General features: G+C 72.4%; 43 protein-coding genes and 1 pseudogene (1 of these 44 running past the window's edge). 20 read left to right on the forward strand and 24 right to left on the reverse strand.

From position 1 onward, the window contains the following. Nucleotides 1–447: pseudogene (locus B056_RS43595) on the forward strand (amidohydrolase family protein); the annotation flags it as partial. Between the two features lie 162 nt (nt 448–609). On the opposite strand, the gene B056_RS0113245 reads toward B056_RS43595, so the two are convergent. The 6 genes from B056_RS0113245 to B056_RS0113270 form a co-directional block, all read right to left on the reverse strand. Beyond that, nucleotides 610–1587 (reverse strand): NADPH:quinone oxidoreductase family protein, encoded by a 978-nt coding sequence (locus B056_RS0113245; RefSeq protein WP_018502350.1) that lies wholly within the window; start codon nt 1585–1587, stop codon nt 610–612. Between the two features lie 75 nt (nt 1588–1662). Further along, nucleotides 1663–2466, reverse strand: a complete 804-nt coding sequence (locus B056_RS0113250; protein ID WP_018502351.1) for an enoyl-CoA hydratase-related protein — start codon at nt 2464–2466, stop codon at nt 1663–1665. Continuing rightward, nucleotides 2463–3485: a phosphotransferase family protein gene (locus B056_RS0113255; protein WP_018502352.1), complete on the reverse strand. Its 1023-nt coding sequence runs from the start codon at nt 3483–3485 to the stop codon at nt 2463–2465. The genes B056_RS0113250 and B056_RS0113255 overlap by 4 nt, the downstream gene beginning before the upstream one ends. Then, nucleotides 3482–4783: an acyl-CoA dehydrogenase family protein gene (locus B056_RS0113260; protein ID WP_018502353.1), complete on the reverse strand. Its 1302-nt coding sequence runs from the start codon at nt 4781–4783 to the stop codon at nt 3482–3484. The genes B056_RS0113255 and B056_RS0113260 overlap by 4 nt, the downstream gene beginning before the upstream one ends. Nucleotides 4784–4996: 213 nt before the next feature. Beyond that, nucleotides 4997–6682, reverse strand: a complete 1686-nt coding sequence (locus B056_RS0113265; RefSeq protein WP_018502354.1) for a GGDEF domain-containing protein — start codon at nt 6680–6682, stop codon at nt 4997–4999. An 88-nt stretch (nt 6683–6770) separates the two neighbouring features. Next, nucleotides 6771–7430: a TetR/AcrR family transcriptional regulator gene (locus tag B056_RS0113270; protein ID WP_051105612.1), complete on the reverse strand. Its 660-nt coding sequence runs from the start codon at nt 7428–7430 to the stop codon at nt 6771–6773. A 605-nt stretch (nt 7431–8035) separates the two neighbouring features. Between B056_RS0113270 and B056_RS0113275 the strand changes: the two genes are divergently transcribed. Next, nucleotides 8036–8872 carry an undecaprenyl-diphosphate phosphatase gene (locus B056_RS0113275; RefSeq protein ID WP_018502357.1) on the forward strand — a complete coding sequence of 279 codons (837 nt, stop codon included), beginning with the start codon at nt 8036–8038 and terminating at the stop codon, nt 8870–8872. Between the two features lie 165 nt (nt 8873–9037). Then, nucleotides 9038–9736 carry an SRPBCC family protein gene (locus tag B056_RS0113280; protein ID WP_035751414.1) on the forward strand — a complete coding sequence of 233 codons (699 nt, stop codon included), beginning with the start codon at nt 9038–9040 and terminating at the stop codon, nt 9734–9736. 29 nt (nt 9737–9765) lie between these two features. Here the strand turns inward: B056_RS0113280 and B056_RS0113285 are convergent, their stop codons facing one another. Genes B056_RS0113285 through B056_RS0113295 form a run of 3 tightly spaced genes read right to left on the reverse strand, consistent with a single transcriptional unit; the run spans nt 9766 to nt 11734 of the window. Next, nucleotides 9766–10467, reverse strand: coding sequence for a GOLPH3/VPS74 family protein (locus B056_RS0113285; RefSeq protein ID WP_018502359.1), 702 nt, complete (start codon nt 10465–10467; stop codon nt 9766–9768). A 24-nt stretch (nt 10468–10491) separates the two neighbouring features. Then, nucleotides 10492–10764, reverse strand: coding sequence for a hypothetical protein (locus B056_RS0113290; RefSeq protein ID WP_018502360.1), 273 nt, complete (start codon nt 10762–10764; stop codon nt 10492–10494). A gap of 22 nt (nt 10765–10786) precedes the next feature. Continuing rightward, entirely contained in the window at nt 10787–11734 is a 948-nt protein-coding gene (locus B056_RS0113295; RefSeq protein WP_018502361.1) for an SPFH domain-containing protein, read from the reverse strand. Between the two features lie 174 nt (nt 11735–11908). On the opposite strand from B056_RS0113295, the gene B056_RS0113300 reads away from it, so the two are divergent. Beyond that, the gene (locus tag B056_RS0113300; protein ID WP_018502362.1) at nt 11909–12883 is read left to right on the forward strand and encodes an ABC transporter ATP-binding protein; all 975 of its coding nucleotides are present in this window, start codon (nt 11909–11911) and stop codon (nt 12881–12883) included. Then, nucleotides 12880–14271, forward strand: coding sequence for an ABC transporter permease (locus tag B056_RS0113305; protein WP_018502363.1), 1392 nt, complete (start codon nt 12880–12882; stop codon nt 14269–14271). Before B056_RS0113300 ends, B056_RS0113305 begins: the two co-directional genes overlap by 4 nt. A gap of 64 nt (nt 14272–14335) precedes the next feature. Here the strand turns inward: B056_RS0113305 and B056_RS0113310 are convergent, their stop codons facing one another. Then, nucleotides 14336–15139, reverse strand: coding sequence for a peptidoglycan recognition protein family protein (locus tag B056_RS0113310; protein WP_018502364.1), 804 nt, complete (start codon nt 15137–15139; stop codon nt 14336–14338). Between the two features lie 477 nt (nt 15140–15616). Here B056_RS0113310 and B056_RS36345 point away from each other — a divergent pair, with 477 nt between their 5' ends. Next, entirely contained in the window at nt 15617–16339 is a 723-nt protein-coding gene (locus tag B056_RS36345) for a GNAT family N-acetyltransferase (protein ID WP_154677005.1), read from the forward strand. Between the two features lie 191 nt (nt 16340–16530). Then, nucleotides 16531–17313 carry a hypothetical protein gene (locus B056_RS0113320; protein WP_026239663.1) on the forward strand — a complete coding sequence of 261 codons (783 nt, stop codon included), beginning with the start codon at nt 16531–16533 and terminating at the stop codon, nt 17311–17313. Nucleotides 17314–17463: 150 nt separating this feature from the next. Here the strand turns inward: B056_RS0113320 and ahcY are convergent, their stop codons facing one another. From ahcY to B056_RS0113335, 3 genes are all read right to left on the reverse strand, one after another. Continuing rightward, the gene (ahcY, locus tag B056_RS0113325) at nt 17464–18900 is read right to left on the reverse strand and encodes an adenosylhomocysteinase (RefSeq protein ID WP_018502367.1); all 1437 of its coding nucleotides are present in this window, start codon (nt 18898–18900) and stop codon (nt 17464–17466) included. A 213-nt stretch (nt 18901–19113) separates the two neighbouring features. Continuing rightward, complete coding sequence (locus tag B056_RS0113330; protein WP_035751423.1) at nt 19114–21687, reverse strand: efflux RND transporter permease subunit; 2574 nt, start codon at nt 21685–21687, stop codon at nt 19114–19116. A 439-nt stretch (nt 21688–22126) separates the two neighbouring features. After that, complete coding sequence (locus B056_RS0113335; RefSeq protein WP_018502369.1) at nt 22127–22333, reverse strand: DUF1918 domain-containing protein; 207 nt, start codon at nt 22331–22333, stop codon at nt 22127–22129. Between the two features lie 756 nt (nt 22334–23089). Between B056_RS0113335 and B056_RS0113340 the strand changes: the two genes are divergently transcribed. From B056_RS0113340 to B056_RS0113350, 3 genes are all read left to right on the forward strand, one after another. After that, on the forward strand, nt 23090–24295 hold the full coding sequence (locus tag B056_RS0113340; RefSeq protein WP_018502370.1) for a phosphatase PAP2 family protein: 1206 nt from the start codon (nt 23090–23092) through the stop codon (nt 24293–24295). A 74-nt stretch (nt 24296–24369) separates the two neighbouring features. Continuing rightward, entirely contained in the window at nt 24370–25542 is a 1173-nt protein-coding gene (locus B056_RS0113345; protein WP_026239664.1) for a phosphotransferase family protein, read from the forward strand. Nucleotides 25543–25752: 210 nt separating this feature from the next. Beyond that, nucleotides 25753–27441 (forward strand): C2 family cysteine protease, encoded by a 1689-nt coding sequence (locus B056_RS0113350; RefSeq protein ID WP_018502372.1) that lies wholly within the window; start codon nt 25753–25755, stop codon nt 27439–27441. A 67-nt stretch (nt 27442–27508) separates the two neighbouring features. Here B056_RS0113350 and B056_RS0113355 read toward each other — a convergent pair whose 3' ends face one another. Further along, nucleotides 27509–28708, reverse strand: coding sequence for a universal stress protein (locus B056_RS0113355; RefSeq protein WP_018502373.1), 1200 nt, complete (start codon nt 28706–28708; stop codon nt 27509–27511). Between the two features lie 1003 nt (nt 28709–29711). Here B056_RS0113355 and B056_RS0113360 point away from each other — a divergent pair. The 3 genes from B056_RS0113360 (at nt 29712) to B056_RS36355 (ending at nt 35801) form a co-directional block, all read left to right on the forward strand. Beyond that, entirely contained in the window at nt 29712–32312 is a 2601-nt protein-coding gene (locus tag B056_RS0113360; protein ID WP_195905904.1) for a hypothetical protein, read from the forward strand. Between the two features lie 80 nt (nt 32313–32392). Then, the gene (locus B056_RS36350; RefSeq protein WP_018502375.1) at nt 32393–34195 is read left to right on the forward strand and encodes an FAD-dependent oxidoreductase; all 1803 of its coding nucleotides are present in this window, start codon (nt 32393–32395) and stop codon (nt 34193–34195) included. Between the two features lie 82 nt (nt 34196–34277). Further along, the gene (locus tag B056_RS36355) at nt 34278–35801 is read left to right on the forward strand and encodes an MFS transporter (RefSeq protein WP_051105616.1); all 1524 of its coding nucleotides are present in this window, start codon (nt 34278–34280) and stop codon (nt 35799–35801) included. Between the two features lie 96 nt (nt 35802–35897). Here B056_RS36355 and B056_RS0113375 read toward each other — a convergent pair whose 3' ends face one another. Next, the gene (locus B056_RS0113375; RefSeq protein ID WP_018502377.1) at nt 35898–36620 is read right to left on the reverse strand and encodes a hypothetical protein; all 723 of its coding nucleotides are present in this window, start codon (nt 36618–36620) and stop codon (nt 35898–35900) included. Between the two features lie 474 nt (nt 36621–37094). On the opposite strand from B056_RS0113375, the gene B056_RS0113380 reads away from it, so the two are divergent. Continuing rightward, a complete protein-coding gene (locus B056_RS0113380; protein ID WP_018502378.1) occupies nt 37095–37622 on the forward strand; it encodes a peptidylprolyl isomerase in 528 nt (175 codons plus the stop codon). A 78-nt stretch (nt 37623–37700) separates the two neighbouring features. Continuing rightward, nucleotides 37701–38900, forward strand: a complete 1200-nt coding sequence (locus B056_RS45375; protein WP_154677007.1) for a rhomboid family intramembrane serine protease — start codon at nt 37701–37703, stop codon at nt 38898–38900. A 142-nt stretch (nt 38901–39042) separates the two neighbouring features. On the opposite strand, the gene B056_RS0113390 is transcribed toward B056_RS45375, so the two are convergent. Further along, nucleotides 39043–39495, reverse strand: a complete 453-nt coding sequence (locus B056_RS0113390; RefSeq protein ID WP_051105617.1) for a PH domain-containing protein — start codon at nt 39493–39495, stop codon at nt 39043–39045. A gap of 5 nt (nt 39496–39500) precedes the next feature. Then, on the reverse strand, nt 39501–42728 hold the full coding sequence (locus B056_RS0113395; protein ID WP_230202979.1) for an AfsR/SARP family transcriptional regulator: 3228 nt from the start codon (nt 42726–42728) through the stop codon (nt 39501–39503). Nucleotides 42729–42852: 124 nt separating this feature from the next. On the opposite strand from B056_RS0113395, the gene B056_RS0113405 reads away from it, so the two are divergent. The 3 genes from B056_RS0113405 (at nt 42853) to B056_RS0113415 (ending at nt 47069) form a co-directional block, all read left to right on the forward strand. Continuing rightward, nucleotides 42853–44091, forward strand: a complete 1239-nt coding sequence (locus B056_RS0113405; RefSeq protein WP_154677008.1) for a class I SAM-dependent methyltransferase — start codon at nt 42853–42855, stop codon at nt 44089–44091. Continuing rightward, nucleotides 44088–44975, forward strand: a complete 888-nt coding sequence (locus tag B056_RS0113410; protein ID WP_018502384.1) for a PIG-L deacetylase family protein — start codon at nt 44088–44090, stop codon at nt 44973–44975. Before B056_RS0113405 ends, B056_RS0113410 begins: the two co-directional genes overlap by 4 nt. 183 nt (nt 44976–45158) lie before the next feature. Then, nucleotides 45159–47069: a glycoside hydrolase family 15 protein gene (locus tag B056_RS0113415; protein WP_018502385.1), complete on the forward strand. Its 1911-nt coding sequence runs from the start codon at nt 45159–45161 to the stop codon at nt 47067–47069. Between the two features lie 198 nt (nt 47070–47267). Here the strand turns inward: B056_RS0113415 and B056_RS0113420 are convergent, their stop codons facing one another. Beyond that, entirely contained in the window at nt 47268–47534 is a 267-nt protein-coding gene (locus B056_RS0113420; RefSeq protein WP_018502386.1) for a cell division protein CrgA, read from the reverse strand. Nucleotides 47535–47837: 303 nt separating this feature from the next. On the opposite strand from B056_RS0113420, the gene B056_RS36365 reads away from it, so the two are divergent. After that, entirely contained in the window at nt 47838–48662 is an 825-nt protein-coding gene (locus B056_RS36365; protein WP_018502387.1) for a DUF881 domain-containing protein, read from the forward strand. Between the two features lie 109 nt (nt 48663–48771). Beyond that, nucleotides 48772–49422 carry an aminodeoxychorismate/anthranilate synthase component II gene (locus B056_RS0113435; RefSeq protein ID WP_020572478.1) on the forward strand — a complete coding sequence of 217 codons (651 nt, stop codon included), beginning with the start codon at nt 48772–48774 and terminating at the stop codon, nt 49420–49422. Nucleotides 49423–49468: 46 nt separating this feature from the next. On the opposite strand, the gene pknB is transcribed toward B056_RS0113435, so the two are convergent. The 6 genes in view from pknB to B056_RS0113465 are tightly spaced (at most 13 nt apart) and all read right to left on the reverse strand, a layout consistent with a single transcriptional unit that may run on beyond the window. Beyond that, entirely contained in the window at nt 49469–51568 is a 2100-nt protein-coding gene (gene pknB, locus B056_RS0113440; RefSeq protein ID WP_018502389.1) for a Stk1 family PASTA domain-containing Ser/Thr kinase, read from the reverse strand. Then, nucleotides 51565–53268 carry a serine/threonine-protein kinase gene (locus B056_RS0113445; protein WP_018502390.1) on the reverse strand — a complete coding sequence of 568 codons (1704 nt, stop codon included), beginning with the start codon at nt 53266–53268 and terminating at the stop codon, nt 51565–51567. The genes pknB and B056_RS0113445 overlap by 4 nt, the downstream gene beginning before the upstream one ends. Next, nucleotides 53265–54713 carry a peptidoglycan D,D-transpeptidase FtsI family protein gene (locus B056_RS0113450; protein WP_018502391.1) on the reverse strand — a complete coding sequence of 483 codons (1449 nt, stop codon included), beginning with the start codon at nt 54711–54713 and terminating at the stop codon, nt 53265–53267. Before B056_RS0113450 ends, B056_RS0113445 begins: the two co-directional genes overlap by 4 nt. Further along, entirely contained in the window at nt 54710–56191 is a 1482-nt protein-coding gene (locus B056_RS0113455) for an FtsW/RodA/SpoVE family cell cycle protein (RefSeq protein WP_018502392.1), read from the reverse strand. Before B056_RS0113455 ends, B056_RS0113450 begins: the two co-directional genes overlap by 4 nt. Nucleotides 56192–56204: 13 nt before the next feature. After that, nucleotides 56205–57608: a PP2C family protein-serine/threonine phosphatase gene (locus B056_RS0113460; RefSeq protein ID WP_018502393.1), complete on the reverse strand. Its 1404-nt coding sequence runs from the start codon at nt 57606–57608 to the stop codon at nt 56205–56207. Next, a protein-coding gene (locus tag B056_RS0113465) for an FHA domain-containing protein FhaB/FipA (RefSeq protein WP_018502394.1) crosses the window boundary here: on the reverse strand, nt 57605–57671 show its 3' portion. Its footprint extends 473 nt past the window's final position; 67 of the gene's 540 nt are visible here — the last part of the coding sequence; its start codon lies off the right edge, out of view; it ends in the stop codon at nt 57605–57607. The genes B056_RS0113460 and B056_RS0113465 overlap by 4 nt, the downstream gene beginning before the upstream one ends.

Below are 57671 nucleotides of genomic sequence, written 5' to 3' on the forward strand. Positions count from 1 at the left end.
TACCTGGACCGCTGCGACCGGCACTACACCAACCAGCGCTGGCTGCGCCGTGACTTCGGCGGCAAGCTGCCCAGCGAGGTGTTCCGCGACCACTCGCTCGCCTGCTACGTCACCGACCCGACATCGCTGAAGCTGCGCAACGAGATCGGGATCGACATCATCGCGTGGGAGTGCGACTACCCGCACNCGGACTCGATCTGGCCCGAGGCGCCGGAGTTCGTGCTCAACGAGCTGAACAACGTCGGCGCGACCGACGAGGAGATCGACAAGATCACCTGGCGGAACGCCTGCCGGTTCTTCAACTGGGACCCGTTCGCCGAGATCCCGAAGGAGCGGGCGACCGTCGGTGCCCGTCGCGCGATCGCGACCGACGTCGACACCACCATCCGCTCCCGCAAGGAGTGGGCGCGGATGTTCGCCGAGAAGCACCCCGAAGCGGTCATCTGAGACCACCCATGCCGGCCGGCCCGGGAACGGGCCGGCCAGCCCAGATGCGCGAAGACCCGGCGCGGCGCACCCACCCCGTTGTGGATGCGCCGCGCCGGGCGTCGTTTCCGCCCCCCCACGGGACGTCCACCGCGGCACCCGCGGTGGACGTCCCGGGCCGTGCTACGGGGCGATCTCCAGGAGGATCTTCCCGATGGCGTGGCCGTCGGCCACATAGCGCAGCGCCGCCGCTGTCTCGTCGAAGGTGAAGCTGGCGCCGATGTGCGGCACGGCTTTGCCCGCGGCGAACAGCTCGATGAGCTCCCGCTCGTTGCGCGCGAGCTCGTCCGGCGCGTTCAGCCCGAAGTCGCGCAGCTGCATCCCACCGATCTGGATGCCCTTGAGCAGCACCAGGTTGAGCGGGATCCGCGGGATCGCGCCCGCGGCGTAGCCCACCGTGACGAACCGGCCGCGCCAGCGCAGCGAACGCAGCGCCGGCTCGGCCAGGTCGCCGCCGACGGGGTCGATGACCACGTCGGCACCGCCCGGGAGGGTCTCCTTCAGCGCCTTGCGGAGGTCGTTCGCGCGGTGGTCGACGAGGTGGGTCGCGCCGTTGGCGGCCGCCACCTCGAGCTTGCGCGCGGACGACGCCACCGCCGTCACCGTGGCGCCCAGGGCCGCCCCGAGCTGGACGGCGGCGAGGCCCACCCCGCCACCCGCGCCGAGCACGACGAGCTGCTCGCCGGGCTGCAGCCGGGCCACCGACCGGAGCATGTGGTACGAGGTGCGGTGCGCCACGCCGAAGGCGGCGGCCACGGAGTCGGCGATGCCGTCCGGCGTGTGCGTGACGGCGGCCCCCGACGCCACCGCGACCTCACCGAAGGCACCGACCATGCCGGTGCCGAACACCCGTTCGCCGACGGACACGCCGGTCACGTTCGCGCCGACCGTCTCGACGACACCGGCGAACTCGCTGCCGGGGACGAACGGCGGCGGCACCTTGACCTGGTACTGGCCCGCGACCAGCAGGACGTCGGAGTAGTTGACCGCCGCCGCGTGCACCCGTACGCCGACCTGGTCGGGCCCCGGCTCGGGAGTGGGGAACTCCTCGACGTGGACGACCTCGGGCTGGCCGTACTCGCGGCAGACCGCGGCGCGCACCTCAGCCCACCCGGCCGCTGGTGAGCGGGCGGCGGGCGGCGGCCGGGCCGCCGCTGGTGGACGGGCGGCGCGCGGTCACCGGCCCTTCCACTGCGGGGTGCGCTTCTGGATGAAGGCCATCGCGCCCTCCTTGGCGTCCTCGCTCTTGAACACCGTCGGCGAGAGCTGCGCCATGCGCTCCTGCCCGCGCGCGGGGTCGGCCGCGGCGGCCCGGACGATCTCCTTGGTCGCGGCGACGGCGAGCGGGCCGTTGGCGGCGATGCGCTCGGCGAGCGCCAGCGCCGCCTCGAGCACCTTCTCCGGCTCGGTCACCGTGTTGACCAGGCCGAGCTGCTGAGCGCGGGCGGCTTCCACGGTGTCACCGGTGAGGGTCAGCTCCAGCGCGAGGGCGAGCGGGATCCGGCTGGCGATGGCGACCGCGCCGCCGCCGGCCGCGAGCAGGCCCCGCTTGACCTCGGGCAGGCCGAACTTCGCCGCCGAGGAGGCCACCACGACGTCACAGGAGAGCAGCAGCTCGAAGCCGCCGCCGACCGCGGTGCCGTTCGCGGCGCCGACCAGCGGGATCCTGACGTCGCCGCTCATCAGCCGGTCGAAGGCCGCCCGGCCCTCCTTCTCCTCCGGGGCGATCTTGGAGAAGTCGCCGCCCGAGGTGAAGGCCTTCAGGTCCATCCCGACACAGAACGCCCGGTCGCCCGCGGCGGTCAGCACGGCCACCCGGATGTCGGGGTCCGACTCCGCGGTGATGATCGCCGAGCCGATGGCGCTGAGCAGCGCGGGGGTCAGGGCATTGCGGGCCTCGGGCCGGTTGAGGCGGATGACCAGCACCGCCCCGACCCGCTCCAGCAGGATGTCCGCGGTGCTGGTGTCGGTGTCGGTCATCGCTTGTAGTCCGTGCTCTCCGCGAGGTCGGCGGCCTCCTTCATGGCGTCGAGCACGATCGGGCCGAACGACAGCAGCTTCTCGTCGTCACCCGCGCGCTGGAAGCCCTGCTCGAGGACGATGGCGAGCTTGAACTTGCAGAGGATCAGGTAGTAGTCGTAGTCGTCGACCTGCCGGCCGGAGACCTCCGCGTAGTGCGCGAGGAGCTGCGACTTCGTCGGCATCGCGTAGAGGTCCGCGTAGCTCTTGCCGATCAGGTCGGTCGAGCTGGTGTCCTCGGGCCAGCTCTGCAGCATCCAGGCCAGGTCGAGCTTGGGGTCGCCGACCGTGCCCATCTCCCAGTCGACGATGGCGGCCAGCTTCGCCGGCGCCCCGTTCTGGAACATCACGTTCGCGAACTGGTAGTCGCCGTGCATCAGGCCGGGGATGAAGTCGATCGGCCGGTGCGTGCGCAGCCAGTTGGCGGCGACGTCGTAGCCGGGCAGCTCCCGCTTCTTGATGCGGTTCAGGAAGGCCGTCCAGCGGTCGACCTGGCGCTCGTGGAAGTCGTCGGGACGGCCGAGGCCCTCCAGGCCGCGGGCCCTCCAGTCGACCTTCGACAGCAGTGCGATGCCCTCGGCGAGCTGGTAGGACAGCCCCTTGCGGAGCTCGAGGTCGGAGTTGAACGGCTCCGGCCAGACACCGCGCTGGCTCATCGGCGACCAGCCGTCGACGAAGCCCATGATGTAGAAGGAGCGGCCGAGGACGGAGGCGTCCTCGCACATGCCGATCGCCGCGGTGTGCGGGACGTCGGTCCCGTCCAGGGCCTCGATGATGCGCCACTCGCGCAGGATGCCGGCGTCGCGGCTGGCGGGTGCCCCCGCCGGCGGGATGCGCAACGCGCCGTGCAGGTCACCACGACGGATCTCGTAGATCTCGTTCTGGGTGCCGCCGGAGACGTAACGGTGCTCGATCGGCTCGCCCTTGCCGGCGAGTCCGGCCTCGTCCATCCACGTGGCGAGGCGCTCGATGTCGATCACAGGTTCCCCACTTCGAGTTCCAGGTACTCGGCGTACTTCTCACGCGCCGCGGCGAGACGCCGGGGCAGGTGCTCGGTCGGCCACAGGTCCTCGCTGGGCTTGTAGTCGCGCAGCACCTGCTTGGCCACGGTGACCTTGTGCACCTCGGTCGGCCCGTCGGCGAGGCCCATCACGAACGAGCCCATCACCATCTGGCTGAAGGGCATCTCGTTGCTCGCGCCGAGCGCGCCGTGCACCTGCAGCGACCGGGAGGCGATGTCGTGCAGGACCGCGGGCATGACCACCTTGACCGCGGCGATGTCCTTGCGGACCTTGCGGTAGTCCTTGTGCTTGTCGATCGACCACGCCGTGTAGAGCACGAACAGCCGGAACTGCGCGAGCTGCGCGTACGAGTCGGCGATGAAGCCCTGGACGAACTGCTTCTCGGCCAGCAGGCTGCCCTGGGTGCTGCGGCTCAGCGCGCGCTCGCACATCATGTCCAGCGCCTTCTTCGCCAGGCCGATCGTGCGCATCGCGTGGTGGATCCGCCCGCCGCCGAGGCGGGTCTGCGCGATGGCGAACGCCTGGCCCTCGCCGCCGAGCAGCGCCTCGTCCGGGACGCGGACGTCCTCGTAGTGGATGAGGGCGTGGTGCCCCTCGCCCAGCGGCTCACCGGGCAGGCCGACGTTGCGGACGATGTTGATGCCCGGCGTGTCCGTCGGGATCAGGAACATCGACATGCCGTGGTACCGGGTGACGTCGGGGTTGGTGACCACCATGACGATGACGAACCGGGCGGTGCTGGCGTTCGAGGAGAAGAACTTCCAGCCGTTGATCACCCACCCGTCGCCGTCCTTCACCGCGCTGCAGGTGAACTGGGTCGGGTCCGAGCCGGCCTGCGGCTCGGTCATCGAGTACGACGAGAAGCACTCGCCGTCCAGCAGTGGCTGCAGGTACTGCTTCTTCTGGGCCTCGGTGCCGTAGTGCGCGATGATCTCGGCGTTGCCGGTGTCCGGCGCCTGGCACCCGAAGACGATCGGCGCCCAGCTGGAACGGCCCAGGATCTCGTTGAGCAGCGACAGCTTGAGCTGCCCGTGCCCCTGGCCGCCGAGATCCGGACCCAGGTGGGTCGCCCACAGGCCGTGGTCCTTGACCTGCTGCCGCAGTGGGTCGACGACCCGCTGCAACGTCTCGCCGCGCGGCACGAACTGCAGGTCGGGCCAGGCCATGTCGAGGGGCTCGACCTCCTCCCGCACGAACTTGTCCGCCCAGTCCAACTGGGCCTGGTATTCGGGCTCGGTCTCGAAGTCCCACGACATCGTCGGTCTCCTCTCGGAGCGGTCAGAATAGCGTTCTGTACACGAAGAACACAACTCCCGGATGATCGAAATATCGATCCGGAGCTGGTCTGGTGATCACGGATCGTCGGGCGGACGTTCGGATCGGCCCAGGGCGGCAGGGCGGCAGGGCGGCGAGGCAAGGGGGTGGCGGTGGGGCGGTGACGGGTCGGCTACGCGCTGGTGACGGGCCGTTCACGGCAGCGGGACATTCCGGGCGGCCCGTGTCCGTCCCAGCCCGGGGCCCACCAGTTCGGGGGTGTAGACGGCCGGTTCCCCGTTCCGCCTGGCCTTGGCCGCGTACATCGCCAGGTCGGCGCGGTGCAGCAGCTGCTCGGCGGTGCCCGGGACATCCGCGCCCGACTCGGTCTCCGGGTCGACGGTCACCAGGCCCACGCTGGCCGCGACGGTGAAGGTGCGGCTCGTCAGCCGCACCGGCGCCCGGACCGCGGCGGCCAGTCGACGTCCGACCGCCTCGGGATCGTCGGCGTTGGCGGAGACCAGCAGGACCGCGAACTCGTCACCGCCGAGGCGGCCCACGGTGTCCACCGCGCGGACGCAGCCGGCGAGTCGGGCGGCGGTGATCCGCAGCAGGTCGTCGCCCGCCGCGTGGCCGAGGATGTCGTTGACCCGCTTGAAGTCGTCGAGGTCGCAGAACAGGACGGCGAAGCGCTCGGCGGGGCGCGGCTGGCGGCGCAGCGTCCGCTCGAGCCGGTCGATGAACAGGCTACGGTTCGCCAGGCCGGTCAGCGGGTCGTGGAACGCCTGGTGCCGCAGCTGCCGCCGTTTCTCTTCCACCTGGCCGAGCAGACGGATGTTGTCCGACATCGTCATCATCTGGCGGGCCAGCGCGAGCAGCAGCAGGGCGAGCAGCGCCCAGACCTCCTCCCAGCGCTCGACGTCGTCACCGACGATCTCGATCACCACCGCCGCGCCGGCCGCGGTCAGCGGGAGGTAGGGCAGGATCGCGTGCCAGCGGCGGAGCCGGGCCGAGGCGGCCCGCCGATCTGAGCTGGGACCGACAGCCCACCCCATCCCCGCGGCCTCGGTAGCCGTGCCGGTGCTGGCGTCCGGGTCGGAACCGGGATCGGTGGAGATCGCGGCCAGGCCGATGAGCAGCGCACCGATGCCGATCGGCAGGTCGGTCAGCCGCGGGACGTCGTCCATGCCGTGGATGAGCACCGCGAGCTCCCACATGGCGGAGATCGAGGCGGCGCATACGCCCGCGAGCAGGAGCGCGTGCCCGCGGCCGTCTCGCGGCTCACGGAACACGGCCACCAGGATCAGCACGACGAAGACCACGAGCGAGACCGCGGCGAGGATGATCGAGTAGAGCGGGCCGGGGCCGAGCGGTCCGCCCTGCTCCACCGTGCGCCGCAGCACGATGACCCAGACCAGCAGTGCCACCGCGCCCACCACGATCATGCCGTCCAGGATCGTGATCACGTACCAGCGGTAGGCCCGCAGCGGGCCGCCGTCCCCGGTGTCGTCGTGCTCGACCGGGTCGGTGGGGTAGAGCAGTACGCCGGCGACACCCAGCGCGAGCGGAACCAGGTAGACCAACGAGGCCGGGGTCAGCTGGGGGATGGGGGACCGCCCCGCCATCGTGTCCCGGAACACCGCGGCCGACGCCACCGCCGCGGCGAGGACCATCACCGCCACGAGAAGCCGCCACCACCGTTCGGCACCATGGCGGCGCAGCCCGGTGACCACACAGGTCGTCCCACCGAGCAGCAGGAACCCGATGACGCCCAGCCGGACGACAAACAGCGCCACGCTGTCGGGCAGTGCCTGGGCGAGAACCGCGCAGGCGACCGCCAGCGCCGCGGCGGTGACCGCCGCGCGGCGGAAGAGCCGGTCGCGCCGACGGCTGCGCCCCATCTCCTTCCCCTACCGTTAACCAACACAAAATACACAGATCGTTACTTTGGGTGGCTACCTGGTGAGAGGTCGGTGGCGGACCAGGGTTTCAGTCGGCGGACGCCGGCCGCGCCTGGAGAATCGACACGCAGAAGTCGATGAGGTGCCGCTGCTCGTCCTCGGACGGCACCGTGCGGGGCTCGACGTGGCGTTGCAGCGCGGCGAGGACGGCATCCTGGATCAGCTGGGCGTCGAGATCCGGTCGTGGCCGGCCGGCCGCCGTCAGCGGCGGGACGAGCAACTGCCCGAGCTGCTGGTCGAGGGTGGCCCGCCCCGGTATCGAATCGCTGGCCCGGGCGAGCAGCCGGTTGACGGTGGCGCCCTGCTGCGCGACCACCGGCCGGGTGATCTGCGCGAGCATGCCGCTGACCCAGGCGGTCATCTGGCCGGCCGGGTCGGACTTCTTCGACATCTGATGCCGGAGGTACGACCGCAGGATGACGATCCCGCGCTCCATCACCGCGTGCATGAGCTCGTTCTTGCCGGCGAAGTACCGGTAGAAGGTCTGGTTGGACGTCCCGGCCTCGGCGACGATGTCGGCGACCTTGGGGTCGGCCGGCGCGACCCGGACGGAGACCCGCAGGGCCGCGTCGAGGATCTGTTCGACCTCGACGAGGGCGTCGCGCTGGTGCCGGTTCAGGGCCCGGTCGACAGCGGCCCGCACCGAGGCGGGGGTGCCCTCCCATTCCACTCCAGCAGTGTCGCTCATGGTCGAGGTCCTTCGGGTACGGGGTGCTGGGAGATGCGAAATTCGGTTCTTTGACTAATGGAATTATATTCTTTGCCGGCCGGGTTGAGGAGGCCTCGGGGGCGGCCAGGGTACCGGGCCCGGACCGGGTGGATCACCGCAACCGGGTGGCTCGCGGGCCGGCCACCTGGGGCGCGACGGAATGCTCGCCCCAGTCATGCTGCTGCCGATCACCGCCGAGACCCCGACCGGCCCGGTGCCCGGTGCCCGGGTGCCGGCGTCCGTCGCGCCGGGGGCGTCGCGCACTGTTGCTCCTGTTCCGTGACGCCGCGCCCGATGTCGGCGTCACGTGACCGATGGGCGCCTTCGTGCCGTTGGGTCGGACAAGTATCCGAGCCGGCGGCGGGAAGTGGTGGCGCCTTGTTCCGACCCGCCCCGGTTCCGACCCGCCCCGCCAGCGGAGGGCTCCGATCGTGGACGGTCACCTGACCGCGGGCACCCGCTGCTGCCGGGTGTTCGCCGCGCGCGCAGCGTGACCGGGGCGAACCCACCGCGTATTGGTGATCTTTCTCGACATACACTCCTGGCGATCTCCCGGTCGGAGGTGATGTGGAGGAAGGGCTGGCATGAACATCGTCGAAGCGGTATTTCTCGGCGCCGTCGAGGGGCTCACCGAGTTCCTCCCGGTCTCCAGCACCGGTCATCTGACGATCATCGAGAAGCTGCTCGGCTACCGCATCGACGACCCGGACATCACCGCATTCACGGCGATCATCCAGGTCGGCGCGGTGTTCGCCACGCTGCTGTACCTCAGGCATGACTTCCGGCGGATCATCGCCGCGCTGGCCCGGGGTGTGACCCAGCCGGAGTACCGCGACCACCCGGATTTCCGGTTCGGTGTGGCGGTGATTGTGGGATCAATTCCCATCGGAATAGTCGGCCTGTTGTTCAAGGATCAGATCGAAACCACGCTGCGTAGCCTGTGGTTCGTCGGCACCGCCCTGATCGGGTGGAGCGCGGTCATGGGCTACGCCGATCGCGTCGCCACCCAGAAACGGCACGAGGACGACGTGACCTGGAAGGACACGCTGGTTATCGGGGTCGTCCAGTGCATGGCGCTGATCCCGGGAATCTCCCGTTCGGGATCGACGATGTCCGCCGGACTGCTGCGCGGGATCGACCGGGTGACCGTCACCCGCCTGTCGTTCTTCCTCTCCATACCGGCGCTGTTCGCGGCGGCCCTGCTGCAGGTCGTGACGGAGTCGTCCAACATCGAGCAGGGCGTCGGCTGGACGGTCACCATCACCGCGACGGCGGTGAGCTTCGTGACGGCCTACTTCGCCATCTCGTGGCTGCTCAAGTTCGTCGCGCGCCACAGTTACAGCGTTTTCATCTACTACCGGCTCGCGCTCGGCTCGGTGATCCTTTTTCTCCTCGCCACCGGGATCATCTCCGCGACCTGACGACGCCGGTTCCGGCGCCGGGATCGCTCCCGGATCTCCCCATGATCTCCCCATGATCGGGCGCGGCCCGGCACCCTTTTGCCATCCCGTCCCGGATGCGTGTGTTAGGGCCTGACCATCGGGGAGGACCCCACCCGTCCGATGTCGAAGTCGATGGGAGGAACCATGGCGAGCACCGTGCAGGAATCGATCGATGTGGCCGTCCCGATCCGGACCGCCTACAACCAGTGGACCCAGTTCGAGTCGTTCCCGAACTTCATGGAGGGGGTCGAGTCCGTCCAGCAGACGGACGACACCCACACCCACTGGCGGATCAAGGCCGGTGGCACCGAGCGCGAGTTCGACGCCACGATCACCGAGCAGCTCCCGGACGAGCGTGTCGCGTGGAAGAGCACGGAGGGGACCCGCCACGCCGGCGTGGTGACGTTCCACCGGCTGGCCGACGACGCCACTCGGGTGACGGTGCAGATGGACTGGCAGCCCGAGGGGCTCGTGGAGAAGGCCGGCTCGGTGCTGGGCGCCGACGACCGCCGGGTGAAGGACGACCTCAAGCGGTTCAAGTCCTTCATCGAGGACCATGGCCAGGAGACCGGAGCCTGGCGGGGTGACGTGCGGCGCCCGGACGCCGCCGGTCCGGGACGTGAGGGCGACCTCGGATCCGCTGGTCAGCGCGGTGAGTCCGGTCAGCGCAGCGAGCCCGGTCAGCGCAGCGAGCCCGGTCAGTTCGGTCAGCCCGGTGAGTTCGGTCAGCCCGGCCGGTTGGGTTCGTCGGAAGCCCCCGGCACGGGCGGCGCCGGTGGCCCGCAGCGGGATCAGGGGGCCGGCGGGGCGACGTACTCACAGCCCGGCGGCGGCGAGTTCTGACCTGGCGAGTCAACTCCGCGGCCGGGTCGTCAACCAGCCGCACCGGCTGATTCGGCGGTTTGTGCCTCCCGCACGGCGGCGCGCAGCGCCGGGACGGCCGGCCCGGCGACCGGTTCCAGCAGCGCGAGTCGACCCTTGAGTGCCCGCCGGGCCCGGCGGCTTTTCATCGCCCCGATCTCACCGGCGGCGAGAAGCGCGACCAGGCTCGCCGGGCCGGGCTCGGCCCGGCCGGCCGGGCCTCCGTGCAGGATCTGCTCCATCTCGCGGTGCAGCCGGCGGACCATCGCCCGGTCCCGCACGGTCACGGAGGTCGCCGGGATCATTCCCAGGATCCGGCGTCGCTCGACCCTGATCCAGCGGCCCGCCTCGAGCTGGTCGCGCACGACTCGGCCGGCGGTCCGCTGGTTTTTGTTCACCCAGTGCTTCCACGACCGGTGACGGGACGACGCGCCGATCTCGCCGATGAGCTGTGCGCACAGCTCATCGGCGGTCGGGTCCGGCCGCCGGCCCGGGTGAGCCGGGTGGCCTCCCGGGTGCGGCTGGCGCCCTGGGCGGGACTCGGCGGGCTTCACCCGGCCGTTGTCGTCGGTCAGCAGCCCGCCCTGGTAGAGCTCGGTCGCGGCGGCCGCGCGCAGCGCGCGACCCAGGTAGGGCGAGCGGTACATGCGGTCCCGCTCCAGGTCGTAGGCCAGCAGGTAGAGCTGGGCCGGCAGCGACGTCGGTGGTCGCATGGCGGTTCTCCTCCCGGTTGTCGATCACGGGGGTGGGGTGCGGCGGACGTCCACCGTGTCGGCCGGTCCGGCGTCGCCGGGGCCGGGGCCGCGATCTTCGGTGGTGTCCCGCCGGGGGCGTCCGCGCCGGGGTATGGCGCCGGCCTCCCGCGGGAGCCGGCCCCGGTCCGCGAGCGCGGACCGCAGCAGGAACTCGATCTGTGCGTTGGTGCTGCGCAGCTCGTCCGACGCCCAGCGCGCCAGCGCGTCGTGGACGGCGGGGTCGAGGCGCAGCAGGATCTTCTTCCGCTCGGCCACGTACCGTCACCGGCTCCGGGGCTCAGGTGTAGAGAGATCCGGCATTGATGACCGGTTGCGTCGACTGTTCGCTGCACAGGACCACGAGCAGGTTGCTGACCATGGTTGCCTTCCGTTCCTCGTCCAGCTCGATGATGTTCTCCCGGTCGAGGCGTTCCAGGGCGGCCTCGACCATGCCCACGGCGCCCTCGACGATCCGCGAGCGGGCCGCGACGACGGCGCCCGCCTGCTGGCGCCGGAGCATCGCCTGGGCGATCTCCGGCGCGTACGCCAGCCGGGTGATGCGGGACTCGATCACGTGTACACCGGCGGAGGCGACCCGGGCCGCGATCTCCAGGGAGAGCTTCGCGGTGATCTCCTCGGCGTTGTCGCGCAGCGACATGATCTCGGGGGCCGCGTCGTAGGGGTAGCTCGTCGCGATGTGCCGTACGGCCGTCTCCGACTGGATGGCGACGAACTCGACGAAGTCGTCGACCTCGAAGACGGCCTGCGCGGTGTCCTTCACCTGCCAGACGACGACGGCCGCGATCTCGATCGGGTTGCCGTCGGCGTCGTTCACCTTCGCCACGCCGCTCTCGTGGTTGCGGATCCGGGTGGAGACCTTCTTACGGGTGGTGAAGGGGTTCACCCAGCGCAGCCCGGTGGTGCGCACCGTCCCGACGTAGCGGCCGAAGAGGGCGACGACCCGGGCCTCGCCCGGCGCGACGGCGGTCAGGCCGCACAGCGTGAACAGGGCGGCGAAGAAGCCGAGCACACCGGCCACGATGAGGACGGCGCCGACGGGGGCGGAGTGGTCGGCGGCGACGACGATCCCGGCGATGCCGAGCGCGACGCAGCCCAGCATGCCGAGCAGGCCGGCCAGCAGCGCCAGCAGGCCGGAGCGGTCCTTGGCGCGATGTTCCCGGACGCTCGGCTCGGGCATGTCGACGACGACGCGGTCGATCCCCGCCTGCGGTGTCCCGGTGCTCATGTGTGCCTCCTGATGGGGAGCGGGAGCCGGCGAGCGGTCCGTTCGGCACGCTCCGACCCGGTGTTCTCCTTGAGTTCTCGCGCCGTTACGCTAGCGTCGAGGTATCAAAGTGATATCACTTTAGCTCGGTACTATGTGGTCGTCCAGTAGCGGGACGCGACGCGGAGGTGGCCGATGCCGGACCGGCGGCTCGAGATCGACGATGTGCGCAAGCGGTACGGCGAGGTCGTCGCGCTCGACGGCATGACCTTCGACGTCCGCGCGGGGGAGCTGTTCGGCTTCGTCGGCAGCAACGGGGCCGGCAAGACGACGACGATGCGGATCGTGCTCGGGGTGCTCGCGGCCGATGCCGGGCAGGTCCGGTGGGCCGGCCGCCCGGTCGACCTCGCCGCCCGCCGCCGGATCGGCTACATGCCCGAGGAACGGGGCCTGTATCCGAAGATGCCGGTCCGTGACCAGCTCATCCACCTCGCCCGGCTGCACGGGATGCCGGCCGCGGCCGCCGGCCGCTCCGCCGACGCGTGGCTCGAGCGGCTGAGCGTCGCGCAGCGGCGGGACGACGAGGTGCAGAAGCTCAGCCTCGGCAACCAGCAGCGGGTCCAGCTCGCCGCCGCGCTCGTGCACGACCCGGAGGTCCTCGTGCTGGACGAGCCGTTCTCCGGGCTCGACCCGGTCGCGGTCGACGTCATGAGCCAGGTCCTGCGGGAGCGGTGCGACGACGGGGTTCCCGTGGTGTTCTCCAGCCACCAGCTCGAACTCGTCGAACGGCTCTGCGACCGGGTCGGCATCGTCGCCGCCGGGCGGATGGTCGCCGCCGGCACGGTCGACGAACTGCGCTCGGACGGCACCGAGCGGATCGTCGTCGAGGTGCCCGGGGCCCCGCCGGGCTGGGCGGCGGGCCTGCCCGGGATGACCGTCCGCGCCACCGAGGGGGCACGCACGGTGGTCGACCTGGCTCCCGGAGCGGATGACCAGGAACTGCTGCGCCGGGCGCTGGCGGTCGGCCCGGTGCGGGAGTTCCGCCGCGGCCGGCCCTCCCTCGCCGAGCTGTTCCGCTCCGCTGTGAGCGCCGACGAGGACGCGTCCGGCGTCCGTACCACCTCCGGAACCGACCCGGCGACCGCGAGGAACGAGGTGACGGTGCGATGAGCCCGGATTCCGATCACGGGACCGATCACGAGACCGGTCGCCCGGCCGCCCGCCCGGCCGCGGCCGTGGCAGGAGCGGCGGGCCCGGCAGGAGCGGCCGGCCCGGTCCCCGGCATCCCGGCGCAGACCGGCGCCGCCCCGGGGCCCCGACCTGGCTCGGTGCTCGGGCCTGGTCCCGGGGACCTGGGCGACTATTCGGCGCTGGGCTCCTGGGCGACGGTGCGGCTCGTCGCCGGTCGCGAGCTCGGCGTGCGGCTGCGCTCCAGGGTCTTCCGGATCACCACCGCCGTCCTGCTCGTCCTGCTCGTCGGCGCCGCGGTCGTGATCGACCTGGTCGGCGACGGGGAGTCGACGAAGTCCGTCGGCGTGACGGCGGCGGAGTCCGCGATCGCCGCGCCGCTCGCCGCCGCGGCCCGGAGCATGGACGTCGCCATCACGAGCCGTGAGGTGCCCGACGAGGCCACCGGCATGCGCGAGGTCGCCGACGGCGATCTGGACATCCTGGTGACCGCGGCCCCGAACGGCCTGCGCGTCGCCGTCAAGGAGGACCTGAGCGACGCGCTGACCGGCGTGATGACGGTTCTCGCCCGCCAGCAGGTCCTCGACAACGAGATCAGCGTGCTCGGTGGCGATCCGGCCCGGGTGAACGCGGCGGTCGCCGCCACCCGGGTCGACTTCGTCGAGCTCGACCCGGCACCGCCGCACCAGGGCGAGCGGCTCGTCCTCGGGATCGCCGCCGCGCTGCTGATCTACATGGGCCTGATGCTCTACGGACCGGCCGTCTCCCAGGGCGTGGTCGAGGAGAAGTCGAGCCGGGTGGTCGAGCTGCTGCTGTCGACGGTCCGCCCGTGGACGCTCATGGCCGGCAAGGTGCTGGGCATCGGGCTGGTGGCGCTGATCCAGATGATCGTGCTGTCCGGTGGGGGCCTGGTCGCCGCGCTGGTAACCGGCGCACTGTCCCTGCCCTCCGGTGAGGCCACCGGGACGGTGATCTGGTCGGTGGTCTGGTACGTCATCGGGTTCTTCCTGTACGCCCTCCCGTTCGCCGCCGTCGGGGCGATGGTCTCCCGGCAGGAGGACGTCGGCGGCATCTCGAGTCCCATCGTGCTGGCGATCGTGGTGCCCTGGGTGCTGGGGATCTCGATCGTGCCGGGCGATCCCGACAACGGCCTGATCGCGGTGCTGTCCCTGCTGCCGATCTTCGCGCCGGTGCTGATGCCGATGCGGATCGCGCTCGGGGTGGCCCCGGTCTGGCAGCTCGTCCTGTCGGTGGTGCTGGCCCTGGCGTTGATCGGCGTACTCGTTCGGCTCACCGGGCGGATCTACCGCAACGCGGTGCTGCGGACCGGGGCGAGGGTCTCGTTCCGGGACGCCCTGCGCGAGGCCTGAGCCGCCGCGGGACCTGGATCCGCCGCCGCGGGTCCGGGGCCCGCCGCCGGCGGCTCCGGACGTCTCACACCTGGCGGTTCATCCCGACGAGGACATAGCCGATCTTGCGCCAGGTGTTCGGGCCGCAGACCCCGTCCTCGGGGATGCGGCCGAACCACGGTGTCGCGTACCGCTGCAGCGAGGCCACCCGGGCGGTGGTGAGCGCGCCGTAGGCGCCGTCGGGCGTCAGGCGGTAGGGGTCACCCGTCGGCGCCTCGTGGCCGAAAATGATGTTCAGCGCGTTCTGCAGGGTGACGACCTCCGGCCCGCGCATGCCCTCCCGCAGGGTGGGCATGCCCGCGTAGCGCTGCCCCGGGTCCGCGAGCGACCCCCCGGGAGACGCCCCCAGCGCGGCCGCGAGGATGTCGCCCCGGCGGTTCGCGCGGGGGTTCCCCGGGCAGGAGTGGCCGCCCCACGCGGTGCCGCCCATCCGGTGCGTGCCGAGCCCGTAGCCGCTGGGGGAGTCCGTGATCTCGGGGCGCCAGCCGAACTCATGCATCCCCCAGGCGAAGAGCTCGCCCAGGCGCTGGATCTGGATCGCCGTGTAGTCCTCGGAGTCGTAGCCCTCGCACTCCACGCTGATCCAGAACGGGTTGCCGGCGGCCTGCGCCCAGGCCCGACGGTCGAACGGGACGTACTGCTCGAACTCACCTGTCTTCGACAGCCACAGATGGGCGCTGACCTGGCTGGCCGGATTGTCGAACCAGCCGAAGAGCGAACCGGTGCCGACCTGGACGTGGGGGATCAGCCCGCGGGTCGGTTCCACCATCGTCCCGGACGTGTTGCGGACCGGGCGGTTGCGAGCCGGTGGGTAGAGGGTGGCCGCCACGGTCAGCCCCGGCCGTTCGTGACCGTCGCGTGCCCGACCCCCGTCGGTAGCGGGGTCCCGGCCGGTGCCCGGGTCCCTGGCTGCGCTCGACGTACCGGTTGCCGTCGGTCTGGACGAGTCACGTGTTCCTCTTCGCGTCTGTGTGGTGTCCGGGTGGCCCGCCGCGGGCCCGTGCCCGCAGCCCCTGGTGGTCGGCTCCAGGACGCGCTTTCCGCGCTTCGCGTGCGATCCCCTGACGATCCGTACAAGAGGGATTCCTACCCCTGCGCTGGGAGCCCGTCACATCTGGGTCGGCTGAGCGGGCGGACTCCGGATCGTCGCGCCCTTCCGCGACCTGGTGGCGGTTGTCGGTGTAGTGATGCATTTGTCGTTTTCCATAGGGTTATGCGGTCTATGAGTGTGCGGATTGTCAAGGTGGATTGACTGCCTACACTGACAAACCGTGCACCCTCCGCGCGCCGTCACCGGGTTTCTGCGGTGACGCCTTCCTCGAAGGCCGTCACCGGTGCCCTTGGCAGAGGTCCAACCTTTGTCCTCGTCGCGGGCGTCCCGCCGGCGGCGGTGTTCGACCTGCGCCACGAGGTCTTCGTCGGGGAGCAGGGCGTGCCCGCCGACCTGGAGCGCGACGCCCTGGACGCGAGTGCCGACCACGCCGTAATCGTCGGTGCGGGCGGCCTCGTGCTCGCGACAGCCCGGCTGATCACCCCGGCGGGTGGCGCGGAGCCGGCCGCCGGGCGCGGGAGGTTCGGCGTGGTCGGGCGGGTCGCCGTCCGGCGCCCCTACCGCGGGCGGGGCCTCGGGCAGTTCGTCACCGAGGCCCTCGAACAACTCGCGGTCGAGCGGGGGCTGACCGCGATCGAACTGCACGCGCAGCAACGGGTCGAGGAGTTCTACCGGCGGGCCGGCTACCGGCCGCGGCCCGCCCGTTTCGGGCCGGTGCGCGACAGCGAGGCCGGCATCGACCACATCTGGCTGCGCCGCGACCTCGAACCCGGGCCGCGCCTCGACCCGGGTCGGGATCCACGGCCCGCCGGGGTCGGCGAGCTGTGGGTCGGCGGCGTCGCCCCGGACGCGCTCCGTGTCATCGAGCGTCTCGGCTACGCGCGTACGGGCCGGGAGCGTGAGCCGCCGGAGCAGGGGGCGCGGGAGCGTGCGGGAGTACCTGAACTGGAGTACCGCCGTGCTTCGGTCGCGCCGTGAGCCGGGGGTGCCGTGCCGGGGCTGGTGCGGCGGCGGCGCACCAGCCGGCGCGGTGGGCGTCGCCGCGCCGTGGCTCCGGTGGTCCGGTTGTGCCCTGTCGCCAAACTGACAGGCCGTGTGTCGCCCACCAAGTCGGCGCCGATGTTCACCCAGCGTGTTTGTCTGATCGTCCGTAGAGGGAGGGTGTCACCATGACCGTCGCACGATCGTTCCCAGTGGGCCGGGCGGGGCTCGTGGCTGTTCTGATCGCCGGTATGTTCGCGCTCACCGGCCAGACGGCGGCCCGAGCAGGTGGCACCCCGGCGGCCGAGTGCCCGGGCGGGCAGGAGTTCGAGATCGCCACCACCGGCGACGAACCCGATCCCGGCCCGCCGGTCCGGCTCGAGGACGGCTACTACGCGCAGACCGCGGCCTTCTGGCCGCCCCGGTCCGCGGTGCTGTGCCGCACGGAGTCGGGCACGGACCAGCCGTCCGCCGAGGTCACCCACACACCTGGCCTGACCTGCCCGTCCGGTACCTCCGAGCTGGTCGTCCCGGACGTGATCCCGACCGATTACGAAACGCCCGTCGTCGCGGATTCCGGGGCGCTGCTGCCCGCCGGCTGGTACTCGCTGCCGTCGCTGGACCCCGAGTCGGCATCGGCCGGCACCCAGCCCACCGACCCGGCCGCGCCGGTTGACCCGGCCGCGCAGGCCGCGCCGGTTGACCTGGCCGGGCAGCCTGATCCGGCTACTCCCGCGTACGGGTCCAGCACCGACCAGACCGCTCTCACCAGCTCCACGACCGAGAACGGCGCGACGGAGAGCCCCGCGACCGAGAGCCCCGCGGTCGAGAGCGCTGGGACCGAAGGCGGCGCGGCCGAGGTCGGTGCGTTCACCGGCGGCGGCGCCGCGCCGGATCCGGCCGGCGCCGGCCCGGTCAGCTGGACCACCGTGTGCTGGTCCCAGACCGATCCCGGCGCCCCGGCCGCCTGAGCAACCCGCTACCACGGGCCGCGAAGACTCCGGGCCGGGAAGACTCCGCGCGGCGCACGGCGGCCGGTGCCCGCGGACGACGAGGGCCGCCCCGATCGAATCGGGGCGGCCCTCGTGTTCACGGCGACTCGGCGCGGCGAGCCTCGGTGCTCAGTAGCGGTAGTGGTCCGGCTTGTACGGGCCCTCCACCGGCACGCCGATGTAGTCGGCCTGCTGCTTCGACAGGGTCGTGAGCTTGACGCCCAGGGCGTCCAGGTGCAGCCGGGCGACCTTCTCGTCCAGGTGCTTGGGCAGCGTGTAGACGCCGACCGGGTACTGATCGGTCTTGGCGAACAGCTCGATCTGGGCGATCACCTGGTTGGTGAAGCTGTTCGACATCACGAAGCTCGGGTGGCCGGTGGCGCAGCCGAGGTTCATCAGCCGGCCCTCGGCCAGCACGATGATCGAGTGCCCGTCCGGGAACACCCACTCGTCGACCTGCGGCTTGATGTTGATCTTCTCGATGCCGGGGGTCTTCGCGAGGCCGGCCATGTCGATCTCGTTGTCGAAGTGCCCGATGTTCGACACGATCGCCTGGTGCTTCATCGCGGCCATGTGCGCGGCGGTGATGATGTCGTAGTTGCCGGTGGTCGTCACGAAGATGTCGGCGGTGGAGACGACGTCCTCGAGCGTGGCGACCTGGAAGCCGTCCATCGCCGCCTGCAGCGCGCAGATCGGGTCGATCTCGGTGACGATGACGCGGGCGCCCTGGCCGCGCAGCGCGTCCGCGCAGCCCTTGCCGACGTCGCCGTAGCCGGCGACGACCGCGACCTTGCCGCCGATGAGCACGTCGGTCGCCCGGTTCAGCCCGTCGATGACGGAGTGGCGACAGCCGTACTTGTTGTCGAACTTCGACTTGGTGACCGAGTCGTTCACGTTGATGGCGGGGAAGGCGAGCGTGCCGGCCTTCGCCATCTCGTACAGCCGGTGCACGCCGGTGGTGGTCTCCTCGGTGACCCCCTTGACCGACGCGGCGGTCGTCGTCCAGCGGCCGGGCTTCTCGGAGATCGTGCGGCGCAGCGTCTCCAGGATGATCGCGTACTCCTCGGAGTCCGCGGCGTCGGTCGCCGGCACGGCGCCCGCCTTCTCGAACTCGGCGCCCTTGTGGACGAGCAGGGTGGCGTCACCGCCGTCGTCGAGGATCATGTTCGGCGCGCCGCCGTCCGGCCAGGACAGCGCCTGGTCGGTGCACCACCAGTACTCCTCGAGGGTCTCGCCCTTCCAGGCGAAGACCGGCACGCCCTTCGGGTCGTCCTTGGAGCCGTTCGGCCCGACGACCACCGCGGCCGCGGCGTGGTCCTGCGTGGAGAAGATGTTGCAGGACACCCAGCGGACGTCCGCGCCGAGGGCGACGAGCGTCTCGATCAGGACCGCGGTCTGGATCGTCATGTGCAGGGAGCCCATGATCCGGGCGCCCTTGAGTGGCTGGCTGGCCGCGTACTCGGCGCGGGTGGCCATCAGCCCGGGCATCTCGTGCTCGGCAAGCCGGATCTCCTTGCGGCCGAACTCGGCCAGCGCGAGATCCGCGACCTTGAAGTCGAAAGTCATGCCCTCTCCTCATTGCGCTCGGTGGCTGCCGAGCCTGTACGGCGGTGTCACGTTCCGCTTCCGGACTGCCGGCATGGCAGACAGCCGTCCGCCGCGACAGCGCGAGTCAGTCGAGCGTGCCACAGGGGTGAGGAACGGCGAAGACCCGGTCCGGCCGCGTCACACCGGACCGGGTCCGTCGGCCTGCCTGTCACGGGCGGGCCGGGCGGGCCGTCAGCTCTCGGGAGTGGGCCCGGTCGAGCTCCCCGCGGCCGGCGGGGTCGGGCTCCCGGCCGGCCCGCCGATCTCTGCCGAACCGCCCACCTCCGCCGGGGTGGGCCGCGGGATCGTGCCGGCCGCGGCGCGCGGGCCGCGGTAGACCCAGCCGCGCTCGTCCGCCCACAGCAGCAGCGGCGGCAGCACGACCAGCGCGGAGAGCAGGGCGACACCCACGTTGAGGGCCACCACCAGGCCGAAGTCGCGCAGCAGCGGCAGCGAGCTGAACGCCAGGACCACGATCCCGATCACCGCGGCCAGCGCGGACACCATGAAGGCACGCCCGGTCCGGGCCGCGGCCTCCTCGATGGCGCCCAGCGGGTCGCGCCCGCGGCGGCGCTCCTCGATGTGCCGCATGACGATCAGTGTCGTGAACTCCGTGCACAGCGCGATCACGAGTGGCCCGCCGACCGCCGTCAACGGGCTGAGGTCGAAGCCGGCGAGCCAGGAGACGATCGCGGTGAGCCCGACCGCGATCAGCACGGGGACCACCGACACCACCGCGCGGACGATGTTGCGGTGCCACAGCAGCAGGATCAGGAACACGCCGATGAGCGCGAAGTACGTCAGCTCGATCCGGTTCTTCTCGAAGTTCTCCAGCAGACCGGTGCCGACGACGGCCAGGCCGGAGGGCGTCGCGCGGATCCCCTCGGGCGGGTTGACCGTCGCCCGGATGTCGTCGACGACGACCGCGCGTTCCTCCAGCGCGCCCGGCCCGGTCCGGAAGATCAGATTGAGCGCCTTGCCGTCCAGGTTGACCGTGCTCTTCTGGATCGCCTCCGGGGTGACCCGGTAGGCCCGCTCGATGTCGGCGCCGGTCGGGGCGAGCAGCGTGGTGTCGGGCACCTCCATGAGGAAGCTGATCGTCGTCACCAGGCTGGACGCCGTCACCAGCTCCCGGGGGTGCTCCTCGAGCTGCTGGTAGGTGAAGTCGTGGACGAACTTCACCGTCTCGTCGTCGAAGACGTCCCCGGACTGGATGAAGACGCCGAGCTCGCTGCTGGAGCCCGTCTGCGCCTTGAGGCTCTGGATGTCGTGCACGACCTGGGAGTCCTGGTTAACCCACTTCTCCGGGTCGGTCTGCACCTTCAGATCGCCCTCGACGACCAGACCACCGGCGAAGATCGCGACAGCGAGCACGACGAGGGGGATGGCGGTCGCCCGGGGCAGCGAGCCGAGCCCCACCACCGCACGCCCCAGCGGGCCTCGTGAGTAGTCCTTCGGCGCGGTGGGGGAGCGGCGCTCCCGGAACCCGAGCGAGGCGGCGCTGAGCAGCACGGTCGCGACGACGATGACCGGCAGGCCGATCGCGAGCAGGACGCCGAAGTCACGGATCATCGGCACCTGGCTGAACTCCAGCGCGAGGAACGCGACGACACCGGCGACGGCGGCCACCGCCAGGGCCGGCATCAGCCGGGCCAGCGCCTCGGTGACGGGATCGCGGGCCCGGTCGAGCTGTGCCTCCTCCTCGACTCTGCTGTGCAGCTGGACCGCGAAGTCGATGCCGACCCCGAGCAGGACGGGCATGCCGGCGATGGTCACGACGGACAGCGGCACACCCAGGTAGCCGGCGAGCCCGAACGCCCAGACGAGGCCGACCGCCACCACCCCGAGCGGCAGCAGCCGCCAGCGCACGGCGAAGGCGACCAGCAGCAGCCCGGCCATGATGACCAGCGAGATGGCACCGAGGGTGAGGAAGCCGCCGCGCAGGTAGTCGTTGATATCCCGGAGCAGCACGGCCGCGCCGGTCGTCATGACGTCGGCGTTGTCGAAGGTCAGGTCCTTCATCGCGGCCTCGGTGGCCGATGCTCCGCGGCCCTCTTCCTTGATGGACGCGTTCCCCTTCAACCGGACGATCATCTGCGCGGTCCGGTCGGTCGGGAAGAACGACTCCAGTGACTTGCGGACGGCACCGGTGTTGTCGTGCAACAGGAAGTCAGCCCACTCGGGATCGTCGAAATCACGGCGATCTGCCGGTATTGCGTTGATTCTTTCCAGGGTGCGCAGCGAGTCGGCGAGCCGCCGCTTCGCGGAGTCCGGATTCGGATCGCGGCTCTGGGCGTCGAGCAGGATCTGTCCCGCCGGGCTGCTGATCGGATTCCCGTCCGGACTGGTGACCAGGTTCGCGGTGAACTGCAGCGCGGTGAGCGGAGTGATCACGCTCTCGATGCGCGGGTCCTTCTCCAGCTGCGCGGAGAGATCACGGAACTTCTTGACGTTACCGGTGGTGAAGAGGTCGACGAGATCCGCGCCGGGCTTCGTGGTGAAAAGGACGATCATGGCCTGACCGCCGAAGAGGCCCTGGTAGGCGACGTTGTCCTTGGCGACCTGCGAGTCGGAGTTGAGGTAGTTGTCCTGGCCGGTGGTGAATTCCAGCTTGGTCAGGCCCAGGCCGAGCACCGCGGTGATGATCACGGCCACCACGGCCACCACGCCCGTCCGGCGGCCGACCGTGCGTCCGAGGCCCGACCAGAATCGCGCCGACCCACCGGGCGGGGCGGACGGATCGGACGGCGCTGGCGAGCTTGGCATCAGGCTGCTCCGGGGATCGAAGATGTTCACGGAGGGCCCGTGAGGTCCGTCCGTGAACGGTTTCCAAGGTGTATAGCGCACGTCACATCTGTGTGCCGACCCCTTGCACAGGAGGAAATCGTCCTGGGCCGGCGTACGGCCCGGGCGGTTCCGCTCACCGCTGACCAGTTGATCCTGGTAGCGGGCCTTTGGCTCCGCTGGGAGGGAGTCCCGCCGGTGCGAGCGGATGTGTCAGGTTCTGATCGGCACTGCACGTGCGGTCTATCGATCTCCGGAAAAACGGGTGTCCGGACGAGCGTGTGTGGGCACTCGGGGAATGTGCGGGCGGGCAGGCGTCACGCCCGGGCGTGACGCCCGGAGCCCGGCGGACCGGGCGGCGGCGCCTTCGGTCGCCTGTGTCAGGCGCGCCCGGGCGTTCGCACGAGTTCTCAGGTGCTTGTCAGGCCCTCGCGTGCTCCCGTGCCGGCCGCAGCTCGATCGTGGAGTCGGCGCCCGGGAAGAACAGGCCCTCGTGGCCGTCATCCCAGCGGACCACGTACGGAGGGCTACCGGCGACCCCGCGGACGTCGACGATCACCCCATGGCGCTCCGGGCACCCGACAGTCCGGCCGTGGACGACGAAGCGGTCCCCGACGGATGCGTACATGATGTTGTCTCCCTTCGACCAGCGGTGCGCGACGCCGCCCGACCGGGGTGGCCCGCATCGCTGCGCGCCTGCCACGGCTGGTCGGCGGTCTCCTCCGACGAGGCCGGCCCGGAGCGCGGACGCCCCGGTGCCGCCCCGACGGAGCGGTAGTTCCGGAGTAACACGGTTCGCGGCTACCGGCAGCTTGGCGGGAGCGGAACGCCGCGAAGGTCCGCTTCATTCAATTTTGCGCGGGGCGGCGGGACGTCGGATCGGGGCGCGGCGGTCACGACCGCCTCGACCGTGAGCTGATTGTGTGATTTCGGCTATAGTCGTCGGCTCCGACGTCCTGGTGTGTGTCATGTCTCGCCCTAACGTGCACGGTGGGTCGAGTACGGACACTTCGCCCACGGATGACTGAATTCGCATGTCGTCGGCATGTCCGTGCCCAAGGCGGGCACAAGTATGGCTGACAGGTGTCGGGAATCTGACACGACAGTGGGAGAAAGTGTCCGATGTGGTGGAAATAGCCGAGGGCTGTTCGCCGTTGGTTTATCTCACTGTCACCCGTCGTGGCGACCGGCGCGTCGTATGAGTGCTGGTCTGATGGCGGAGCGCAACGAGCGTGGCGACTGAGAGTCAGTACGTGGCCGTCTCCGGGGGATGAGTGCGGGGTCACACTTCTCAGGAGCTTGCTCTACTTACCGATCGGCCGGTAGGAACGTGAGGTTAACGGGGCATGTCGGCGGGAGGGCGTGAGATGCACCGGGAAGCCTCATGGTGAGCATTCCGTTTCCTTCGCACGGGCGGGCCGGGTCCGCGACCGGGTCTGTCCCGGTCCACTCGGGAAGCTCCGGGTGGCGGGCGACCCGCGCCGGCCGCGCGGCCGGCGCGACGATCTTCTTCGTCGGCCAGGTGCTGCTGCTCGGCGCGCTCTATCTGATCTATCGCACCGGGCGGCAGTTGGCCGTCGGCCGGGAGCCCGAAGCGCTGGCCAACGCGCGGGACGTCTGGAGCCTGGAACGCCTGCTCGACCTGCCCAACGAGTCCGCGGTCCAGCAGCTCGCGCTGCACTCCACCGAGCTGCTGGAGCTGGCGAACCGGTTCTACATCGGGGTCCACTTCCCGGCGTCGATCACATTCCTGCTGTGGGTGATGATCCGGCACCGGGACTACTGGCCCCGAGTCCGCACGGTGATCCTCGCGTCCACCGGCGCCGCGCTCATGATCCACATCCTGTACCCGCTGGCGCCGCCCCGGTTTCTGCCGCAGGAGCTGCCCCACGTCACCCTGATCGACACCGGCGCGGTCTTCGGCCCCTCCCCGTACACCGCCGGCGACACCGTGGCCAACCAGTACGCGGCCATGCCGAGCCTGCACGTCGGCTGGTCGATCCTGGTCGCCTGGGGGGTGGTGACCATCCTGCGGTCGCGGGCCCGGTGGCTCGTCATCGCCCATCCGGTGATCACCACCGTCGTCGTCGTGATCACCGCGAACCACTACTGGCTGGACGGAATGATCGGCGGTGGCCTGGTGGCCACGGCGGTTCAGCTCACCCGGCCCGAGGTGCACGCCCGGATGCGGCTGTGGACCATCACCGCCGGCCAGTGGGTGTGGGGACGGGCCGGTGAGGCGACCGTGCCGCTCGGCGGATCACATCCCGGAGCCCGCGGTGGCGCGGGTGCCGGCGTAGCCCTGGACGCGGGGGTCGGCATAGGCGCGGACGCGGGTGTCGGGAAGACGACTGGTGCGGATCCGCGGCCCGGACCGGACCACAGGAAGGGTACGGACCACCCGGTGGGCGTGCCCTCCTCCGTGGCCCTCGCAGCGGTGCTTCCGGCCGCGCGCGGCCGACCTCCCGTCGCAGACCTGCCCGTACAGCGCCCGCTTCCCCGGGGCGGCGCCGAGCCGGAGGACCGCCCGCCCTCGGCGGCGCGGGCCGATGTCGCCGGGGCGGAACCGGCCGGCGGCGAGAGCGGCTGACCGCCGTGGATCGTCCTCGGCCACTGCCGCCCAGACCCCGGTCGGAGCGGCGTTCCCGGCACTAGGCTCGGCGGATGGCGGTGGATGATCTCGCGGGGTCACGCCCGGTGCGCGACGAGGACGCGTTCGACGTACCCGCGGTGGACGGCTGGCTTCGGCGCCGGCTGGAGGAGCGGGCCGCCGTCGGTACGGCCGAGCTGGGGGTCGCGACCGGCGCGGGGGTGCTGACCGAGCGCCCGCCGGTCGCCCGTTCCGTCCCGCCACCGGGCCGCCCGGTGGTCCGGCAGTTCTCCGGCGGCGCGTCCAACCTCACCTACCTGCTGCGCTACCAGGACCGCGACCTCGTCCTGCGGCGGCCACCGCACGGGCGGAAGGCGTCCGGCGCACACGACATGGCGCGGGAGTACCGGGTGCAGGCCCGGCTGCGTCCGGCCTTCCGGTACGTCCCGCGGATGGTCGCGTTCTGTGACGACCCCACGGTGATCGGCTCGGAGTTCTACGTCATGGAGCGGGTCTCCGGCGTCATCCCGCGCTCGGAGTTCCCGCGCTCCCTCACCTTCGACCCGGAGCGGACCCGCCGCCTCGCCTTCCACGTCGTGGATCTCCTGGTCGCCCTGCACGACATCGACCCGGTCGCCTACGGGCTGTCCGACCTGGGGCGCGGCGCCGGGTATGTCGATCGGCAGCTCACCGGCTGGGCCCGGCGCTACCGGGAGGCCCGCACGCCGAACGTGCCTTCCTTCGACGTCGTCGTGCGCTGGCTCGCCGAGTATGCCCCCGAGGACGTCGCCACCTGCGTCATCCACAACGACTTCCGGATCGACAATGTGGTCTTCGACGTGTCCCGTATCGACGAGGACGGCCTCCCCAGGATCAGCGGTGTCCTCGACTGGGAGATGGCCACCCTCGGTGATCCACTCATGGACCTCGGGGGCGCCCTCGCGTACTGGGTGCAGGCGGACGACGACGACCTCTTCCGGCTCACCCGGCGCCAGCCGACCCACAGCCCCGGCATGCCCACCCGGGCGGAGGTCGTCGAGTACTACGCGGCACGGCGCGGGCTGGACGTCGGCAGATGGCCCTTCTACCAGGTGTTCGGGCTGTTCCGGCTGGCCGTCATCGCCCAGCAGATCTACTTCCGGTACCACCACGGCCAGACGACCAACCCGGCGTTCCGCGAGTACTGGCGGGTCGTCGCCCATCTCGAGAAGCGGTGCCTGCGCGTGATGGCCGCGGCCGGCCTCTGACGCCGCCCCCGAGCGCGTCCGGCCGCTTCGGCTGGTGGGAACTGTCTGTTGTCCTCTGCCGTCACGCCGGTCCACGGCGGGTGGAACGTGGTTACCGTTGGTCATCACTTTTCGTGTCGCGAGGCTGGTCGGAGTGTGACCACTGTGACTTCAACGGCGACGGCTCCAACGGCGACGGCTCCAACGGCGACGGTTTCAACGGCGACGTCGGTGTTACGCCGGGTCGCGGCGGCGAGCCTGTCGCTGCTCGCGCCGGTACTCGCCCTGGACGACGACGAGACCTGGCGGTCGCCGTGGCAGCGCCGCTGCCACGGCCGCATCGACGAGTGGGCGTCCGCGCTCGCGGCCGGGGCCCGCGCGGCGCGGGATCAGGCGGCGCGGCTGGATCTTCTCGCGGCTCAGGGCGCCCGGGGGGCCGTGGTACCCGGGCCGGCAGCGCCGAGCGGGCCACGTCCGTCCGCCCCGCCCGTCCCGGCTGGCTGGGGTCGGCCTCCGGCCGGCCCGGGTTCGACCGTGGTCGGCGTGGCCTTCTCTCCGGAGCGGCTCGCGGAGCTGGCCCGCCGGCTCCGCCGCGCCGCGGACGACGCGGCCCGGCTCGCGGCCGAGGTGCGGCGCATCGTGCCCGCCCTGCCCGGTGACACGGGCGGCGCCCTGGTGGTGGCCGGGCCATGCCAGGGCCTCGACCAGGTGGCGGCCGAGGCACCCGACCTGGCCGACGCCATCGCCGGCCGACTGACCTACGCCGCGTCCGGCGGTTCCGCAGGGTTCGCCGGGTCCGGCGGGTCTGTCATGACCGCCGCGTCCGGTGGGAGGGGCGCGGACGTGGCTCCTACCGTGACCGGGCTGGCCGCGTCCATCGGTGCGGACCCGTTCCGGCTCGACCTGCGTGAGCTGAGCGAGCTGGCGACCCGGCTGGGTCAGCTCGGCCCGGCCGAGCTGCGGGCGGTCGTCGGTGGGCTGCGGGGGCGCCCGCTGGAGGTGCTCGCCGCCGCGGTGCGCATCGCGCCCACCCGGGCGGAGCTGCGCACGCTGGGGCTTCTGCCGGCCGTCCTCGCCGTTGGCGACCTGCTCCTGCGTGGGGCGCCGGCGTCGATGGTGGCCGAGATCGCGCGGCTGTTCCCCGGCCTCGAACCGCCCGTCGGCGGGCGGTACGGGCCGTGGGAATACACCGTGGGGCATCCGCCGTCCACCGGTGACCTGACGATGCACGACCGCGGTCGTGATCCGCTCTGGGCGAGCGGTGTCACCCCGTCGGACGTCGGTCAGGGTGCGGTGGGGGACTGCTACCTCCTGGCCGCGCTCATCGGCATCGCGCGGGCCGATCCGGGCCTGCTGCGCCGCAACCTGCGGGAGAACCCGAACGGGACGGTCAGCGTCACCGTCCACCTCCCGAGCGGAGCGGTCCCGGTCACCGTCACCCGAAGCCTGCCGGTACGGGCGGGGGCCGGGCAGGAGATCGCGGCGGACGGGGACAACCCCGCGGGCGAGCCGGAGCTCTGGGCCGCTCTCTACGAGAAGGCCTACGCGCGGATGGCCGGCAGCTATGCGCGTCTTGAGGGCGGCGACCCCGCCACCGCGATGGAGTACCTGACCGGCACCACCGCGGTCCGCCGCTCGCCGTCCGCTGTGACCGTGGGCGAACTCGCCGCCAGGCTGGCGGCAGGTGGGGTGGTGACCGTGGTGACACGCTCGGATCTTCCGCCGGACTCTGGGCTGGTGCCCAACCACGCCTACGCGGTGTTGGGGGCGGACGCGCGGACGGGCCGGGTCCTGCTCTGCAACCCGTGGGATCAGACCGGCACCGACGACCGGCTGGACTGGCATGACTGGGACGGCCTGGAGCCGGCGCTGGGGGGCGTCCAGTGGGCTTCGACCCGCCGCGGTCCGCCGGCTCGTTGAGCCGCCCGTGCCGGTCGGCGGACTTCAGGCGTCAGGTATCAGGGGTCAGTCAGGCATCGGCCAGGCGTCAGGCCCGGATGATCGCGACGGGGGCCGCGGAGTGCAGCATCGTCTGATGGCTGACCGAGCCCAGGAGGAGCTCGGCGAACCCGCCCTTGCCCCGAGCCCCGACAACCAGCAGGTCGGCGTCGCGGCTTGCCTCCAGGAGAGCCCGGGTGGCCGAAGCGGGCACCAGCTGACGGCAGACCTCGATCTTCCCGGAGCCGGGTGCCGGAGCGTCGAACCGGAGCACGGCGGCTCCGGAACCGGCCGGTCCGGCGGGCCTTCCGGGCTCGCCTGGCTTTCCGGGCTCGCCTGACTCACCGGGCTTTCCGGCCTCGCCGGGCCCGTCGCCGGTGAACGGGCCGAGGACCTGTTCGACGGACTCGTCCAGCACGGCCTGCGCCTGGCCTTCGATCGCCCGCACGATCTCCCCGGACGTCTCGGCGAACGGCAGGGAGACCGCGGCGAGCCACCCGTGGACGACATGCAGCGGTGCCCCGCGCAGCGCCGCGGCGACCGCGGCCCACAGCAGGGCGGCCAGCGAGTTGGGTGAGCCGTCGACCCCGACGACCACCGGCCGTCGGTGCGGCGAGCCCGGTCCCGGCGCGCTCGCCGCGCTCAGCCGATCGCCGGCGGCTGACCCGGCCCCGGCGAGGCCGTCGGTACCGGGATCCTCGGCATCCCCCGAACGGGGGGGTCGCGTGACGACTACCGGAACGGGGGAATGGACGGCCACGGACGTACTGACCGATCCGAGCCGCAACCGGTGCAGGAGCCCGCGCCCGCGCGCCCCCACGACGATCATCGCCGCGTCCCGACCAGCCGTGAGCAGGGCCTCGGCGCCGGGGGCGTCCACCACCTCCTCAAGGACCTCGAGTCCGGCGGGGATGGGCGCGGCACCGATCGTCTCGTGCAGAACATGGCTGGCGGCGAAGGCCAGGGTGGCCTCGTCGTGCGGCCCCGCCACCGCGTCGGCGGATCTGCGTACGGCGGTGGGCTGCTCACCGGCGCAGGATCCGAGGACGGCGCGCACCCGCAGGCCGCGTCGGCCGGCTTCGGTGACCGCCCAGGCCAACGCCACGGCGGCGCCGGGGGATCCGTCGATCCCGACCACGATGTCGGTGGCCGTACCGTGCGTGGGCTCACGGTGCCGCTCGGTCGCCGGACGGGCGGTTCGTTCCGAGGTCCGTGCCGCCTCGATGCCGGTAAGGGCGCCGTCGGTCATCGTGGTCCTCCTGCTCGGCGCGAGCTGTCCGTCCCGCCACGTGCCCTCGTGTCACGGCGTCGGCGTCGGCGTCGGCGTGGATGGCGCGGCGACGGCGACGGGACGTGCCGTCGGAGCGGACCTACCCGGCCAGCGGAGCGGGAACCTGAGCTGTCTGGCGAGCAGATCGTTGTCGTCCGATGGGGACGGAGGGCGGCTGGGAGCCCGCCGGAACATCAAGTAGTTGTCGTTTTCGTGGGTTGATTTCAACTCTGATGTGTGCCGGGGATTGCGGATAAAGATCCTCGACGTTGTGTTTCGCGAGAGGATTTTGACCTCGGCGTAGCGGAGAAAATTCGATCGAATCATGCGCCGTGGCCGGAGCGTGGCCTCCCTGTGCGCAGTCTGGCGCGGAGTCGGCGGGCCCAACCGGGTGGTGCCGATCATTCCGGACTGTCACGCATGATTCCGTCGCCAGTCGGTGTGTGCTCTTTGTATGCTCTGCGTCCGCGCATCGAGGTCGTCGCCAGCAGCGGGAGCGTCCGGTGACCTCGCGGCTACGCGACGCCGGTGAGGGAGCTGTGTTCTGGACGTGGGTGGGCGGTGGTCGGCCCTGGCGCGTCGCCGCGGGGGGCGGAGTAACGTACGTGAGCGGACGAAGGCCCGCGTATCGTTGTCTCCCCGTCAGGGCTCCGGGTGCTGCCGGAGCGGCCTGGCTCAGATGACGGCCCAGATGACAAAGGTGCATTCGACAACCTGCGCGCTCCGGGGGTGAGTGCCGTGCCACCGGGAGCGCGCACGCTCAGTCCCTGGCTAAACGCCAGTTAAAGCGATCGGACAACTACGAGACCGCACAACAACGCGATCTCAGCATCACCGGACGGCCTCCACGACTGATACCAAAGACCATCGAACGCGCCAGTCGGCGGCCGCGTACCCGTGACCGGTAGGTCGCGGGCGGCGCGGCCGCGGGGGCGGCGGCCTCCGGCACCGGAGGCGCCTGCCATCGGAGGGAAGGAGGAGCGTGGCTTCCGACACCATGACCCAGTTGGTCATTCCTGGCGCCCTAGTGATGGTCAGTACTCCCGACCGAGGTGTCCCGGTCGCGAGCACGGCGGACTGGCACGACGCTCTCCTGAACGCCAAGTCGGGTGTCACGCCCGCGATGAAGCTCGTCGCCTTCACGGTCTGCACACACAGCGCTCCGGCGGGCCGGCCGGCGCCGAGCGGTGCCTACATCACCTCGCCCGGTCTGTCGCTGCTCTGCGAGCAGACGAACTTCAGCCGTACCCACGTGCAGCGCCAGCTCTCGCTGCTGCGGGCGAACGGCTGGCTGGTGACGATCATCCGGCCGGCGGCCGGCCGGCCGGCGCGGTACCTGCTGAGCGTGCCCGTCGCGGTCGCGCGGGCGGGCGGCTACCGGCTCGCCGGCGAGGACGTCGCGCGGCGCGACCCGGAGCGGGCCGGGCAGCGTGACCCGGAACCGGCCGGCGTGGCCGCCGCTCCCGGCCGCCGCACCTCCGGCCTCACCGCCGTGACGTCGTCCGATGACATGCTCACGACCCCATCGGCACCGGGCGGGCCGGCGGAGCCCGGTCGAAGCCCCGGGTGTCTCGCCTCCGGCGCCCTGGAGCGGCCGGCGCTCGTCCGCCGCCGCAAGCGCGCGACGTACAGCGCGGGCGGTCGCGGGGTCGTCCGGGTGCGGCGCAAGCCGCGCACGCTCCCCCCCTCGGTGGTCACGGACGTGATCGCGGCCGCGTCCTCGGTGGCGCCCGTGTCCGTGGGGGAGACAGCACCCGCGACCGGCCCGGAGCGGGTTGACGAGGCACATCCGATCGCCGTCGGCGAGACGAGCTACGTACCGTTCGGCGCGGGAGGACCGGTAGGCCCCGACGGCGCCGCCGGGCCCGCGGGTGGCCAGGTCCGCGCGGTGTCCGACATCTCGACCGGGGTCTTCGGCACGGCCCGGTCTCCGTCGGTGCAGGCAGCCTCGTCAGCGGCGCCTTCCGTAGCGGCGCCTTCCGTAGCGGCGCCTTCCGCGTCGGGGCCTTCCGCGTCGGCGATGCCGTCGTCGGCGGCTCCGGTGCCGGTGACATCGGGTCGCTCGCTCCCCCCACGTCCGATCGTCCCCGTGAGCGAGCTGGTCGCCAGTGCGGCCCGGGCGTCGGAGGCCTCGGCCCGTGAGGCCGGTGGCGCACCGCCGACCCTGGAACACCAGGTCGAGGCGGCGACGCCCTCCCCGGCGCGGCATACCGACGAGAGCGGGCCGTCAGCTCCCGCGGGCCCGCAGATGCCGCCGGAAGTCCAGGAACTGCCGGAAGTTCGGGAAGTGCCGGAAGTCCAGCCGTCCCCGAGTACCGCGCCACCGCCGGCGAGCGCCGCGTCGCCGATCGCACCCGAGCCGCCGACAACGGTGCCCGGGCCTGTCCCGCCCGTGGCTCCGCCGGTGGTGCCCGCGCCGGCCACGCCTTCCTCGCCGGCGTCGCCCAGGTATGAACCCGCGCTGACCGGCGAGGCGCCGTCGTCCGAATCGCGGGCGCCGGCACCGGAGCCCGAACCGGAGCCCGAGACGGAGCTGGAGCTGGAGTCGACCGAACCACCTGTCGTGGACGAGATCCGGCTGGCGACCCGTCAGGTGATCGACATCCTCTCGAAGATGCTGCGCTGCCCGGTCGAGGACTTCGCGGAGCTGGACAAACGGGTCTACGAGGTTCTCTCCGAAGGCGACTGGGCCCCGGTGGAGCTGGCCACCCACCTGGTCAACTTCGTCGCCAACGGTGTCTGGGTGAACGGCGACGACGTCGCCGACAACATCCGGTGGCGGATGGACCGGCTGCCGCTCGGCGTGACCGAGTGCGGCTGCAAGTCCTGCCTGGGTTGGCGGGCGGCCCCGGAGCGTCCGCCGCGGCCGGCACCGCCCTCGGCGCCCAGGTCGTCCGGGTTGTCCGGGCCGTCCACGGCGGGGGCGTCCGCGAGGACGTCCGCCCCGACGGGGGCCGGGCCGGCATCGGCTGGTCCGGTCGCGCCGGTAACCACCGCCGCCACGACGAAAACGGGCTTTGCGCGCCCCGGGCGTTCCCCCGCCGCCAACCCTCCGGCGCCACCGGCTCGCTCGGCTTCGGCCTCAGGTGTCGCGGCGAAACAGGCCGATTCGGCTGGTCAGAAGAGTTCGGCTGGTCAGGCGAACCAGGCGGGCCCGGTGGAGCAGCCGCCCGCTACGCCGTTGCCCCCGCCGCCGGATCTCGCCGCCATCGCGGCGGCCGCCGCCGCCGGAGCGGAGGAGGCCCGACGCAACGAGGAGGCGAGGCGACTCCTCGTTGTCGGTGGCCTGTTGGGCAGCGACCTGACGGGCGGCATCCCGGAGCCCGGCATCCCGGAGCCCGGTGAGCCGCCGGCCGGTGAGCCGCCGGCCGGGGAATCGGCACCGGGCGACTCGCCGCCCGGTGACCCGGCGCCCGGTGGCGTGGCTGTCGAGGGGGGCTCGCCGGCCCAGATCCCGCCGGGTACCGCGGGCGTGCCGGACATCACCGGCCAGAGACCGGACGTCACGGGCCAGGGATCAGACGTCACCGGCCAGGAACAGGAAAGCGCGAGCCACGAAACGGAGCCGCCGACGGGAGATTGAGCGGGGGCGTGACGATCGTCCGTCACGCTCCGCTCTCGGTGTCCCGGCGCACCCGAATTCCTGGCGGCATGATGGGTCACATGGGCGGCGACGAGACCGAGCGGTCAGGCGCGGGCATCGAGCCTCGGGACGACTGCGACGTCCTGGTGATCGGCAGTGGGTTCGGAGGCAGCGTGACCGCGCTCCGCCTGGCCGAGAAGGGCTACCGCGTCACGGTCGTCGAGGCCGGCCGCCGGTTCACCCCGGAGACGCTGCCGAAGACGAGCTGGGACGTCCGCAGGTACCTGTGGTTGCCCCGTCTCGGCTGCCATGGGATCCAGAAGATCACCCTGCTCGGGCGGGTTCTGGTGCTCTCCGGAACAGCGGTCGGCGGTGGATCGGTCGTCTACGCGAACACGCTGTACCGGCCGCTGGACGCTTTCTACGACGATGCCCAGTGGGCGGACATCGCCGACTGGCGCGCCGAGCTCGGGCCGTTCTACGACCAGGCCGAGCGCATGCTCGGCTCCACCCGGAACCCGTCGATGACCATGGCGGACGAGGTCTTCCGGGACGTCGCGCGGGACATGGGCGTCGGTGACACCTTCCGGCTGACCGACGTGGGCGTGTTCTTCGGCCGCGACGGCCGGCGCGAACCGGGGGTGACGGTTCCCGATCCCTACTTCGGCGGTGCCGGCCCGGCCCGGACGGGCTGCGTCGAGTGCGGCGAGTGCATGACGGGATGCCGGCGCGGCGCGAAGAACACCCTGGACCGCAACTACCTCCACCTGGCCGAGGGGCTGGGCGCCCGCATCGTGGCGGACACGACCGTGCGTTCGGTGCGCCCCGACGGACACGGTGGCTACGAGGTCGAGACGGTGCGCACCGGCAGCCGGCGGCGGGACGCGCGGCGCTGGACGGCCGGCCAGGTCGTGTTCGCCGCGGGTGCCCTGGGAACCCAGGGTCTCCTGCTCGGCATGCGTGAGCGGGGGCACCTGCCCGGCATCTCCGCCCGGGTCGGCCATCTGACCAGGACGAACTCCGAGGCGATCCTGGGCGCGACCCGGCTGCGGCCGGACGGGCGGATCACCCGGGGGGTCGCGATCACGTCGTCCTTCTACCCGAACGATCACACGCACGTCGAACCAGTCCGTTACGGCCGGGGCAGCAACCTCATGGCGTTCCTGTCGAGCGCGATGACCGACGGCGGCGGTTCCCTGCCGCGCTGGGCGAAGCACCTGCTGCTGCTGGTCCGCCGTCCCCACCTGGCTCTGCTGGCCCTGCCGTGGCGGTGGTCGGAGCGAACCATGATCGCTCTCGTCATGCAGTCCCGGGACAACTCGCTCACCGTCACCCGGCGCCGTGGGCCGTTCGGGACGTCCTGGCTGACCAGTCGCGCGGGCCACGGGGAGCCCAATCCGACCTGGATACCAGAGGGCAACCAGGCGGCGCGGCTGGTCGCGGAGCGCCTGGGCGGCCATCCGGGAGGCGCGATCACCGAGCTGGCCGACATCCCGCTGACGGCGCACATCCTCGGCGGGGCGGTCCTGGCCGCTGATCCCAGCCGGGGCGTGATCGACCCTTATCACCGGGTCTTCGGCCATCCGGGCCTGCATGTCGTGGACGGCTCGGCGGTGCCGGCGAACCTCGGGGTGAACCCGTCCCTGACGATCACCGCGATGGCGGAGCGGGCGATGGCCTGCTGGCCGAACCGGGGCGACACCGACCCCCGCCCGCCGTTGGGAACGCCGTACCGGCGGATCGCGCCGGTGGCACCACGGAACCCGGCGGTACCGGCGGAGGCACCAGGGCACTACGAAATAAGTGCCCTGACCAGTACGAATAACGATTCGCGCCGGGATGAGGTCGCTGACGGAGACCAGGAGACTCCCCGCAAGATGTGAATGGGGTCACAATCGCTCGGGATGTGGTCGACGGCGGGCTCGTGGCCGAATTCCGTCGGCGGTCCCGGTTATGTTCCCGGGCATGTCGACTCCACCCGACGCAGGGACAACGCCACCACCGCGGGGCACCGCCCCGGGGCGTTTCGGCCTCGCCCTGCTGGTCATCTGTGGGGCGCAACTGATGATCGTCCTCGACGCGACGATCGTGAACGTCGCGCTGCCGAGCATGCGTGACGATCTCGGGATCAGCGAGGTCAACCTGCCCTGGGTCCTGAACGCCTACACCCTCGCGTTCGGTGGCCTGCTGATGCTCGGCGCCCGGGCGGGCGACATCCTGGGCCGCCGCCGGATGTTCGTGATCGGTGTACTGGTGTTCGCCCTGGCGTCGCTGGTGGGCGGGTTCGCGACGAGCCCGGCCTTCCTCTACGCCGCCCGGGTTGTGCAGGGGGTCGGCGGCGCGATCGCGGCCCCGGCGGCACTGTCGCTGGTGACGACCACCTTCCCGGAGGGTCAGCAGCGCAACCGGGCCTTCGGCATCTACGCCGCGATGTCCGGATCGGGCGCCGCGATCGGCCTGATCCTGGGCGGCATCCTGACCGACCTGCTGTCCTGGCGCTTCGTCCTCTTCGTGAACGCGCCGATCGGCCTGCTCGTGGCCCTGCTGGCGCCGCGGGTCCTGACCGAGGCACCCCGACGCACGGGAACGTTCGACCTCCCCGGCGCGGTCGGGGTCACCGCCGGCGTGACGGTCGGCGTCTACGGCCTGACCCGGACGACCACCCACGGCTGGTCGGATCCGCTGACTCTGCTCTGCCTGATCGGCGGGGTCGCGCTGCTGGGGCTTTTCCTGCTCCGGGAGGCGATGTGCCGCGAGCCGCTGGTTCCGCTGTGGCTGTTCCGCAACCGGGATCGCGGCGGCGCCAACCTGATCATTCTCGCGGTCGCCGCGGCGATGTTCGGCGTCTTCTACTTCCTCACCCTGTTCGTGCAGGGCGTGCTCGACTACAGCCCGCTCCAGACCGGCTTCGCGTTCCTGCCCGTCAGTATCGCGATCATGGTAGCGGCCGGCGTCTCCGGCCAGGTGTTCGGCCGGTTCGGGGCGAAGCCGCTGCTGGTGATCGGCCCGCTGCTGGCGGCGGGGGCGCTCCTCTGGCTCTCGACCCTGTCGGCGGACTCGTCCTACCCCACGTTGCTGCTGCCCACGACGGTGCTGTTCGGCTTCGGGGTGGGCATCTCCTTCGTCCCACTCACCGCCGTCGCGGTCGCCGGCGTCGACGCGGCGGACGCCGGGCTGCCCTCCGGTCTGCTGAACACCACCCAACAGGTCGGTGGTGCCATCGGGCTGGCGGTGCTCGCCACGGTCGCCAGCACCGTGGCGAACAACCACGCGGCGGACGCGGCCAGCGCCGCCGGGGCGACCAGGCTCTCGCCCGCCGAGCTCATCGAGGCCTCGGTGGCCGGCTACGCCGACGCGCTCCTGGTCGGGGCGGGGATGTGCCTGGCAGCGATGCTCGCCGGGCTCTTCATGATCACATCGGCCGCCGGCCGGCTGGAGTCGGCCGGGGCCGCCGAGGGCGCGTCCCAGCCCGTTCCGGGTCACGTCTAGCCGGAACCGCGCGGTTCCCCCAGCCGACGACGCGGCTCCGGGCGGGCGGCGGGGGCGGTGCCCGGCCAGTGGAGGCGCCGGGCACCGCACGGCCGGTCAGGGGCGCCGGCCGGCCTCGGTCATGGTGTCGATGCCGGGCATCTCCTCGAGGCCGGAGGTCACCTCCGGGCCCACGCCGTCGGCGAGGTCGGAGCGCAGCGGGGCGACCGGCTCGGCCGTGATCGTCTCGGTGTCGGCGCTGGCCAGGTAGCGGCGGGCCGCGACGGCAGCCGCCGCGCCGACGCCGATGAGGAACAGCGTCACGAATCCGCGCCGACGGCGCCGGTGCACCCGGGCGAGCTTCACCTCGGCCTTCTCCAGCCGCTTCTCCAGCAGCTCCTGGGCGCGGTCGGCCCGCTGGCGGGCCTTCGACTCGGAGCGGACGGCCTTGCGCGAACGCGACTTCTCCAGCCGGAGCTCGGTCGCCATCCGGGCCCGCTCGGCCGACAGCTCCGCGCTGGACCGGGCCTTCTCGATCCGCCGGGCTGTCCGGCCCGACACCGTCGTGGCCTTGCCGACGGCGAGCCCCGCAGCCTTGCCGGCCGCCTTGCCCGCGGCCGCCCCCCCGGCGCCGGAGACATCGGAGACCCGGTGCGCGAGTGTGCTGCTGGCGTCCCGGGTGGCGTGCGCCGCGGATCCCGCGGTGCTGCCCGCCTTCAACGCGGCCTTCGACGCCGCCGCGCCCGCGCGGTCCGCCACGTTCTTCGCCGCGCTCGGGAGCCCGCTCACCGGCGCGGCGTCCGTCACGTGCGCGAGCCTGTCCTTGAGTGTCGTGCTCATGGCATCCCTTCGCTTACTGCGTCGTGACCTGTCGCGATCCTGGTGGCGGATCGCGCCCGGCGGCCGGCCACGGCTCCACCGGCGGAGTTGATACGCGCCGTCAAGATCTGTGCAGTGTCCCGTACCCCGTTCGGTGGCTCCTAACAACGCGACGGGACGCGGGTCGTGTCACCTACCCTTGCGACACATGCCCTGTGCTGTCCCGGGTACCGGCGGTCACCGGTGGTCCCGTGTGGGCGCGGACCGTGGTGTCGCTCCGGTACGACGTCCGGGCGTCCGGGCACCCGACGGGGCGGTGGGGTGTGCCGGCGCGGTGTCCGGTGTGGCCGGCGGGATGTCCGGGAGCCGGCCGCGGGCGGCGCACCCGGTTTCCGTCGGAGGTGCGGCATACGATCGGGACGAGGACACGCCGTACGTGCCGAAAAGACCGGGCCGGAAAGACCGTGCCGAAAAGACGGAGAGAAGAGAGGCCCCATGGCCGAGGAGCTGTACGCGACGGTGCGCACGACTCAGGGCGACATCGAGATCAGGTTGTTCCCCGATCACGCGCCGAAGACGGTCAAGAACTTCGTCGGGCTCGCGACCGGGTCCCGGGAGTGGACCGACCCCGCGACCGGCGAGAAGAAGACCGGTGTCCCGCTGTACAGCGGGACGATCTTCCACCGGGTGATCCCGAACTTCATGATCCAGGGTGGCGACCCGCTCGGCAGCGGTCGGGGCGGCCCCGGCTACCAGTTCGCCGACGAGTTCCACCCCGACCTGCAGTTCAACCGCCCGTACCTCCTCGCGATGGCGAACGCGGGCCCGGGCACGAACGGCTCGCAGTTCTTCATCACCACGGCTGCCACCGACTGGCTGAACCGCAAGCACACGATCTTCGGTGAGGTCACCCGGGGGACGGACGTCGTCGACAAGATCGGCAAGACGCCGACCGGTGCGCAGGACCGCCCCAAGACCGACGTGGTGGTTCAGGAGATCGTCGTCGAACGCCGCCCGGCCTGAAGCGTCGACCATGAAGGCAGGGGTGGCGCGCGCGACCGACCGGGATGATCACAGCTGCCCGGTGTGGCGGGTCCGGCGGTGACGGACTCGCCGGCAGGTGATCCGACCCGTGCGTCGGACGGCTCCGGTGCGCGCGGCGGCGGCGCTGATGGTGGCGCCGGCCGGGCCGGCGGCGCCGATGGTGCCGGCCGGGCCGAGATCCCGCGTCCCGCGTCCCCCCTGCCGTCGGCCGGCGAGGCGCCGCCCCCCGGTGGGCCGCCGTCGGGTGGTCCAACCCCGGGCGACCCGCCGGCGGGTGGCCTGACGCCCGGTGGTCCGCCGCCGGGCGGTCCACCGCACGGGCAGCAGCTCGGATGGCGGCCGGAGACCGGCCCGTCCACCGGCCAGGCCGGCTGGACCCCGCCGCCGGCGGGAGCGCCGAGTCTGCCCCACTGCTATCGGCATCCCGAGCGGGAGACCTACGTCACCTGCCAGCGGTGCGGGCGTCCCATCTGTCCGGACTGCATGCGTCCGGCGGCTGTGGGCTTCCACTGCCCGGAGGAATCCGGCGCCGGCGGCGGCGGGCGCACCGAGCGGCGCCGCGAGCCGCGGACGGATTTCGGGAGCCGGGCGGGAACCGGCCGGCGCGGGCTGGTCACCCAGATCCTGATCAGTCTGTGCCTGGTGGCGTTCGTCCTGCAGGGCCTGCCCGGGCTGGTGCGGAACTCCGGTTCCCTGAACCAGTTCAGCGCCGACTTCCGCCTGTACGGTGTGGCCCTCGCGTGGGATGACCAGTACTACCGGCTCCTCACCGCCGCCTTCCTACATGTCAACTACCTGCACGTCCTGGTGAACCTGTACGCGTTGTTCGTGCTCGGTTACCAGCTCGAGGCCATTCTCGGGCGGCTTCGCCTGGTGGCCCTGTTCGTCGCCTGCGCCGTCGGCGGGAACACACTGAGCTATCTGGTGAACGGCGCGTCCGTGAACTCGGTCGGGGCGTCCACCGCGATCTTCGGCTTCTTCGGCGCGTACTACGTGATCGCCCGGCGGCTGCGCGCCGACACGACGCAGATCCTCATCCTGATCGGGATCAACTTCGCGCTCACGTTCACCCTGTCCTTCATCGATCGCTGGGGCCACGTCGGAGGACTGGCCACGGGGGTGCTTGTCGGCCTGCTCTACGCCTACGTCCCACCACGTCGAACGGTCGTGCAGGCGGCCGGGGTGGTGGCGCTCGTCGGCCTGCTCCTCGCGGCGGCCGTCATCAAGAGCGCGGACCTGACCACCGCCTTCGCCTAGCGCCCCCGGTTCCGCCCGCCGGAGCCGGGTCGGGGCCTGGTGCGCGGAAGCGAGTTGGGTGAGCCGGGCTATGCGCTGGTGGGGCAACTCGTAACGGCTGGCTGGCCGGGGGTCGGGCTGGCCGGCAGCCGACGCACTGGTTTCAGCCCAGGCGGAGGCGGAGTTCCTCGAGGGCCTCGGCGATCTGTTCCGGGTCGACGCCCAGTGCGCGGCGGCTGAGTAGCACGGGCCCGTCGATGGTTTCGATCTCCAGGGTCCGCAGGTGGACGAGGCGCCGTCCGTGGGTGAGGGTTCCCGATCGCGCGCCGAGCACCGCGGCCCATGGCAGATGGCGCCGCCGCAGGCCCTCCACGTAGTCGATCCCGCCGAGACTGAGCCGCAGGGCCGGTCGGGACACCGCGTCGTTGATCGCGAGCGCCACCAGCCCCAGCCCGACCAGCCCGACCAGCAGCCGTCCCGCGCCGTCGAGGGAGGCGACCCGCCAGGCGAGATCCGCGACGGCGGCGACGGCGATCAGCGCCGCGCCGCCCGCGGCGTAGGCCACGCACCGCCAGATCGGCGGGGACCACGAGAGGTCGACCGGGGGCGTGCTCACCCGCCTCACCCAACCACAGGCGGCGCGGGCGTCCCGGCGCACTGGTTCGCCAGCTGGGCGAGCGTCGTCAGGGCGAGGTCCACGACCTCCAGCCGGTTCAGCCGCGCGGCCTGCCCCCGGATCGCCGCGACCGCGTCCGCGCCGAGCCTGGCCCGCAGCTGCTCCACCAGGGCGTGGACCCGCTCGGCATCCGCTCCGACCACGGCGGGGGAGTCCAGGTCCGCGTCGGCGGCCGTGGAGAGCAGCAGCGCCTCGGCATCCTTCCCCAACTGGGCGAACAGGTCCGCCACGTTGCGCAGTGTGGTCCACTGCTGCGGCCAGCTACCGGTGCGCAGCCACAGCCGGATCACCTCCGGGTAGTGGGCGGTCGCCGTTGCCAGGTCACCTGTCCGCACCGCGGATGAGGCGAGGGTGACCAGCGAGATCCCGACCGCGAAGGGGACACCGCCGGTGCGGGCCGCGGCCAGGGCGCGCTCGGCGTGCCGGCGTGCCGCCACGGGATCGTCGTGGATGTGGATCTCGGCCTGGACGTACTCGACGAACGACCAGATGATCGGCCCGCCCGAGGTGCCGATGAGCTGACGTGCCCGCGTGACCAGCGTTTCCGCCCAGTCGGCATCGCCGCCGTAGGCCGCGGCCAGCGCCGCGACGGCCATCTCGTGGGCGGCCAGTTCGGAGTCGAGGGCGGCCGCCGTGACGAGGTGTTCGATCGACGAGGCGAACTCGCCGGCGAAGAGGTCGGTGACGCCCAGCGCGTAACGGGCGGTCGCCTCACCGGCGTCGTCCACAGCGGTGGCGAGGGCCCGGTCGGCCAGCTCGCGGGCCTTCCCGAGACTGCCGGCCCGCCAGGCGGCGTGGCTGGCCGCGGCGTACAGCAGCGGGGCCTCGGGCAGCCCGGCGAGGCCGGGAGCGTCTGCGGTCTCCAGCGCCCAGGCCCACAGCTCGGCGTTGTTGTGCCAGGCCGCGAACTCCCCGAGATCGATGCTTATCCGGGCCGCCCCGGCAAGGTCGCCCTGTTCCATCATCCGCTCGCGGCAGGCACGCAGCACGGGCAGCGCGGTCAGGATCCGCCGGCCCCAGCGCGGCCCGTCCGGGCCGTGCAGGCCGGCCGCCGCGGACCGGGTGAAGCCGTGGGCCCACGCCGCGATCAGGACCTGGGCGGTCTCGAGCTCCCCGGCGGCCCGCGCGGCCTCCAGGCCGAACGCGCGGATGCTGTCCAGCATGCGGAACGCCGTGCCGTCGTCAGGACGGGCCGGGTCGGCGACCGTCTCCACCATCGACGCGTCGACGAGCGTGCTGAGGGCGGCGATCGGATCCCGGGCCGGCTCGGAACCCTCACCGGACCTGGACCTGGACCTGGAGCCGGACAAGGCGGCGGCGATGAACTCCGCGATCGAGAGGTCGAACAGGCCGGGAACGGCCGCCAGATGGCGGAAGAGGAGCTGCGCCCAGGGGTCGAGCAGCCGGTAGGACCAGGCGATCGTGCCGCGCAGGGTGTGATGCCGGTGGTCGTCGACGGGTGGTCGCCGGACTCGCCCGAGGTCGAGCCCGGCGTCCATGCGCGCGCGCAGGTCCGCCGGGCTCAGCGTCGTCAGTCGGCTCGCGGCGAGCTCGATGGCCAATGGCAGCCCGTCCAGGCGTCGGCAGATCGCCGCCGCGTCCCCGAGGGCCGCCGCGGGCAGGTCCCGGCCGCCCCGAGCCTGGCGCGCCCGGTCGAGGAACAGCCGGACGGCGGCGGCGTCTTCGGGAGCGGCGTCCGCGGCGGGCAGCGGCAGCGGCCCGAGGCGGAACACCCACTCCCCGGACGTCCCCAGCGGAGCGCGGCTGGTGGCGAGCACCGTGAGGTTCGGCACCCAGCGGAGCAGCTCGCCCACCAGGTCGCGGACAGCGTCCAGGAGGTGCTCACAGTTGTCGATCACCAGTATCTGCCGGCGGGTCGCCAGGTAGTCGATGACCGCGCGGACCAGGTCTCCCTGTGTCGTGACCTCGAGGGCCTGAGCCAGCACGAACGGGAGGGTCGCTTCGTCCCGGACCGGCGCCAGCTCGACGAGGGTGGCCCCGTCCGGCCACCGCGGGGTGGCATGGTGCACCACGTCCAGCATCAGCCGGGTCTTTCCCACGCCGCCGGGGCCGACGACGGTGACGCACCGGTCGGGGTGCAGCAGCTCCGCGAGCCGGTCCAGTTCCTCCGCGCGGCCCAGTAGCGGAGTGGGCGAGTGTGGGACGCGCGCCCTGGCCGCCTGGTCCCCACGGCCGTCCGGGCCGTCCGGCTGCCCTGACCACACCGTGCCCGCGGCGACAGCCGTGCCCGTGCCGCCCGGCCTGGCCGTGACCGGCGGCCCGGGCCTGACGGCGCGTGGCGTGGGGGCGGCGAGGTCGCCGCGGGCGACCGCGCGTTCGAGCTCGGCCAGCGCTGACGACGCCTCCAGACCCGTCTGGTCGGCGAGCCGGCGGCGGAAGTCACGGGCCGCGGCGAGGGCCTCGGGCGCCCGGCCGTCCAGGGCCAGCGCGCGGACCAGCAGCAGCAGCGCCGACTCGCGTAACAAGTCGGCGTTCGCGGCCTGCTCGGCGTCGCCGATTACCGCCGCCGCCGGGTCGCAGGCCAGCCGGGCGTCGAGCAGGCCGTCCACGAGGGTCTGCCGTAGCCGGGTGAGCCGGGCGGCCTCGGCACCGAGCGGGCCGACGGCACCGAACTCCGCCAGGGCGTCACCCCGCCACAGGTCGAGGGCCTGCCGTAGCTGGTCGGCCGCGGCGGCGGGATCGGCCGGGCGCAGCGCGCGGGCCTTGGCGGCGAGCGTCTCGGCGCGGGCGGCGTCAAGCGCGCCCGCGCCCAGGACCAGGCGGTATCCGCCTCCGTCCCGGACCAGGCGGCCGGCCCGCGGCCCCAGATGGCCCCGGACTCGGGAGAGATGGCTGTGTAGCGTGCCGTCGGCCGAGGCGGGCGGGTCCGCGCCCCAGACGGCGTCGATCAGCGCGCCGGCTCCGACGACCCGCGTCCGCGACATCGCCAGCATGGCCAGCACCGCCCGCCGCCGCGCACCGGGGACGTCCACCTCGACGCCGTCGACTCGCAGCCGCAGCGGGCCGAGCACGTCGACCTCCACACCCGCGTCCGGGTCGTCCACGCCGTCGCCCCCGAATCCCCTCGTCCTCCACCCACCGGGACGGCTGTGCGTCCGCCGTTCGACGGTGGTGCGCTCGCCGTTGGACGGCCGTGCGTCCGCTGGGAGCACGGCGCATCCCGCGTGCAGGTCCCATTCAAGTCGGTGACCGCAGTCTCGGAGGTGTTCATCGCCGGGATCGTCCGGACGGGTGCCTGACACCTCGTCGGACATCCGACCCAACGAGGAGACAGCCATGACGAGCACGACCCACGGGACGACGGCCCACAGGACGAGCGAGGAGGCGGCGCCCGGGACCACCGCCGAGGCCGCCCCCGGGACGGTCGGCGCGGCGGCCGCCGCGGCGGGTCCGTCCGCGGGCCTGGATCTCGCGGAGGTCGAGCGGTTCGCGTACAAGATCGCGCAGGACCAGGCGATCGCCACCGTGGGTGCGCTGGGCTGGCTCGGCGACCGGCTCGGGCTGTGGGCCTGTCTCGCGGCCGCGGGCCCGGTCACCAGCACGGAGCTCGCGGCGGCGACCGGCCTGGCCGAGCGGTACCTGCGCGAGTGGCTCGCGTCCCAGTTCGCCGCGGGCAACCTGCGCCATGACCCGGCGAGCGGGCGGTTCCACCTGCCCGCGGAATGGGCCGCGGTGCTCGCGGACCCGGACTCGCCGGTGGCCTCGGCCGGCGGCTACGAGTCGCTCATGGGCTTCTACGCGGCCGCGGACCGGCTGGTCGAGGCGTTCCGCACCGGCGGCGGCATCGGCTGGGGGACCCACGATCCGCGGCTCTACAGCGGTGTCGACCGGTTCTTCGCCCCGCTCTACCGCGCCAGCCTGGTGCGCGAGTGGCTGCCCGCGCTGGGCGGGGTCGTCGAGCGGCTGCGCGCCGGCGCGAAGGTCCTCGACGTGGGCTGCGGCCACGGCACCTCGACGTTGCTCATGGCGGAGGCGTTCCCGGCGTCCACCTTCCACGGCGTCGACCCGCACCCCGAGTCGATCAACGCCGCGCGGACGGCCGCCAACCGCGCCGGGGTGGCTGACTGGACGACGTTCTCGGTCGCCCCGGTGACGGGCGGCATCGGCGACGGGTACGACCTGATCTGCTTCTTCGACTCCTTCCACCACGTCCGGGACGCGGTGGCGGCCGCGGTGGCCTGCCGCCGGGCGATGGCGCCGGGCGGCACGCTGATGCTGGTCGAGCCGCGCGCGGGGGACAGCGTGCAGGAGAACACCGACGTCGTCGGGTTGAGCTTCTACGCCGCCTCCACCCTGGTGTGCCTGCCGGACGCGCTGTCCCAGCACGACCACGACCGTGACGGCGACGGTGACCACGGCGCCGACATCCTCGCCGGTGAGCGCGGCGCCCGGGACGCGCTCGGCGGCATGGCCGGGCCGGCTCGGCTGGGTGAGGTCCTGACGGCGGCGGGGTTCGGTTCGGTCCGGGTGGCCGCCGAGACGATGGTGAACATCGTCGTCGAGGCCCGACAGTGACTCCCGGGCCGGCCGCCGGGCCGCCCACGACGGAGGTCGCCGCCGCTGTCGATCCCGAGGCGGCGGCGGTGGTTCGGCGCCTTCTCACCGCGGGCCGTGCCGCGGCGGGAGGCCCGGCGGCGGCCCTGTCCCTCGGACCGCTGCTCGGCGTCTGGGCGCACCCGGACGACGAGACCTACCTGTCCGGGGCGCTGATGGCCACCGCCGCGCAGCTCGGTGCCCGGGTCGTCTGCGTCACCGCCACCTGCGGAGAGCTGGGTGGCCCGGTCCCGCCCGGCTCGCCGCCGGGGCTGACTCCGGGGCGGCTGCGGGTGGCCGAGCTGACCGAGGCGCTGGACGTTCTCGGGGTGAGCGAGCAGGTTCTGCTCGGCCTCCCCGACGGTGGCTGCGCCCGGCTCGCCCCGTCCGCCCCGTCGGTCCCGTCGGGTGCGGCCGACGTCGCCGGCCCGGTGGAGCGGATCGAGGGTGTCATCCGCGAGCTCCGACCGGCGGTCGTGGTGACGTTCGGGCCGGACGGGTTCACCGGCCACCCGGACCACCGCGCCGTTTCGGCCTGGACCACCACCGCGTTCAGACGGGCGGCCCCCGACGGCGCCCGCCTGCTGTACGCGGCCGCGTCCACCGACCACCGCGAGCGGACGAGGGACGTCGACGAGCTCCTCGATGTCGCCATGGACGGCGCGGACCTCGACGGCGTCGACGGCCCGGTCGTCGCGCCCGGCGCGCTCGCGGTCCGGTTGAACCTGACCGGACGGCTGCTGGAACGCAAGGTCGCCGCGCTGCGGGCGCACGCCTCGCAGACCACGGGCGCGTTGGCGGTGCTGGGTCCGCGGCGGTTCGCCGGCTGGGTCGCGGAGGAGGCGTTCGTCGATCACCGCGGCTGAGGGACACCGTGGCTGTCACCTCGGCGACTCTCCGGCAGGGGAGCTTGCGTACCACGAGGTGGCAGCTACCATTCGCGTTCTTGACTTTACTGAAAGTAGCGACGCGGTGGCCCTGATCCGATGCGATGAGGGCGCCGGTCGCGCGCGAGGGCGCCGCGTGGGCGGCGTGGGTGAGGGGGAGCGGTGGCGCACGCACCGACGCGGCGGGGCGGGGGAAGCCCGTTCCCGCCGATCGCCGAGTACGGGTTCCTCTCCGACTGCGAGACGAACTGCCTGGTGGCCCCGAGCGGCAACGTCGAGTGGATGTGCGTGCCGCGCCCGGACGCGCCGAGTGTGTTCGGTGCCGTGCTCGACCGCTCGGCCGGCGGCTTCCGCTTCGGCCCGGACCGGACCTTCATCCCGGCCGGCCGGCGGTACCTGCCCGGCACGAACGTCCTGGAGACGACCTGGCAGACGCCCACGGGGTGGCTGATCGTCACCGACTGCCTGGTCGTCGGCCGCTGGCACCGGACGCACCGGCGGTCCAACACACATCGGCGCACCCCGGGTGACTGGGACGCCGACCACGTGCTGTTGCGGCTGGCCCGCTGCGAGCACGGCGACGTCGACCTCAGCCTCGTCTGCGAGCCGAACTTCGACTACGGCCGCAGCCCGGCGTCCTGGAAGTACGAGGGTGCCGACTACTCGACCGGGATCATCACCCACGAGTCCTCGGACGGCGACCCGGCGGCGGGCGTCGCGCTGCGGCTGCGCACCGATCTGCGGCTCGGGTTCGACGGCCGGCGCGCGCTGGCCCGGACGACGCTGCGGGAAGGCGACACCGCGTTCGTCGCGATGACCTGGCGGGCCGAGGACCCGCTGCTGCCCGGCGACTACGCGAGGGCCTGCGCCGCCGTGGACAGCACCACCGAGTTCTGGCGGCAGTGGCTTTCGCGTGGGCGGTTCCCCGACCACCCGTGGCGCCGGCATCTGCAGCGCAGCGCACTGGCGCTCAAGGGTCTCACCTACGCCCCGACCGGGGCCCTGCTCGCCGCCGCGACCACCTCACTGCCGGAGACACCGCAGGGCGAGCGCAACTGGGACTACCGCTACAGCTGGATCCGGGACTCGACGTTCGCCCTGTGGGGCCTCTACACCCTGGGGCTCGACTACGAGGCGAACGACTTCTTCTCCTTCATCGCGGACGTCGCCGAGCACGCCGACGACATCCAGGTGATGTACCGGGTCGGTGGCGAGCCGAAGATCGACGAGGAGATTCTCGGGCATCTGTCCGGCTACGACGGGGCCGTCCCGGTGCGGGTCGGCAACGAGGCGGCGCAGCAGCGTCAGCATGACGTGTGGGGGGCCATCCTCGACTCGGTCTACCTGCACACCCGGTCGCGGGACTATCTCTCGGAGCGGCTGTGGCCGGTGCTGGTCCGGCTGGTGGAGGCGGCGGCCGCGCACTGGCGGGAGCCCGACCGCGGCATGTGGGAGGTCCGGGGCGAGCCGCGGCACTTCACGTCGTCGAAGATGTTCTGCTGGGTCGCGCTGGACCGGGGGCGCCGCCTCGCGCAGATGCGCGGTGACCTGCGCACCGCGGGCCGCTGGGACGACATCGCCGACGAGATCCACGCGGACGTCCTGGCGAACGGTGTCGACCACCGCGGTGTCTTCACCCAGTACTACGGCTCGACGGCGCTGGACGCCTCGGTGCTGCTGATGCCGCTGCTGGGTTTCCTGCCCTCGACGGACGACCGGGTGAAGGCGACCGTGCTCGCCATCGCCGACGAGCTGACGGTGGACGGCCTGGTGCTGCGCTACCGGACGGAGGAGACCGACGACGGTGTCGAGGGCGAGGAGGGTGCCTTCCTCATCTGTTCGTTCTGGCTCGTCTCCGCGCTGGTGGAGATCGGTGAGCTGACCCGGGCCCGGCAGCTGTGCGAGCGGCTGCTGAGCCTGGCCAGCCCGCTGGACCTCTACGCCGAGGAGATCGATCCGGCGGACGGGCGGCACCTGGGTAACTTCCCGCAGGCCTTCACCCACCTGGCACTGATCAACGCGGTGATGTACGTGATCCGGGCCGAGGACGGGGAGTCCTACGCCCGTTCGTGACCGCCGCGGCGGCGCCCGGCCCCGGTGCGCGGGGCCGGGCGCCGGGGACACAACTACCCGGATGGGGGATCAGAGTCACGATATCCACATTGTGGACAACGGTTGTGGATGAATGACAGTCGTGCAAGTTACCTCTGCTCCGAGGCGCCCGGTGGACGGCCTGGTCGGGCGCCCGCGAGCACTGCCTGGAACCGCTGGTCAGCGCCACTGAGTGGACACGGCGAGGCCCACGACGACAAAACCGAAGCCGATCAGGATGTTCCAGCCGCCCAGACTTTCCATCCCCAGCACGCCGCCGTTGGAGAAGTAGTAGACGAGCAGGTAGGCGATGCCGATCAGGAAGAACGCCAGGATCAGGCCGCCGAACCACGGCGGTGACGGCGGCCTGCGCTTCGGCGCGCGTGTGCTGGTCTGCGGGGCCGCCACCGTGGTCTTCTTCGGCTTCCGGCGTCGGGATTCGGGCACTGCGGGCTCCTCGTGACCAGGTTCTCACGGTGCGCAGACCAGGCCGCCGGGCCGGCACCGTCCAGATGTTCACCACCAGCGTAGACAGTGCGCCCCCACGGATGTGGTGACGGGCGGTCCCGACACTCCCGGCGCGCCGGGAGTGACCGCCCTGGCAGCGCAGCGTGGTCCGCGGCGTAGCCTGCGGTCGGGGACGATCGCGGCACCCGGGCCTCGCCCGGCGGTGGCCCGGCACGGAAGGCCGGAAGCACGACGGACGAGACGGACGACACAGACGAGACAGCCGGGCCGGCGCTGGCACCGGTGCCGGCGGCGTCGTCGGCGGCGCGGCGGGCCGCGGGTCGGCGGGCCGCGGGCTGGCGGATCGCGCTGGTCGGCCTGGTGGTGGCCTGTGCCGCGCTGCTCACCGCGGCGGCGGTACGGCCGTCGGCGGGCGGGCGCGCCGGAGGCGCCGGGGTCGTCAGCGTCGCCGGGCTGGTCGCCCAGGACCGCCGTCGGGTGGACTCGGACCTCGACCGGCTCCGGACCGAGCGGGACGCGCTGGCGGCGGACCCGGCCTCGGCGGCGGCCTCACCCGGGCCATCCACGACGCCCGCCCCTGCCAGCCCGACACCGGGTGATCCGCTCGACCGTCGTGCCGCGCTCGCGGCCCAGGTGGGGCTCACCGCGCTGCGCGGGCCGGCGGTCACGGTCGAGCTGGACGACGCGCCGCGGGAGAGCCGGGGCCGGTCGCTGCCCCCGGGCGTCCCCCCGCCCGGCCCGAACGACCTAGTCGTGCACCAGCAGGACGTCCAGGCCGTCGTGAACGCGCTCTGGGCCGGTGGCGCCGAGGCCATGGCCATCATGGATCACCGGGTGACCCCGCGGACGGCCGTGCGGTGCGTGGGGAACACGCTGCTGCTGGAGGGGCAGGTGTACTCGCCGCCGTTCCGGATCAGCGCCATCGGTGACCCCGACCTGCTGCGGGCCGCGCTGGACACGGACCCCGGTGTGCTGCTCTACCGGGAGTACGTCGATGCCTACGGCCTGGGGTATCAGGTGACGTCCGGCCCGGACGTCGTCCTGCCCGCGTACACCGGGAGCCTGCTGACCGGCGCCGGAGCGGTGGCCCAGCCCGGAACAGGGTGATCGCCGCCGCGGCCCGCCGCACCCGCCTGCTGGGCGTTCGCCGGGTCAGGCGGGTCAGGCAGGATGGAGCGAGCATCCGAGGGCGGGTGCCGTGCTCCGGGGAGGCCCGATGCGGATCCTGGTCGTCGACAACTACGACTCGTTCGTGTTCAACCTGGTGCAGTACCTGGGCCAGCTCGACACCGAGTGCGTGGTGCGCCGCAACGACGAGGTCGACCCGGCTGACCTCGACGGGCTGGGGGCCGACGGCGTCCTGCTCTCGCCGGGGCCGGGCACCCCGGAGGCGGCCGGGGTCAGCATCGCGATGGTGCACGCCTGCGCGGCGCGCCGGCTGCCGCTGTTCGGCGTGTGCCTGGGCCACCAGGCGCTCGGCGTCGCCCACGGCGCCACGGTCGACCGGGCGCCCGAGCTGCTGCACGGCAAGACCTCGGTGGTCCACCACGAGGGCGTCGGCGTGCTCGCGGACCTGCCCTCGCCGTTCACCGCCACCCGCTACCACTCGCTGGCGGTCGAGGAGAGCACCCTGCCGGCGGAGATCGAGGTGACCGCGCGCACTGACAGCGGCGTGGTCATGGCGATGCGGCACCGCGAGCTGCCGCTGGAGGGCGTGCAGTTCCACCCCGAGTCGGTGCTGACCCAGGGCGGGCACCTGATGCTCGCCCGCTGGCTGGAGATCTGCGGCGACGGGGGCGCGGCCATGCGCCTCGCCCCCGCCCTGGCGGCCGAGGTCGAGACCCTCCGCCTGGCCGCCTTCGCCTGACCCTTCCCCGGCCGGCCCCTCACCGGGACCGGCCCCACCGGCCGTCTTACCGGCCGGCCCCACCGCCGCCGCCGGCGGCGCCGGGCTGCTGACCGCCCGTGGGCGGCCCGCCTCCGGCCGGAGTGGTGGGCACCGCCGGCGGGGTCGTCGCCGGCGGGGTCGTCGGCTCGATGATCACCGGTGGGTCCTCGGTCGGCGGCGGGGTGGTGGCGGTCGCCGGCGGGGTGGTCGGTTGCTGGTTCTCCGCCGCGATGAAGATCTTCACCTTCGAGCCGCGGTTGACGGCGCCGCCGGACGGGCTCTGGTCGAAGACGGTGCCGGGCTGTTGAGAGTTGTTGACGCCGGTCTCCTGGACGGGGGTGAGGCCGTACCGCTGCAGCTCGGAGATGGCCGCCGCCGCGGCCTTGCCCGTCACGTTGGGCACGTTGACCGTCGAGCTGACCACCCAGATCGTGACCGTGCCGCCGGCGTCGACCGGGGACCCGGCCTCGGGGTCGGCCTTCTCGACCTTGCCCACGCCCTGGCTCGCCGCCTCGTAGTACGGCATCGCCGACACCTGTAGCCCGAGGCCGGTCAGCGCGTCCGTCGCCGCCTGCTGGCTCATCCCGACGATGTCGTTCGGAACGACCTGCTGGCCCGGCGCGCTCGCCACCGTGATGGAGATCGTGCCGTCCGCCGCGATGGTCTGGCCCTCGCCCGGGGAGATCTCCAGCACCGCGTCCGGCTTGACCTCCGTGCTCTCCTGGGTCTGCTTGTCGAAGTGCCCGGTGAAGCCCGAGCTCTGCAACCGGGCCACGACGGCGTCGTAGGGCTGGCCCTTCAGCCCGGACGGGATGGTGATCTCGGCCGCGGCGGTGTCGCCACCGTCGCCACCACCGCCGAGCAGGGAGGAGGCGAGCAGCGCGACCACCACGAAGACGACGACCGCGCCGAGCCCGGCGAGGACGAACTTCCAGGTCGACGAGCCCGCGCGGTCCTCGTCGGCGCCGGCGCCGGCGCGGTGGCCGGGGGGGCCGGCGTTGCCGTAGCGGTCGACCGGCCCGGTCTGGTCGAAACGGTCGTAGGACTGCCCACCGAGGCGGGTCTGCTCGCCGTAACCGTCGTCGTACCCGCCCGGCTCGTCGTAGCCGTCGTCGTAGCGGCCCTGGTAGCCGGTGCGGCCCTCGTACCGGTCGTCGTAGCCGCCGCGGGAGTTGCCGAGCAGCGCCGTGCCGGCCGTCCCCGCTCCGGTGTCGCCGAGCATCGTCTCGTCGCCCGCGCCCATCATCATGGCGTGCACGCGGTGCCCGCTCAGCGCGCGCTCGAGGTCTTCGCGCATCTCACCGGCGGTGGCGTACCGGTCGTCGGGGTCCTTCTCCATCGCCTTCAGGACGACCGCGTCGGCCTCGGGGGAGATCCGCGCGTCGTGGCTCGACGGCGGCGGCGGGATCTCCCGCACGTGCTGGTAGGCGACGGCGACCGGGTTGTCGCCGCGGAACGGCGGCTCGCCGGTGAGCAGCTCGTAGAGCAGCACGCCGGTGGAGTAGACGTCGCTGCGGGTGTCCACCCGGGCGCCACGGGCCTGCTCGGGGGAGAGGTACTGGGCCGTGCCGATCACGGCGGACGTCGCGGTCATGTTCGACGTCGTGGCGGTGGTGGCGCGGGCGATGCCGAAGTCCATCACCTTGGCCGAGCCGTCGGTGGCCAGCATCACGTTCGCGGGCTTGATGTCGCGGTGGATGATGCCCATCCGGTGGCTGTAGTCCAGCGCCGCGCAGATCTCCGCGGTGACCTGCATGGCGTGCCGCTCGTCGAGGGGGCCCTGCGCCTGCAGGACGTCCCGCAGGGTCTGGCCCTCGATGAACTCCATGACGATGTACGGGAGCTGGGTCCCGTTGATGACGTCCTCGCCGGTGTCGTACACCGAGACGATCGCCGGGTGGTTCAGCGAGGCCGAGGACTGCGCCTCCCGGCGGAACCGGGCGAGGAAGGTCGGGTCGCGGGCGAGGTCGGCGCGCAGCGTCTTGACCGCGACCTCGCGGCCGAGGCGGATGTCGCGCCCCCGGTAGACCTCGGCCATGCCGCCGTAGCCGATGCAGCCACCGAGCTCGTACCGCTCACCGACCAGTCTCGGTTGAGCGTCGTACCTGTCAGTTACATCGGTCACAGGCTGTCACCCGTCGTCGGCTCTGCAGCGCCGGCCACCACCGTGCCAGCCGCCTCGCCGGTCAGGCCGACGATCTCACCCGCTGTGGGTGTGAGATATAGCACATTTGGCGTGGCGACCGCCCCGTCCTCGGAGCCGCCCGCCTCGGCGACGGTACGGGTGATCACCGCCACCACCAGGACGGTGAGGAGCAGCAGCGCGATGAGTACCGGCAGCGGGAGGCGCCGGCGCTGGGCCGCGGCGCCCGGCCGGCGGTGCGCGACCCGGCCGCCCGGCCCGTCGCCCGGCGGGTCCGACCAGGACGGCGCCGGCTGGTAGAGCGTGTTGGCCGGATCACCGGGCCCGCCGTCCCGGTAGCCACCGCCGTCACGATGCCCACCGCTGTCACGATGCCCACCGCCGTCACGGTGGCCGCCGTCGTCCCGGCCGCCGGGCCACCCCGACCCCGAGCCGTGCTCGCCGGCCGGCGGGTAGTCGTTGCGGTAGTCGGCGGGGCCGCGGTAGTCCGTCGAGTAGTCGCCCGGCCCGTAGAGCCGCCCCGCCCCGCCGCCGCGCCCCGCGGCCGACCCGGGGCCGCCCTGCCCCCCGGAGGGCTGCAGCGCGGTGGCCGGCAGACCGGGTGCCGCGGCGGTCGGGTCCGCCGGCGGCGGCTGCTGGGTCCAGGACGCGCCACCGGAGCGGTTCCACGACGGCGTGCGCGGAGCGGTCGGCGCCCGCGGGGGCACCGGCCCCAGATGCGGCGGGGCGGGCGGAGCCGGATGACGCGCGGTGGCGTCCGCGGCCCCCTGGGGGCCGCTCCACCGCCCGGCGTCGGAGTTCCACAGGCTGCGCCGGATGCTGGCCGCCGAACGGGCGAACGCGCCCGCCGAGCTCGGCCGCCGCGACGCGTCCTTCGACATCGCCGACTCGACCAGTGCCCTGACCTGGTACGGGATGTCCGTCGGCAGCGGCGGCGGATTGTCCTGTTGGTGCGCCATGACCACGACGATGGGGTTGCGGTCGTCGAACGGCCGCCGCCCGGCCAGACACTCGTAGGCGACCACGCCGAGTGAGTAGACGTCGCTCGCGGGGGTCACCGGGCGCCCGGACGCCTGCTCCGGGGAGACGTAGTACGCCGTCCCCATCATGATCCCGGTCGCGGTCAGCGGGGCCGCGTCGACCGCGCGCGCGATGCCGAAGTCGGTCACCTTCACCGCGCCGTCGGTCCGCAGCAGCAGGTTGCCGGGCTTGACGTCGCGGTGGACGACCCCCAGGGCGTGCGCCGCCTGCAGCGCGTCGGCGGACTGGCCGAGGATGTCGAGCATCCGGTCGGGGCTCAGCCGCTTCTCCCGGTGCAACAGCGCGGAGAGCGGCTCGCCCTCCACCAGCTCCATCACCAGGTAGGCGGTCGGGTAGTCGTCGGCGGTGGAGACCTCGCCGTAGTCGTACACGGAAGCCACACCGGGGTGGGACAGCCGAGCCGCGTGCCGGGCCTCGCCCCGGAAACGGACCAGGAACGACTCGTCACTGGCGTACTCGGGACGCAGCAGCTTGACCGCGACGGGCCGGCCGAGCGTCTGGTCGAGGCCACGCCAGACCTCGCCCATCCCACCGGTCGCGATGCGGCCATCCAGCCGGTAGCGGTTGTCGAGCACGGTGTTGGGGGAGGCGGCGCCGGCGAACGGCTGCGACGGCGACGGGCTGTTGGCAGATGTGCTCATCGTTGCGTGTCCAATGCGGCCTGCATGACTTCCTTGGCAACGGGTGCTGCGACGGCGCCGCCGGTGGCGAACTCGCCGCCGCCGTCCTCGACGATCACCGCCACCGCGACCTTCGGCGCGCTGGCGGGAGCGAAGCCGACGAACCAGGTGTGCGGCGGTTCGCCGTCACCGTGCTCGGCGGTGCCCGTCTTGCCGGCGACGTCCACTCCGTCGATCCGGGCGTTGCGGCCGCTACCCGACGTCACGACGCTCTCCATCATCGTCGTGAGCTTGGCGGCGACCTCGGGTGAGATGGGCTTGTTGAGTTCCGTCGGTTCGGTGTGGTCGAGCCGTTTGAGATCCGGCCCGCGCAGTTCGGAGACGAGATAGGGCTTCATCCGGACACCCCCGTTGCCGATCGCCGCCACCACCTCCGCCATCTGCAACGGGGTGACCCGGACGTCGAACTGGCCGATCGCCGACTGCGCGGTCTGCGCGCCGTCTAGGTCGGACGGGAAGACGCTGCGGGCCTGCTGGAGCGGGAAGTCCTCGATCGTCGAGTTGAAACCGAACGCCTCCGCCTGGGCACGGAGGACGTCGTCGCCCATATCGATTCCGAGCTGGGCGAACGCTGTGTTGCAGGAGATGGTCAACGCGTGGGTCAGGGTATCGGTCCGACCGTCCCCGCAGCGTTCCCCCCCGAAGTTGGGTAGCACTGTGGTGCTCTGCGGGAGGGTGAGCTCGTCCGGCGCGGAGACCCGGGTGTCCGGCTCGGTGCCACGGGCGAGCGCCGCCGCGGCGGTGATCAGCTTGAAGGTCGAGCCCGGCGGATAGGTCTGCTGCGCGGCACGGTTGAGCAGCGGCTGGTCGGCGTTCGTGGACAGCTGCTGGTAGGCGTCGGTCGCCGCCGCGGCGTCGTGGGTCGCCATCGCGTTCGGGTCGAACGACGGGGTCGTCACCATCGCCAGGATCGCCCCGGTGGACGGGTCGAGCGCGACGACGGCGCCCCGCCGGCCGTCGAGCGCGTCCATGGCCACCTGCTGGACGTGCGGGTCGATGGTCGTGACGACCGTGCCGCCGCGTCGCGACTCCCCGGTGAACAGGTCGGTGACCCGGCTGGCGAGCAGCCGGTCGTCGTCCCCGGAGAGGAAGGCGTTCTCGGAACGCTCCAGGCCGGCGGTGGTGAACAACGTGTAGTAGCCGGTCAAATTGGCATAGAGCGGCCCGTTCGGGTACTGCCGCTGGTACTTGTACTCGTCGTCGACCGGCACGGACGTGGCCAGCACGGTCTCGCCGGCGATGATGCCGCCGCGCTGGCGCTCGAGGCGGTCGGTGACCTGCCGGGCGTTCGTCGGCTCGGCCTTGAGCCGGCCCACCTGGCCCACCTGCACCCAGTTGGCGTTCACCAGCAGGGCCGCGAACAGCACCATGCAGGCGAGGGCGACCTTGCGGACCGGGGTGTTCACGTGGTCTTCACCACCTGGGTGGGACTGTCCGCCACGGCGTTCGGGTCGAACAGCGGCGCGTCCGGGACGGGTTCCTCCAGCCGGCGCGCGGCGTCGCTGATCCGCAGCAGCAGCGCGATGATGGCGGCGTTCGCGACGATGGACGAACCGCCGTAGGAGACGAACGGCAGCGTGAGTCCGGTCAGCGGGATGAGTCGCATCACGCCCCCGACCTGCACGAACACCTGCAGCGCGACGGTCGCGGAGAGACCGGTCGCCAGCAGCTTGCCGAACGGGTCCTTGGCGCCGAGCGCCGCCCGGATGCCGCGGGCCGCCACGAGCGCGTACAGCAGCAGGATCGCCATCACGCCGGTCAGCCCGAACTCCTCGCCCAGGCTGGCCATGATGAAGTCGGTGTTGGCGAACGGGACCCGCTGCGGGCTGCCCTGGCCGATCCCCGTGCCGGTCAGGCCCCCGGCGGCGAATCCGTAGAGGCCCTGAACGAGCTGGTACGACGTGTTCGACGGGTTGTTGCCGTCGAAGGCGTGCAGCCAGCCGTCGACCCGGACCTGGACGTGGCCGAACAGGCTGTGCGCCACCACGGCGCCGAGCATGAACAGGCACATGCCGATCGCGACCCAGGACGCGCGCTGCGTCGCCACGTAAAGGATGACCAGGAACATCCCGAAGAACAGCAGGGACGAGCCGAGGTCCTTCTGCACCACCAGGACGCCCAGGCTGGCCAGCCACGCCACGAGCACCGGCCCGAGGTCACGGGCCCGCGGGATCTTCATGCCGAGGAAGGACCGCGACGCCAGGGAGAGGACGTCCCGCTTGTTCTCCAGGTAGGCGGCGAAGAAGATCATCAGGGCGATCTTCGAGACCTCGCTGGGCTGGAACGAGAACGGCCCGACCTGCAGCCACAGCCGGGCCCCGTTGATGGTGGCCCCGATACCGGGCGCGATCGGCAGGACCAGGAAGACCAGGCCGGCCAGGCCCAGCGTGTAGGCGTAGCGGGAGAGATCCCGGTGATCGCGCACGACCGCCAGGACCAGCACGAACACCACGATCGCCAGCAGGGTCCAGACGAGCTGGGTCTGCGCGGCCCCGGTCGGGATCGGATTGCCGGCGCGCCGCGCGCTGTCGGCCTTCGCCAGGTCCAGCCGGTAGATCATGACCAGGCCGATCCCGTTGAGCGCCGCCACCACCGGGAGCAGCACCGGGTCGGCCGCCGGCGCGAACCGGCGGACCGCCAGATGACCCAGCGCCCACAGTGAGAAGAAACCGAGACCGTAGGTGAAGACCTGGAAGCCGATCGTGCCGTCATGAGCCAGCGTCAGCGCGGCCAGCGCGCCCGTCGCCAGAACGCCGGCGTAGCCGAGCAGGAACAGCTCGCGACGGCGGTACGGCGGCAGTTCGAGCCCGCTCGGCAGCGGGAAGCCGGCGAACGTCGCCGTCAGGTCCGCCGACCTCGGTCGGCGCAGCGGGGGGAGGGTCATCGCGCGTCCGGACTCACGGGGACGGCGTCACGACCGCCCCGGGGCAGCCCACCGGCGGCGCGGCGCCGGTGACCGCGCCCAGGCACGTGGGGTTGACGCTCGGGATCGGATCCGACCTGGACGTCTTCGCGTCCGGTTCCCGGGTGGGAGGCGTGGTCGGCTCGGTGTCGTCGGACGACGCGGCCGAGGCCGTTGTGGGCAGGTCGGCCGCGATGCGCTGGGCGTCGGCGAGGTCGTCGGCCTCGATGCCGTCGCGCACCGTCGCCTGGAAGGGCTCGTTGACCTCGGACAGGAGCTGGTGGCGGGAACGCACCGTCGAGAGCGAGATGCCCGCGATGCTCCCCTTCAACCCCTGGAAGACCGCCACGTGATCGTCGTCGACGCCCACGTAGTACTGGCCGCGCACGTACGTCCAGCCGGCTGCCGCGCCGGCGACCACCAGGACGAGCACGACCGTCGACATGAACAGCCGGCGCCGGCCGCCGTGGGCCGTGCCTCGTTCGGGGTCGTCGTCGGGATCGTCGTGGCGGTCGCCGGAGCCCCGGCGGTGAAAACCCGTCCGGCCGATCCGGGCCGCCTTCGCCGCCGCCGACTCGGAGTCGGTGTTGCGCGGGTTGGGCCCGGTGCGGGCAGCCGCCGCCCCGGGCACCACGCGCTTCTCCGCGGCCGCGCCCGCCACGAGCGGGTCGTCGTCGTCGAGCTCGTCGTCGACGACGTCCGCGACCACCACCGTGATGTTGTCCGGGCCGCCGCCCTTGAGGGCGAGCTCGACCAGGCGGTCCACCACGTCCTGCGGCGCCGGTAGCAGCAGCGCCTCCAGGATCGTCTCCTCGCTGACCACCCCGGACAGGCCGTCGGTGCACAGGAGGTAGCGGTCCCCGTCGACGGCCTGGCGCATCGAGACGTCCGGCTCGACCTCGCGGCCGTCGAGCGCCCGCATCAGCAGCGACCGCTGCGGATGGGTGTTCGCCTGCTCCGGGGTGATCCGGCCCTGGTCGACCAGGTCCTGGACGAGGGTGTGGTCATGGGTGATCTGCGTCAGCACGCCGTCGCGCAGCAGATACGCGCGGGAGTCGCCCACGTGCAGCAGGCCGAGATGCTCCCCGGAGGACAGCATCGCGGTCACCGTGGTGCCCATGCCGTCCAGGGAACTGTTCTCCAGCGCCATGTCACGCAGGCGGCGGTTGGCGTCCCGTACGGCGTCGGACAGCTCCTCGAGCAGGTCTGTCGCGTCGAGGTGCTCGTCGAGCTCGGCCAGCCGGGAGATGACGGTCGAGCTCGCGACCTCCCCGGCGGCATGGCCGCCCATGCCGTCGGCCACGGCGAGCAGGCGGGCTCCCGCGTAGGCGGAGTCCTCGTTCCCTTCTCGGACGTGCCCGACATCCGAGCGGACGGCGAAGTGAAGCCTGAGGCTCACCGGTGAAGCTCCAGGACCGTCTTCCCGATCCTGACCGGCGCGCCGAGAGGTACCGGCATGGGA

It is taken from the genome of Parafrankia discariae (assembly GCF_000373365.1).
GTDB lineage: Bacteria > Actinomycetota > Actinomycetes > Frankiales > Frankiaceae > Parafrankia > Parafrankia discariae.

What these genes read in the sequence shown, in the direction of transcription:
- B056_RS0113435 (WP_020572478.1), top strand. Translation starts at nt 48,772, where the DNA reads ATGCGGATCCTGGTCGTCGACAACTACGACTCGTTCGTGTTCAACCTG.
- B056_RS0113445 (WP_018502390.1), bottom strand. Translation starts at nt 53,268, where the DNA reads ATGAGCACATCTGCCAACAGCCCGTCGCCGTCGCAGCCGTTCGCCGGC.
- B056_RS0113270 (WP_051105612.1), bottom strand. Translation starts at nt 7,430, where the DNA reads ATGAGCGACACTGCTGGAGTGGAATGGGAGGGCACCCCCGCCTCGGTG.
- B056_RS0113300 (WP_018502362.1), top strand. Translation starts at nt 11,909, where the DNA reads ATGCCGGACCGGCGGCTCGAGATCGACGATGTGCGCAAGCGGTACGGC.
- ahcY (WP_018502367.1), bottom strand. Translation starts at nt 18,900, where the DNA reads ATGACTTTCGACTTCAAGGTCGCGGATCTCGCGCTGGCCGAGTTCGGC.
- B056_RS0113305 (WP_018502363.1), top strand. Translation starts at nt 12,880, where the DNA reads ATGAGCCCGGATTCCGATCACGGGACCGATCACGAGACCGGTCGCCCG.
- B056_RS0113280 (WP_035751414.1), top strand. Translation starts at nt 9,038, where the DNA reads ATGGCGAGCACCGTGCAGGAATCGATCGATGTGGCCGTCCCGATCCGG.
- B056_RS0113330 (WP_035751423.1), bottom strand. Translation starts at nt 21,687, where the DNA reads ATGCCAAGCTCGCCAGCGCCGTCCGATCCGTCCGCCCCGCCCGGTGGG.
- B056_RS0113375 (WP_018502377.1), bottom strand. Translation starts at nt 36,620, where the DNA reads ATGAGCACGACACTCAAGGACAGGCTCGCGCACGTGACGGACGCCGCG.
- B056_RS0113295 (WP_018502361.1), bottom strand. Translation starts at nt 11,734, where the DNA reads ATGAGCACCGGGACACCGCAGGCGGGGATCGACCGCGTCGTCGTCGAC.
- B056_RS0113380 (WP_018502378.1), top strand. Translation starts at nt 37,095, where the DNA reads ATGGCCGAGGAGCTGTACGCGACGGTGCGCACGACTCAGGGCGACATC.
- B056_RS0113260 (WP_018502353.1), bottom strand. Translation starts at nt 4,783, where the DNA reads ATGTCGTGGGACTTCGAGACCGAGCCCGAATACCAGGCCCAGTTGGAC.
- B056_RS0113250 (WP_018502351.1), bottom strand. Translation starts at nt 2,466, where the DNA reads ATGACCGACACCGACACCAGCACCGCGGACATCCTGCTGGAGCGGGTC.
- B056_RS0113275 (WP_018502357.1), top strand. Translation starts at nt 8,036, where the DNA reads ATGAACATCGTCGAAGCGGTATTTCTCGGCGCCGTCGAGGGGCTCACC.
- B056_RS0113340 (WP_018502370.1), top strand. Translation starts at nt 23,090, where the DNA reads ATGGTGAGCATTCCGTTTCCTTCGCACGGGCGGGCCGGGTCCGCGACC.
- B056_RS0113335 (WP_018502369.1), bottom strand. Translation starts at nt 22,333, where the DNA reads ATGTACGCATCCGTCGGGGACCGCTTCGTCGTCCACGGCCGGACTGTC.
- B056_RS36350 (WP_018502375.1), top strand. Translation starts at nt 32,393, where the DNA reads ATGGGCGGCGACGAGACCGAGCGGTCAGGCGCGGGCATCGAGCCTCGG.
- B056_RS36355 (WP_051105616.1), top strand. Translation starts at nt 34,278, where the DNA reads ATGTCGACTCCACCCGACGCAGGGACAACGCCACCACCGCGGGGCACC.
- B056_RS0113285 (WP_018502359.1), bottom strand. Translation starts at nt 10,467, where the DNA reads ATGCGACCACCGACGTCGCTGCCGGCCCAGCTCTACCTGCTGGCCTAC.
- B056_RS0113265 (WP_018502354.1), bottom strand. Translation starts at nt 6,682, where the DNA reads ATGGGGCGCAGCCGTCGGCGCGACCGGCTCTTCCGCCGCGCGGCGGTC.
- B056_RS0113345 (WP_026239664.1), top strand. Translation starts at nt 24,370, where the DNA reads ATGGCGGTGGATGATCTCGCGGGGTCACGCCCGGTGCGCGACGAGGAC.
- B056_RS0113405 (WP_154677008.1), top strand. Translation starts at nt 42,853, where the DNA reads ATGACGAGCACGACCCACGGGACGACGGCCCACAGGACGAGCGAGGAG.
- B056_RS0113455 (WP_018502392.1), bottom strand. Translation starts at nt 56,191, where the DNA reads ATGACCCTCCCCCCGCTGCGCCGACCGAGGTCGGCGGACCTGACGGCG.
- B056_RS0113320 (WP_026239663.1), top strand. Translation starts at nt 16,531, where the DNA reads ATGACCGTCGCACGATCGTTCCCAGTGGGCCGGGCGGGGCTCGTGGCT.
- B056_RS0113355 (WP_018502373.1), bottom strand. Translation starts at nt 28,708, where the DNA reads ATGACCGACGGCGCCCTTACCGGCATCGAGGCGGCACGGACCTCGGAA.